The following is a 57,040-nucleotide window of genomic DNA, read 5'->3' on the forward strand; positions in this document are numbered from 1 at the left end:
TCGTCGAGCCCGCTCGCCTGCTCGCCGACGCTGATGGTCCCCGAAGTCCACAAGTCGCGCGCGTTGCCGGTCAGGTTGCCGCGCGCCTGCCTGAGCAGCGGCGCGATGCCGTGCAGTTCGCCCGCCAGCTTCGCCTGCGCCGCCGCGTCGAGCGGGAAACTGTACTGCCACAGCTCGATCGGCGCATGGTGGACGGGGCCTTCATGGGCGGGCGTGTCGCTCTGCGAGGTCCACAGCGAGATGTAGAACGCCGGGTCGCGCTGCCATGGCTTGAGGACGTGGAGGTCGAAGTCGAGCCCGTTCATCTCGGCGCGGACGAGGTTCCAGTCGACCTGGTCCGCGACCGGCCAGCCGCTGCGATCAAACTTCGCCAGCCGCGCCTGCCAGGTCTTCAGCGCCGCCGCCTTCGCGGTCATCGCCGCCGGGGTGTAGTCGGGCGCGCCGTCGCGGGTCCCCGACGCCTCGAATACTCGCCACTCGGCGAACAGTCTGTCCAGCTCGGGTGGTCCCGCCAATACCGGGGAAGCCGCCAACATTGCCGCTGCCGCTAGTGTCCAGCCCCACGCCATTTGCCGCTCCCCCAGTGCTTTCATTGCTGTGCTATAGTCGACAATCGTACGCTGGCGCGCGTCAGGCAACTCCGCCTCACGCCCGCCCCATTCACCGTGTAGGCGACCTTATGCCCTTCAGTACCACACACCCCGCGCTTGCGAGCGCGTTGGTGGAGCGCGGCTATGCCGAGCCCACCCCCGTCCAGGCTGCCGTCCTCGCTGCCGACGCCACCCGCGACCTCATCGTCTCGGCTCAGACCGGCAGCGGCAAGACCGTTGCCTATGGCCTTGCGATGGCCGGCCCCCTGCTCGGCGAGGCCGAGCGCTTCGCCCGCGCCGGTGCGCCGCTCGCGCTGATCATAGCCCCGACCCGCGAACTTGCCCTGCAGGTCGCGCGCGAGCTCGAGTGGCTGTTCGCCGGAGCGGGCGGCGTCGTCGCCACCTGCGTCGGCGGTATGAACGTCCGCGACGAGGCCCGCACGCTCAGCCGCGGCAGCCACATCGTCGTCGGCACACCGGGCCGCCTGCGCGATCACCTCGAGCGCGGCAACCTCGCGACGACGGACCTCCGCACCGTCGTTCTCGACGAGGCCGACGAGATGCTCGACCTCGGTTTCCGCGACGACCTCGAGGAGATTCTCGACCAGGTCCCGACCGAGCGCCGCACGCTCCTCTTCTCCGCGACCCTGCCCAAGCCGATCCAGGCACTGGCAAAGCGCTATCAGCGCAACGCCGAGCGCCTCCAGGTCGGCAGCGCCGCCGAGGCGCACGGCGACATCGACTACCGCGCGGTCCGCGTCGCCCCGAACGACCTCGAGGCCGCGGTCGTCAACGTCCTGCGCTACTTCGACTCCGGTGCCGCGATGGTCTTCGCCGCGACCCGCGAAGGCGTCCGCCGCCTGCATGCCAACCTCGTCGAGCGCGGTTTCTCCGCCGTCGCCCTATCGGGTGAGCTGAGCCAGTCCGAGCGCACCCACGCCTTGCAGGCGCTCCGTGACCGCCGTGCCCGCGTCTGCGTCGCTACCGACGTCGCGGCGCGCGGCCTCGACCTGCCCGACCTCGGCCTCGTTATCCACGCCGAGCTGCCGCACGATGCCGAGGTGCTCCAGCACCGCTCGGGCCGTACCGGGCGCGCCGGCAAGAAGGGCGTCTGCGTCGTCCTCGTGCCCTACCCCAAGCGTCGCCGCGCCGAGGGCATGCTCCGCGAAGCCAACATCCGCGCCACATGGGAGGACGTGCCGACCGCCGCCGCGATCGCCGAGAAGGACGATGCCCGCCTGATCGACGAGATCGGCGAGGCCGGCGACGACACCGCCGCCGCCGAGGCGCTGCTGGCGCAGAAGGACGCGGTGGCGATCACCGCCGCATTGCTCCGCCGCTACCGCGCCTCGCTGCCTACCCCTGAGGAATTGACCGACACCGGCCCACCCCAGCGGGGCGAGCCCGAGGCGGCACGCGCGGGCTTCGAGGATGTCGTCTGGTTCCGGGTCAACACCGGCCGGGTCAACAACGCCGACCCGCGCTGGCTGCTGCCCTATCTGTGCCGCCGCGGCCACCTGACCCGCCGCGACATCGGCGCGATCCGCATTTTCGACCGCGAGACGCGGTTCGAGATCCCGACGCCCTTGGCCCAGCGCTTCGTGCAGGCGCTGAAGCGCACCGACGACGGCGACCCAAGTGTGATCATCGAGGCTGCCGGTGCTGCGCCAGAGCCGGCACGGCGTCCGCCGAGCCCGCGACGCGGACCGCCACCGCGCCGCTGAGGCGCGGCCGGCTTCAACGCATCGTCATCCCGGGCTCGACCCGGGACCCAGCTAACCCCGCACAGCGCCCTCGGGGTTAGCTGGGTCCCGGGTCGAGCCCGGGATGACGATAGCGCCCGGATGACAATGCAGTTCGATCCCCTACACTGGCCCACATGATCCTCCTCAGCCTTGCGCTCGCCGCCGCCGCACCGACCACCGCCGAAATCCTGAAGGACGCGCCCGCCGCCGCCTGGCTCGCAGTGCCGCCCGAGGACCTGCTCGTGGTCGACAGTGCCAAGGGGCGCGTCGTCATCCAGCTCGCGCCTTGGTTCGCGCCGGTGCATGTCGCGGCGATCCGCGCCCTCGCCCGCGCCGGCAGCTTCGAGGGTGGTGGCGTCGTCCGGGTCCAGGACAATTACGTCGTGCAGTTCGCCGCGAAGGAATCGCGCGACACGACACCGGGCGCCACCCCCGGCCCGACCGACTCCGCGCCCGGACCCAAGCTCGCCGCCGAATACGACTGGCCGGCTGGCAAGACCTTCACGGCTCTGCCCTACCGCGATGCCTATGCCGCGCAGGCCGGCTTCGACCGCGGCTGGCCGGTGGCACGGGCGGGTGGGCGCGAATGGCTGGTTCACTGCTATGCGATGGTCGGCGCGGGGCGGAACCTGGCCCCCGACACCGGCGACGGCTCCGAGTTGTACGCGGTGATCGGCCACGCGCCGCGCCATCTCGATCGCAACATGGCGGTCGTCGGGCGGGTCGTGCAGGGCATGGCGAACTGGAGCGCCCTGCCGCGCGGCACCGAGGAAATGGGCTTCTACAAGACCGAGGCCGAGCGCACGGTCGTCACCCGCGTCCGTGTCGCCAGCGATCTTCCGGTGGCCGAGCGCCCCCGCTTCGAGGTCATGGATACCGCCTCGCCGAGCTTCAAGTCGCTGATCGAGGCGCGCGCCAACCGCAGCGAGCCGTTTTTTGGCAAGCCCGCGGGCGGTGTCGACGTGTGCAACGTGGCGGTGCCGGTGCGATCCGTCCCCTAGCTGTCGGCCCCCGGCTGCCGCTCCGGCCGCGCCGCCTGGAACGCCGGCAGGGCGTTCAGCCGCTTGTCGATCTCGCCCAGCGCCGGGAAGCGCGCGACATCGGCCTGCGCACGCCGGGCGTTGTACAGCTGCGGCACCAGGCAGACGTCGGCGAGCGTCGGCGTATCGCCGAACAGGTAAAGCCCGGTCGCGCGTTCGGCCTGCTCCTCCAGCGGGGCAAGCCCGGTCTCCATCCAGTGCCGGCCCCAGTCGTCGATCCTCGCCTCGTCGTGGCCCATCTCGGCAGCGAGGTACTTCCGCACCCGGAGGTTGTTGAGCGGATGGAGGTCGGCGATGATGCCGAGCGCGGCACCGCGGATGCGCGCGCGCATGGCCGCGTCGCCAGGCAGCAGCTGCGGCTCCGGATAAGTCTCCTCGAGCCACTCGATGATCGCCAGGCTCTGCGCGATACCGGTCTCGCCGTCGATCAGGAAGGGGATCAGCCCCTGTGGATTGAGCATCGTGTAGCCGACCCCGGACTGCGCGCCGGTGCGGAGGTCGACCGGCTTCGAGGTATAAGCGAGGCCCTTCACGTTCAGCGCGATCCGCACCCGGTAGGCGGCGGACGAGCGCCAATAGTCGTAGAGGATGCGGTCGCTGGCTTCGGTACCGTCGTTGGCGATAGAATTCATGACGTTACGACTTCCTGTTCGATCGCCCCGAAGATGCTGTGGCCGCCGTCGCCCGGCATCTCGATTCGGATGGTGTCGCCGTACTTCATGAACGGCGTCGTTGGCGCGCCGCTGGCGATGGTCTCGATCATGCGCAACTCGGCGAGGCACGAATAGCCGACGCCGCCGTCGGCCACCGGCCGTCCGGGCTGGTCGCCGTCCTTGTTGGAGACCGTGCCCGACCCGATGATCGCGCCCGCGCCGAGGCGGCGGGTCCGCGTCACGTGGGCGATCAGCCGGGCGAAGGAGAAAGTCATGTCGACCCCGGCGTCCGGATGCCCGAACGCCTGGCCGTTGAGCGTCGAGGCCAATGGGCGGTGGAGCTTGCTGCCGCTCCACGCCGCGCCGAGCTCGTCGGGGGTGACTGCCACCGGCGAGAACGCCGTCGACGGCTTCGACTGGTAGAAGCCGAAGCCCTTCCCCAGCTCGCCCGGGATCAGGTTGCGGAGGGACACATCGTTGACCAGCATCACGAGCTTGATGTGGGCCCCCGCCTCGGCTTCGGTGCAGCCCATCGGGACGTCGTCGACGATCACCGCGACCTCGGCCTCGAAGTCGATCCCGTACGCTTCGTCGGGGACGACGATGTCACCGCGTGGCGGGGTGAAGTCGTCGCTGCCGCCCTGGTAGACCAAGGGATCGGTCCAGAAGCTGGCGGGCATCTCGGCCCCGCGGGCCTTGCGGACCAGCTCGACGTGGTTGACGTAGGCCGAGCCGTCGACCCAGTGGTGGGCGCGCGGCAGCGGGCTCAGCGCCTCGCGCTCGTGGAAGCGGTCGAGCGGGATCGCGGCGTGCTCGAGGTCCTCGGCCAGCAGCCGTAGCCGGGGTTCGACATGGTGCCAGTCGTCGAGCGCCGCCTGCAGCGTCGGCGCGATGTGCTGCGCGTCGGCACACCACGCGAGGTCGTGCGAGACCACCACCAGCCGCCCGTCGCGGCTACCCTTCAGCGATGCGAGCTTCATGGCGCGACGTCTCCCCAGCGGTTTCCGCCGGGTTAAACCGCGTGATCGGCGGCGGCAACAGGCGGTCCGGATGCCTTGGCTGGCAAGGCCGCCGTTCTGGCGTTGCGTCGCCCCGACTTTGCTGTGAAACACGCGGTAATCAAGGGGTCGAACCGATGCGCAGCCTGATTTTCACGAGCCTTGCCAGTGCGCTGGCGCTCGCCACAGCCGCCCATGCGGCCGCACCGGTCGGCCAGGCCGCGATCGAGGCCGCCTTCGATGCCAGCATCAGCGCCGCCGACCAGACCGCGTGGCTGAAGCGCATGTCGTCGGCCCCGAACCACGTCTCCAGCCCGCACGACAAGGTCAACGCCGAGTTCATCCTGTCGCAGTTCAAGGCGTTCGGCTGGGACGCGCACATCGAGGAGTTCAGCGTCCTTTATCCGCTGCCGATCTCGACCACCGTCGAGATGATCGCGCCTGAGCGGATCGTGCTGGGCGGGCAGGAGCCGCCGATTCCGGGCGACGCGACCTCGCAGGATCTGTCGGGCGCGCTGCCGCCGTACGTGGCGTTCCAGGGCGACGGCGATGTCACCGCGCCCCTGGTCTACGTCAACTACGGCATGCCTGACGATTATGCGGCGCTGGCCCGGCGCGGCATCGACGTGCGCGGCAAGATCGTGCTGGCGCGCTACGGTGCCGGCTGGCGCGGTCTCAAGCCTAAGCTCGCGCAGGAGCACGGCGCGATCGGCTGCATCATCTATTCCGACCCCGCCGACGACGGTTACAAGCAGGGCGACACCTATCCCAGGGGCGGTTCGCGCCCGGCCAGCGCAGTGCAGCGCGGCTCGGTCGCCGACATGACGACCTATCCCGGCGACCCGCTGACGCCCGGCATCGGCGCGGTTCCCGGTGCGAAGCGCCTGACCCGCGCCGCCACGACGACGATCCTGAAGATCCCCGTGCTGCCGATGTCCTACGCGGACGCCACGAAGCTGTTGTCTGCGATGGGCGGCGTCCGCGCGCCCGACAATTGGCAGGGCGCGCTGCCGCTGTCGTATCATGTTGGCGGCGAGGGCAGCGTGAAGGTCCACCTCGCGGTCAAGTCCGACTGGCAGCAGCGCACGCTGTACGACGTCATCGCGACGCTGAAGGGCGCGACGCTGCCCGACGAGTGGGTGGTGCGCGGTAACCACCACGACGGCTGGGTGTTCGGCGCGGGCGACCCGCTGTCGGGCAACGTCGCAATGATGTCGGAGGCGAAGGCGCTCGGCGGCCTGTGGGCGAGCGGGTGGCGGCCGGCGCGCACCATCGTCTACGCCAGCTGGGACGGCGAGGAGCCGATGCTGCTCGGCTCGACCGAATACGCCGAGACCCACGCCAAGGAACTCCGCGCCAAGGCGGTGATCTACATCAACACCGACGGCAACGGCCGCGGCTTCCTCTCGGCCGAGGGCAGCCACGCGTGGCAGCACCTGGTCAACGGCGTCGCCGCCGACGTCACCGACCCGCAGACCGGGGTCAGCGTTGCCCAGCGCCGCAACGCGGCGATCCTGAGCGGTGCGTACGACAAGCAGAGGGTGTCCGAGGATGATCTTGCCGCTGCCGAGAAGGGCGGCGACTTTCCGCTCGGCGCGCTCGGCTCGGGGTCGGATTTCTCGTCGTTCCTGCAGCACCTCGGCGTGCCGGCGCTCAACATCGGCTACGACGGCGAGGACCAGTCGGGCGGCGTCTATCACTCGGTCTACGACAGCTTCGACCATTTCACGAGATTCGACGACCCCGGCCTCGCTTATGGCGCCGTGCTGTCGAAGACCGTCGGACGGCTGGTCCTGCGGATCGCCGATGCGGACACGCCGCCGACGCGCTACGCCGACTTCGCCGACACCGTGGCGCGCTACCTGACCGAAGTGAAGAAGCTCGCCGACGACCGCCGGACCCAAGATGGCAAGCGGGCGAAGCTGCTTGCCGACAAGGCCTTCGCGCTCGCCAGCGACCCGCTTGACCCGGTCGCGGCACCCGCTGCGGAGTCGATGACCCCGGCAATCGAATTCGCGGGGCTCGAGAACGCGGTCACCCATTTGTCCGCCGCCGCCAAGGCCTATGACGCAGCCTACACGGCGCGCGGGGCCAGCCTGACACCGGCGGCGCGCACCCGGCTCAACGCCAGCCTGCGCGACATCGACCAGCTGCTGCTCGACGATCGCGGCCTGCCCGGCCGCCCGTGGTACCGCAACATGATCTACGCCCCGGGCCGCTTCACCGGTTACGGCGCCAAGACCCTGCCGGGCGTGCGCGAGGCGATCGAGGAACGCCGGTTCGCCGATGCCGATGCCTATGCGAAGATCACCGCCGCCGCCGTCGACCGCTATGCCACGCGGCTCGAGTCAGCGACGGCGATCCTCGCCAGCCGCTAGTCCTTCTCCCCATCCTTTTCGCGCAACGCCTTGATAATCGCCGCAACCGCCGTCAGCACCGCAGCGACGCCGACCAGCATCGAGCCATCCAACACCATCGGAATCACTCCTCCAACGCGGCTCATGTTCGGCTTTTGTTCTCCTGTAGGACAGTGGAATCTTCGTTCCGGTAGCGTGGTGCGTCACTCAGGACAAGTCACTCCAGGCGGCGGCGGTTAATCCCGGTCGAAAGGGTTCTTGCCGCCCCGGAAATTCAGCCGGATCGGCACGCCCTGAAACCCCAACTCGTCGCGGAGCCCGTTGACCAGGTAGCGGCGATAGCTTTCGGGCAACTCGTCGGTGCGGTTGCCGAAGACCACGAAGGTCGGCGGGCGGCTCGCGACCTGGGTGGCGTAGCGCAGCTTGATGCGGCGGCCGTGCGGTGCGGGCGGCGGGTTGCGGTCGAGCGCCGCTTCGAACCAGCGGTTGAGGGCGCTCGTCGAGACGCGGCGGCTCCACGCGTCGCGCGCCTCGAACGCGACCTTCATCAGCACATCGAGGCCCTTGCCGGTCTGGCCGCTGGTGGTCAGCAGCGGTACGCCCTTGATCTGCGCCAGGCCCTCGTCGAGCGCCTTGCGGACGCCCTGGAACAGGCTGCTCTGGTCGTGCGCCGCGTCCCACTTGTTGAGCACCACGATGAGGCCCCGCCCCTCCGTGAGCACCAGGTCGGCGATGCGCAGGTCCTGCGCCTCCAGCCCCAGCGTCGCATCGAGCAGCAGCACGACGACCTCGGCGAAGTCGACCGCGTGCTTGGTGTCGGCTGCGGACATGCGCTCGAGCTTCTCGACGACCTTGGCGCGCTTGCGCAGGCCTGCGGTGTCGATCAGCCGGACTTCGCGCATGTCGCCGGTAACAGAATCGGCCCATTCCCACGGAATCGCGATCGAATCGCGGGTGATGCCAGCCTCCGGGCCGACGACCAGCCGCGCCTCGCCGATCAGCTTGTTGATCAGCGTCGACTTGCCGGCGTTCGGGCGACCGACGATCGCGAGCTTGAGCGGCTCGGCGTAGCGGCGCGCGGCGGCGGCCTCGTCGCTGTCGTCGGGCTCGGTCTCGGGCTCGACGTTCGCTGCGATGATCGGGTCGAGCAGCGGCATCAGCGCCTCGTACAGGTCGGCGAGCCCCTCGCCGTGCTCGGCGGAAATCTGGATCGGCTCGCCGAAGCCGAGCGCATAACTTTCCGCAACCCCGCCCTCGCCGGCGCGGCCCTCGGCCTTGTTGGCGACGAGCAAGGTCGGGCGATCACGCTGACGCAGCCACTGCGCGAAGTGCCGGTCGAGCGGCGTCACGCCGGCGCGGGCATCGAAGACCAGCAGCGCCACGTCCGCTCCCGCCAGCGCCGCGTCGGTCTGGACGCGCATCCGGCCCGCCAAGGTCGCTGCGTCGGCATCCTCGAAGCCGGCCGTGTCGACGATGGTGAAGTCGAGGTCGAACAGCGTCGCGGCGCCCTCGCGGCGGTCGCGGGTGACGCCGGGCGTGTCGTCGACGAGCGCCAGCTTGCGCCCGACGAGGCGGTTGAACAGCGTCGACTTGCCGACATTGGGGCGGCCGACGATGACGACGGAAGGTTTAACGGGGGAGGACATGCGCCGCCTGTTAGCGGATTATGCCGATGCGGTCGAACCGGGCGCGCGGCCTACCGGTAGGCGGTCAACTTGCCGTCGTCGGTGAGCAGGTACACCGTGCCCGCCGCGACGATCGGCGGCAGATAGGCGGCGGCCTTCAGCTTGACCGACGAGATCAGCTTGCCGGTGTACGGCGACAGCGTCAGCAGCTCGCGGTTCGAGGCTGAAACCAGCAGGCGATCGGAGGCCAGCACCGGACCGGCATACTCGATCGGGCCGGTCTTCTTTTTCGCCTTCTGGAAGCGCGGCAGGCGGGTCACCCACTTGATCTTGCCATCGGCGCGGGCAGCGCACACGACTTCGCCGTCGAGCGTCACCGCATAGACGTAGTCGCCCGCAATCCAGGGCGTCGAGACACCCGCAAAGTTGCGCTCCCAGACCCGCTGCCCGGTCGAGAGGTCGATCGCCGCCATGCGACCGCCGTGACCAATCGCGAACACCCGGCCACGGTCGATGACCGGCGAGGCGTCGATGTCGGTCAATGCGTTGAGCGCCGTCGTCCGCCCGGTGCGGGCGAGTGCGTCGGTCCACACGGTGCGGCCATTCTCGGAGCGCAGCGCGTTCAATTCGCCGCTCGAATAGCCGACAACGATGGTGTCCTGCGCAAACGCCGGAGCGCCGCCGCCGAGCAGGCCCGCGACTTCGACGGTCCCGGCGACGTTCCAGACGGTCTCGCCCTTGTCGCCGCTGAGCGCGTACAACTGGTTATCCTGGGTCAGCGCATAGACCCGGCCGCCCGCGACCGTCGGCGCACCGCGGAACGGCACGCCAAGCGCGACCTTCCAGACCTGTGCGCCGGTCTTCGCGTCGAACGCCGCGACGACGCCGTAGCCGGTCGTCGCATACACCCGCCCGTCGCCGGCACTGACGCCGCCGCCGAAGGCTGCGTGGTCGTCCTTTTTCTTGATGGTGATCGGGGCCGCCCACTCCTCGCGCCCGGTGCCGGCATCGAACGCCCGCACAGTCGCCTGGGTATCCATCGTGAAGACGCGGCCGTCGGCCATCACCGGGGCAGCGTTCAGGCGGCGCGTGCTGTTGCTGCCGCGACCAATCGAGGCCGTCCACGCGACGCCGAGCGTATCGGCGACCTTGAGATGCCCCATCGCCTTCGACGGCGAGCCACCGGGCTGCGGCCAGTCGGCGTTGAGCTCGGGTGGCGGCAGGCGGACCGGAATGTCGGCGAGTTCGCTCTCGGCGTCGATGCGGGTCTCGAAGTCGAGCACCGGCACGCGCTCGCCGACCGTCGTCACCTTGGGCTTGCCACCCTTGAAAATCTTGCACGAGCTCAGCGTCATGGCGAGCGCCAGCGATAGCCCGATCGGTGCCAGGGCCCGGCCGAAAGTCTGGATGGCGCGCATCAGCGGGCTCCCTGCTGTGTCGCTGCGGTCGCGGGCGTTACCGTCCCGACGGGCGGCTTGATGTCGGCGCCGAGCGACCCCGCAAGCTGCTGGGCACGGCCGCGCAGCGTCGGCGGCAGCTTGGCGTCGTTGGCGATGTTGGCGAGCAGCGTGCCCGCCAGCGCCGGTTGCCCGGCCTTGAGGTGCGCGATCGCGGTCATTTCCCCGGCGACGCCGAACCACGGATTGCCGGGCACGCTCAGGTCCTTCAGGCGCGCGATCACGGTCGCGGGCGGCAGGGCGTCGAAGTTGAGCCGGGTCGAGCGGACCAGCGCCAGCTCGCGGAATGGCGGTGGCTGCTTGGTGTCCGCGGCGATGGCGTCATAGAGTACGGTCGCCTTCGCGGTATCGCCGGCCTGGATGGCGTTCGAGGCTTGGGCCAGCTTGGCGAGGACCGCGTAGCCGCCGGACGTGGCCGCCAGCCGGTCGAGGATCGGCGCGGCCTCGGGGGTGTTGCCGGTCTCCAGCTTGGCCTGCGCGCGCGAGAAATCCTCGCCGTCGACGCCGGCCGAGCGGACCTGCTCGGCCCGCCACCACAGGAAGCCGCCAAGCGCTGCGAGCAGCACCAGGACGCCGATCACGAGCCAGCGGCCCCAGCGCGACCACAGGGTGGTCAGCTGGGCGCGGCGGTATTCCTCGTCGACCTCGCGAATGAAGCTGTCGTCGGTCTCACCGGGCAGGGCCAAGGGGGTTCTTTCGGATGCGTAAGGGAGGCGGGCGCGGCGGACCTTAGCGATGCGCTGCGTTTCGCGCAAAACATAAGGTCAGGGGCATAACGGCGGGGCGATTAACCGGCGGCAACAGGGGGGGAGACCGCGTCGCCGGTTGCAGGCTTGGCAGCGTACAGCTCGGCCTCGCCCGGGAAGCTGCGGTCGCGCACGGCAGCCGCGTAGGTGGCGGCGGCGCTGTCGATGCGCACCGCGAAGTCATCGAAGCGGCGAACGAAGCGCGCCGTTCGCTCGAACATGCCGAGCATGTCGTCGATGACCAGCACCTGGCCGTCGCACGCCGCCGATGCGCCGATGCCGATCGTCGGGCAGGCCACCGCCTCGGTAATCGCCAGCCCGAGCGGCTCGACAACGCCCTCGACGACGAGCGCGAAACACCCCGCCTCCGCCACCGCGCGCGCATCGCCGAGGATCTTGGCGACGTCGGCATCGGAGCGCCCGCGCGCGCCGTAACCGCCGAGCACGTTGATTGCCTGCGGGGTCAGCCCGACGTGGCCGATCACCGGAATGCCGCGCTCGACGAGGAAGCGGATCGTCGGCGCCATCGCCGCGCCGCCCTCCAGCTTGACCCCGGCCGCGCCGGTTTCCTTCATGACTCGCGCGGCACTCTCGAAGGCTTGCTCCGGGCTGGACTCATAGCTGCCGAACGGCATGTCGACGACGACGACGCTGTGATAGCTGCCGCGCACCACGGCGGCGCCGTGCGCGCACATCATCTCGAGCGTCACGCGGACGGTGGTGTCGAGGCCGTAGATCACCTGCCCCAGCGAATCGCCGACCAGGAGCAGGTCGCAGTGCGCGTCGAGCAACTGCGCCATCCGCGCCGTGTACGCGGTCAGCATGACCAGCGGCGTACCGCCCTTCGACGCCGCGATGCGGGGCACCGTCAGCCGCTTCATCGGGGCTGGCGTCGGCGTCGCCCGGCTGGTCGCGGTGTCGAGGGTGAAGGTCGTGGACATCGTGGCGGTTTGCCCGAATTCGGAGGGCGGCGCTACGCCAGGGTCGGCCCGTGATGCTATGGCGGGTTCAGCCCGTGATGATCGCGCGCACCCGGTGCACCAGATCGTCGACGGTGAACGGCTTGGTCAGGACGTGCGTGCCGGGCAGGACGATGCCGCCGGCGATCACCGCGTTCTCCGCATAGCCGGTGATGAACAGGACTTTGAGGTCGGGGCGCGTGACGCGCGCGGCCTCGGCCATCTGGCGGCCGTTCATGCCCCCGGGCAGCCCGATGTCGGTGACCAGCAGGTCGATGCGCGCGTCCGACTGGAGCAGCTTGAGGCCCTCGGCCCCGGTCTCGGCCTCGATCGAGGCATAGCCGCACTCCTCGAGGATATCGGCGACGAGCATGCGGATCGTCGCCTCGTCGTCGACGATGAGCACGGTCTCGCCGGCCTCGGCGCGGGGCGCGTCGCTTTGCGCCGGCGCATCCGCCTCATCCGCCTCGCCGTAGTGCCGCGGCAGGTAGAGGCAGACCATCGTCCCTTGGCCGACTTCCGAGTAGATCCGCGCCTGGCCGTTCGACTGCCGCACGAAACCGTAGATCATCGACAGGCCGAGCCCGGTCCCGGAGCCGAGCGGCTTGGTCGTGAAGAATGGATCGAAGGCGCGCTTGACGACATCGGGGGCCATGCCGCTGCCAGCGTCGCTGACGCACAGCGAGACGTACTGGCCCGGCGTCAGGTCGCGCTCGGCGGCACCGCGCTCGTCGAGCCACTTGTTCGCGGTCTCGATCGTCAGCCGGCCGCCGCGGGGCATTGCGTCGCGGGCGTTGAGGCACAGGTTGAGCAGTGCGTTCTCGAGCTGGTTCGGATCGATGTTCGTCGTCCACAGCCCGCCCGCCCCGACCGACTCGACCATGATCGCCGGCCCCATCGTCCGGCGGATCAGCTCTTCCATCCCGGTCACCAGCCGCGACACGTCGGTCGGCCTGGGGGCTAGCGTCTGCTGTCGGGAAAAGGCCAGCAGGCGGTGCGTCAGCGCCGCGGCGCGCCGGGCGGCACCCTGGGCGGCGACGATGTAGCGGTCCAGATCCTGGATGCGGCCCTGCTCGACCCGCTTCTGCATCAATTCCAGGCTGCCGGTGATGCCGGTCAGCATGTTGTTGAAATCATGGGCGATACCGCCCGTAAGCTGACCGACGGCCTCCATCTTCTGCGACTGGAGCAGCTTCTCGTTGGCCTGTTCGAGCGCCAGCGCCGCCTCGCGCTTCTCGGTGATGTCGCGGGTGATCTTGGCAAAGCCGATGACCGCGCCGTCGTCGTCGAGGATACGGTCGACCACCGCATGCGCCCAGAACCGCGTGCCGTCCTTGCGGACCCGCCAGCCCTCGACCTCGGAGCGCCCGGTCGCGGTCGCGAGCGCCAGCGCCGACTGAGGCTTGCCGCCGGCGCGGTCTTCCTCGGTGAAGAAGCAGGCATAGCTCTGGCCGATGATTTCCGCCGCGCGATAACCCTTGAAGCGTTCGGCCCCGCGATTCCAGCTGGTGATGACGCCGTCCGGGTCCAGCATGTAGATCCCGTAGTCGGTGATGGCGTTGACCAGGCGGCGATACTGGCCCTCGTCGCCCGCATCAGCATCGAAGGGCTTGTTGGCGGTCATCGGCCCCTGCTTATGTCGGGAACGCCCAAGCGGCTAGTGTTAAGCTAGCGACCGTTACCGGACATTTGCCGCCGAGCGTGCGTCCGACAAGGGTGCCATGGCGAGTAGGTCAGTCGAAGCGCCCTGTTCCAGCAAGCAGGCGCTGGCAGATCATGTCGAGCTGGTCGAGCGCCGAATAATGGACGACGACGGTGCCGCTCCATTTGTCGACGTCGCCGGGGACGACCTCGACTGCGGTACCGAGCGCGTCGGCCATCGACTGCTCGAGCGCAACGAGATTGGGGTCGCGACCGCCGGTCCCGACGCGCCCGTTGTCGGGTTTGATCTCGACGTTCGAGCCCTTCTTCGTCGCGGCCTCGATCTGCCGGACCGACCAGCCCTGCTCAGCCGCCTTGTGCGCGATCGCGGCGGCGTCGATGTGTCCGATGACGGCGCGGGCGTGGCTCGAACTCAGCCTGCCGTCGACCACCATCTGCCGGATATTGTCCGGAAGTTCGAGCAATCGCAATAGGTTAGCGACATAGCTACGCGATTTGCCAATCGCCGCACCGATCTGCTCGGGCGTGTGGTCATAGTCGCTCACCAGCCGGGAAAAGCCCTCCGCCTCCTCGATCGCGTTCAGGTCGGCGCGCTGGATGTTCTCGATCAGCGCAATCTCGAAAGCCGAGCGGTCGTCGAGGTCGCGGACGACGACGGGAATCTCGTGCAGTCCGGCCTGTTGCGCCGCCCGCCAGCGTCGTTCGCCCGCGACGATCTCGTAGCGATCGTTCGCGGCGGGGCGGACGAGGATCGGCTGGAGCACGCCGCGGTCGCGGATCGACGCTACGAGATCGGCGAGCGCCTGTGGCTCGAAGAAGCGGCGCGGCTGGCCCGGATTGGCGACGATGCGCGCAATCGCGACGCTGACCGGCGCCGGCCCGGCGTCGGTCGGGGCGTGCGAGGCCGCGACCTCGTCCATCAACGCGCTGAGCCCCCGCCCGAGTCCGCTCTTCCGCATCAAGCCACTGCTTTCATTGGTGTACCGCGCCCGATCACTTCACGTGCCAGCGCCAGATAGGCCTGGCTGCCCGAGCAACGGAGGTCGTAGACCAGCGCTGGCAAGCCGTGGCTCGGCGCTTCGGAGAGCCTGACATTGCGCGGTACGACGGTCTGGAAGACCTGCGCGCCCATCACCGCGCGAACATCGGCAGTGACGGCTTCGGACAGCCGGTTGCGACGGTCGGCCATGGTCAGCACGACGCCGAGGATCGACAGTCGGGGGTTGGGGCCCGTACGGACCCGCTCGACCGTCGACAACAATTCGCTCAGCCCTTCGAGCGCGAAGAACTCGGCCTGTAGCGGGATCAACAGACGGTCGGCCGCGACCAGCGCATTGAGCGTCAGCAACCCGAGCGACGGCGGGCAGTCGATCAGCACCCAGTCGTAAGGCTCGGCCGCATCGAGTGCCGACGCCAGCCTGTGCAGCCGGCGCTCGAGCCCAACGAGCTCGACCTCCGCTCCCGATAATGCCGAATTTGCCGGCACCAGGAACAGGTTCGGGATCGCCGTCGGGACGGTCGCTTCGGCTATCGTCGCCGCCCCACCGAGCACGTCGTAGCTCGTTCGTACCCGCAGCGCCCGCCCGATGCCGAGGCCCGTCGAGGCATTACCCTGCGGATCGGCGTCGATCAGCAGCACCCGCGCGCCGCTCGCCGCCAGCGCCGTCGCCAGGTTGATTGCCGTCGTCGTCTTGCCGACGCCGCCCTTCTGGTTGGCAATTGCGATCCGCATCAGCGGCGGCGTCGAACGTCAGTGGCGACGACGATGCGCCCGCGCGGGTCGCTGACACTCGCGACCTGTTTCACGTGAAACGCGAAGCTGCGGCGCGCGTCGGCAAGCTCGTCGTCGACGCTCGAGCCCTTGAGCAGCAGCCAGACTGTGTCGGTCTGAGCAAAGCGCGAACCCCATTCGAACAGGCGAGTCAGCGGCGCACACGCCCGCGCCGTGATCGTCGCAACCGGAAAGGCGGGCATCGCTTCCACCCGCGCACTGTGCACGGACACCTGGGTAAGCGCCAGTTCCTCCGCCACAGTTTCGAGGAACCGAGCCTTCTTCGCGGTCGATTCGACGAGATGGACGGGTCCAGCACCGAACAGCGCCGCGACCAACCCCGGAAAACCCGCGCCGGCCCCGATGTCAAGCCACGCTCCGGGTCCCGCAAGGCTGACCAGCTGTGCCGAGTCGGCGAAATGTCGTGTCCAGATTTCCGGCAGAGTTGCCGCTCCGACCAAGTTCATGCGTGTCTGCCAGTCGTCGAGTAACGCTGCGTAGCGGTCGAATTGCGCCAGTGTCTCGCTCGAAACGTCGAACTGCGCCGCGAAAGCTGCTCGGCCAGTTTCACGTGAAACAGCGATTGAGGAGCCTGCGCTGCTCACGCGGCGCGACGACAGTGAGCGAAGAGAGCCGTCAAGGCACCCGGTGTCACTCCGGGCAGACGGCTCGCCGCACCGATCGTCGCCGGCCGCGCGGCCGCAAGCCGCTCTCTCATCTCGATCGAAAGGCCGCCAACGCAGGCGAAATCGAGGTTGGTATCGAGGATCAGTGCCTCGTCGCGCCGGAATCTCTCAAGGTCACGGTCCTGCCTGACCAGATACGAGGCATAGCGAGCGTCGATCGCCAGGCTTGCTGCGACCGACCGGTCGACGCTCTCAAGTTCAGGCCAGACCCGCTGCGCTGCTGACCAGTCGAACTCGGCAAAGCGCAGCCAATCGAACGCATTGCGAGTCACACCGTCCTGCCTGACCGCAACACCTGCGGATGCTATGCGTGATGGCGTCGCTTCAAGTCGATCGAGTGTTTCACGTGAAACGGCGAGCTGGCGCGCGCGCATGTGGTAGGCCGTTGCTCGCTCACGACCTATGAGTCCCAAGTTTTCACCAACGCCAGTGAGGCGCTGGTCGGCGTTGTCGGCGCGAAGACGGAGTCGATACTCGGCCCGTGAGGTGAACATCCGATAGGGCTCGCTAACACCCTGCGTGACAAGGTCGTCGATCATCACGCCAAGGTAGGCTGTCGAGCGGTCGAACACCGCTTCTGATAACCCGCCTGCTGCGCGCGCCGCATTCAGCCCGGCAACGAGGCCCTGCGCTGCCGCTTCCTCGTAGCCGGTCGTGCCGTTGATCTGTCCGGCGAGATACAGGCCGGGATACCCGATAGCGCGAAGCCCCGGCGTTAGGGATCGCGGATCGACGTAATCATACTCGATCGCGTAGCCCGGCCTAACGATCCGCGCCCGTTTAAGTCCCGGCAGCGTCTCGATCATGGCCTCCTGAACATCGAGCGGCAGTGACGTCGACAGGCCGTTTGGATAGACCATCGCGTCGTCGAGACCTTCGGGCTCGAGGAACACCTGGTGACCGTCGCGGTCGCCGAAGCGCATGACCTTGTCCTCGAGCGAGGGGCAATAGCGCGGCCCCTGCCCCTCGATCCGACCCGCGTACATCGGCGCGCGGTGGATGTTCTCACGAACAACATCGTGCGTAGCGGCGGTAGTTCGCGTCACCGCACACGGCAATTGCGGCAGCGTTGTTTCACGTGAAACGGAGGACATGAAGCTCGGCTCGTCGTCGCCGTCCTGCCATTCAAGGTTCGCCCAGTCGATGGTACGCCCGTCGAGCCGCGCTGGGGTCCCCGTCTTCAGGCGGCCCATCGGGAGCCCGAGCTTGCGCAGCGCGGTGGCGAGTCCGGTGGCCGCGGGCGCGGCATGGCGGCCACCCTGCACCATCGCGTCACCGATGTGCATGACGCCCGCGAGGAACGTGCCAGTGGTAATAACCACGGCGGCAGCGCGAAGCTCACCGACGCTCGTTCCGACGCCGACGACCCGCTCGCCGTCAAGAAGCAGGCCTTCAACCGCGGCCTCTACGACGGACAGGCCGGATTGGGCTTCGAGCAGCCCCGCCATCGCGGCACGATACCGGCGTCGATCGCACTGGACTCGCGGACCTTGGACTGCCGGGCCCTTGCGGCGGTTGAGGAGACGGTACTGGATCGCGGCGGCGTCGGCGGCGCGACCCATCAGTCCATCGAGCGCATCGATCTCCCGGACAAGGTGACCCTTGCCGAGGCCACCGATGGCGGGGTTGCACGACATTTGGCCGATGTCGGTGCGCGAAAATGTGACGAGGGCGACAAGCGCGCCGACACGCGCGGCGGCTGCTGCGGCTTCGCACCCGGCATGACCGGCCCCGATAACGATGACGTCGTAGTTCTCCACGCCTCGCAGATACGGTGTCCCCGGTGTGTGGTCAAAGCCGTTTCACGTGAAACGCCGCCCGTGCGTTTCACGTGAAACGATGCGATCATTTGCCGATACAAAATTGGGAGAAGATCCGATCGAAGACCTCTTCGACGCCCACCGCTCCGGTAATCGTGCCAAGAGCCGAAGCTGCGGAGCGAAGCGACTCCGCTTCGAGCACGTCGTCCTGAGTGGCCGCGGCTTCCCACAGCGCCTCGAGCGCGGCACTGCACGCTGTGTAATGGCGCTCATGGGCGAGCAGTGGTGGCTCTTCGGGGCGAACGGTCGCGCGGGCCCAGCTCGCGAGGTGGTCGGTTAGTGTAGCGATGCCAGTGCCGGTGAGGCTCGATACCGCAAGCCCGTCGCATGGAGCACCGCCGAGGTCGATCTTCGTTCGGACCGCCAGTCCGCCGGCTGGCGGTGCGCCGTCAGTCCAAAGGTTGAGGACGAGGTCGGCGTCGGCGGCGCGGGCGCGCGCACGGGCGACCCCCTCGGCCTCGATCGGGTCGTCCGTGTCGCGCAATCCTGCCGTGTCTACCAACGTGACGAGGACACCGCCCAGGTCGAGCCGGGCCTCCAAGGCGTCCCGGGTTGTGCCGGGCCACGGCGATACGATCGCGACCTCGCGCCTCGACAACGCATTGACGAGGCTCGACTTTCCGACATTAGGTGGACCGCTGACGACGATGGTGAGGCCTTCCCTGAGGGCTCGCGCGCGCGCGCTGTCGCGAAGGCTTGCCTCCAGATCGGCGATCAGGTCGGCGAGCGTGCTCATGTTCCGACGGTGGAGGCCTGTTTCGACGTCTTCCTCACCCTCGGCGAAGTCGAGTCCGGCCTCTGCCTCGGCAAGAAGACCGATGATCGTGGCGCGCCAGCCCTCGACGCGCCGGCGGAGGGCGCCGTCCGACTGGGTCAAAGCGGCGCGGCGTTGCGCCTCTGTTTCGGCGGTCACGAGGTCGGCGAGACCTTCGGCCTGGGTCAAGTCAAGGCGGCCGTTGTCGAAGGCGCGACGGGTGTATTCTCCGGCCGTCGCGGGGCGCAGTCCGGGCTGGCGCGCCATACAGCTTAGCAGGGCCGCGACGACTGCCTGCCCCCCGTGTACGTGAAACTCCGCCACATCCTCGCCCGTCGCGCTCGCGGGACCGGGGAAGGCCAATACCAGCGCGCGGTCGATGATATCGGCACCGTCACGGAGGGTCCGAAGCGTCGCGACCCGGGGCTCAGGCACCATACCGGCGACTGCGACGAGCGCCGCGAAGGCGTCGGGTCCGGACACCCGTACCACCGCAATTCCCGAAGGCAGCGCGCCCGACGACAGCGCGAAAATCGTCCTCGCGTCGCTCATCAGAGATTCACCGGCGGGCTCAGCTGCCAGGCTTGATCGCCGCCGACCAGAACGCGCTGCGCCATTGCTCGAGGCTGTCGGTTATGCCCGGCATCCAGGTTCGAGCGACCTTTTCGAAGTCGGCGGGCGTCAGGCCCTCGGTGATCGTCGACTTCATGCGGTCAAGGTAGAGGTCGTGGAGTGGCGTCAGGTCCGGCAGGCCGAGGAAGGCGCGCGCCTCCATCGGGGTGCAGTCGATATCGAAGGTGATTTTCATCGTTCGCTCCCCAGCCGTATTTGCGTCAGTCTAACGCCAGCATGGCTGGAACGCCAACCGCGGAGTGAATGCGTCGGAAGCGCTGGCGTTCCCGACCTGTTCTCGGCTAGGTTGGGGCATGGCGAGTATCGCGCCCCTCCCCCTGACCGCGCTCGATGTGGCGCGCGGCGTGTCGCGGCTGCTGTTCCGAAGCGGCGTGACGGCGATTGCCGAGGTTCCGCTCGGTAATGGGCGACGCGCCGACCTGCTCGGCCTCGATCCGCAGGGCCGGATCACGCTGATTGAAATCAAGGTCTCGATGGCGGACCTGCGCGGTGATGCGAAGTGGCCGGATTACCTCGACTATTGCGACCGTTTTGCTTGGGCGGTGCCGGCGGGTTTTCCGCTGTGGCCGTTCGAGGAGGCGTGGTTTCGGCCCGAGCGTTGCGGGCTGCTCGTTGCCGACCGGTGGGATGCAGCGGAGCTTCGCCCGGCGCCTTGGGTGCCGCTCGCTCCGGCCCGGCGCAAGGCTGAAACGCTGCGCTTTGCCCGACGGGCAGCTCAGCGGCTGCTGTTAATGGGCGATCCAGGGGTGGGCGAGATGGGCGACGCCTAGATCGTGTTTCACGTGAAACGGCAAGGGTTGCCTTGGACCCATTCGTTGTGTTTCACGTGAAACATGGCCAGCTGATGCAGAGTGCCCGGGGTGTTTCACGTGAAACAAGCAGGGCCGTTTGAGTCGGTGGCAAAGCCGAGTGGACTGCAGCGGCGTGAGTCATGGCGAGAGCACTTTTGTCGAGTGTAGATTCGGCCTTGGTCAGTCGCGATCTGGGGTGAAGATGGCCTCGATCGGGCGCTCGAACAGCGCGGCGATGCGGAACGCGAGTGGCAGGGATGGATCGTATTTCCCCGTTTCGATGGCGTTGACGCTCTGGCGCGAGACGTCGAGGCGCTCCGCAAGGTCGGCTTGGCTCCAGCCCCGCTTGGCTCGGAGCAGCCTGAGATTGTTGTTCACGACACACGGATCCGCAGGGCTGCGCCGGCAACGCCGAGGCAGAAAAACCACAGGATCGCAACGACATAGAGGGGCATGGTCGGTGCGACGTCGAACACCTCGTGGAAGCCGTAGGTGGTTGCCAGGCTAAGCATTGCACCGATCGCCCAAGGAATCTGGCGGATGAATCCGGCGGGGAGATATTCGTCGCTCTCCTCGACGAGGAAGCGACCAACGGCAATGAGGATGGCGACGATTGCCAGCGCCGGCAGCAGCGCCAGAATGAAGCGCACCGCCGCCCTCGGTGCCAGCGATTTCACCGCATACTCGGCGCCGGTCAGCAGTGCCGCATAGGCGACCGAGGCCGCCAGGACAGGATCATTGTTACGGCGTTCGGCGGGCCGCGTGGGTGATCTGTCCATGACAGGCATCCTTTCCATTTAGACATGGGCGCTTTACTCAAGGCCCAATCTTAGTGTCAAGTACGCCATACATTATCCATCGTCCGGGTTGAAAATCCGTCATTCACGGTGCAAGACTGGTTCATGCTCACGCAGCGTTCGCGCTATGCCCTTCGCGCCCTGATCTTCCTTGCTCGCGCTCCCGGGATCGCGCCCGTGCCGATGAGTGCGATCGCGGCCGATCAAAAGCTGCCGCGCAAGTTTCTCGAGATCATCCTGCTCGAACTGAAGAACGGCGGGCTGGTGACGTCATCACGCGGCAAGCTTGGTGGCTATCGGCTGGCGCGGCCGGCCTCGACGATCAGTTTTGGCGAGATCATCCGGCTCATCGAGGGCCCCCTGGCGCTGGTGCCGTGCGTCAGCCAGACCGCCTACCAGCGCTGCCCAGACTGCTTCGAGGAGTCGGTATGCGCGATCCGTAAGCTGATGCTGTTGGTCCGCGACAAGACCGCGGCGATTCTCGACGGCACGAGCCTGGCGGATATCGATCCGATCGCCGTCGCGGCATGAGAGGTTCGCCCAGCCGCCGGGTGTGACGGCTGGCGTTGCTGGCGTTGGCTAATTCGAGTGGGTCGTTGGCGGCTCTCGCCGCTACCTCGCGGCGTTCTACAAGGCACCCCGCGACCGCGATACCGTCGCCCAGCGCGACGCGATCCGGCACGCCATGGAACAGGACGAGCGCACTACCGAAAAGAGCGCGAACCCGCTGTCTAAGTGAGGGCGCGGGCCCTCACATTTCGCTGGAGACCCTGCCTGCAGCAAAGCCGGGCTTTTTGTCACCGTAGTATTACTGACATAGCCCACCGTTACGGTAGGGGTTAGCTTCGGGTGTCCGGAGTCCGGGCTACGGGAGACTTGCCATGCGCCTAGTCGTTGCTGCCGCCGCCGCGATCCTCGCCGCGACCGTGCCGTTCGTCGCCAGCGCCGCGAACGCGGCCGAGGTCAAGCTGCTCAACGTCAGTTACGATCCGACCCGCGAGCTGTACCGCGCCGTCAACACCGCGTTCGCCGCCGACTGGAAGACCAGGACGGGCGACACGCTGACGATCAACCAGTCGCACGGCGGCTCCGGCAAGCAGGCGCGCTCGGTTATCGACGGGCTCGAGGCCGATGTCGTGACACTGGCGCTGGCTTACGACATCGACGAGATCGCCGCGAGGGCGCAACTGCTGCCGGCGAACTGGCAGACCCGGTTGCCGTCGCGCTCGACGCCTTATTATTCGACGATCGTGTTCCTCGTCCGCAAGGGCAACCCGAAGCACATCCGCGACTGGGACGACCTGGTGAAGCCAGGCGTCGCGGTGATCACGCCGAGCCCCAAGACCAGTGGCGGCGCGCGCTGGAACTACCTCGCGGCGTGGGGCTATGGTCAGAAGAAATACGGTAGCGCGGCGGCGGCGAAAGACTTCGTCACCAAGCTGTACAAGAACGTGACGGTGCTCGATTCGGGTGCGCGCGGGTCGACGACGACCTTCGTCCAGCGTGGCCAGGGCGACGTGCTCGTGGCGTGGGAGAACGAGGCGTACCTCAGCAAGCAGGACGCGCCCGGCGACTACGAAATCATCTCGCCGTCGGTCAGCATCCGCGCCGAGCCGCCGGTCGCGGTCGTCGACAAGAACGTCGACAAGCACGGCACCCGCAAGGTCGCCGAGGCCTATCTCAAGTACCTCTACACTCCGGCGGCGCAGGAGCTGATCGCGCAGAACTTCTACCGTCCGGTCAACAGCGCGGTTGCTGCAAAGTACGACAGCAAGTTCGCCAAGCTGTCGCTGTTCACCATCGACAAGAACTTCGGCGGCTGGAGCAAGGCGCAGGCGGTGCACTTCGCCGACGGCGGCATCTTCGACCAGATCTTCGACGCGGTGAAGCGCTAGGCGTCCGGGCTGGAAGCGGAGATTTACTGACGACAGGACAGTCCGGGAGCAATTCGCGCCAGCGGCTCGCGCCGCCGGATTGCCGACTCCCGTCCGAACCGCCAGACAGCAAGCTTGACCACGCTCACCGCCTTCCGCGTTCGTCGCTCCGTCATGCCGGGCTTCGGCCTGAGCTTCGGCATCACTGTGCTGGCGCTCAGCCTGATCGTGCTGCTGCCGCTGTCGGCGCTGTTCATCAAGGCCGCGGGGCTGGGCTGGGACGCCTTCGTCGCGGTCGCCTTCTCAAGGCGCGCGCTCTACGCTTATCAGCTGAGTTTCGGCGCGGCGGCGATTGCGGCGCTGATCAACGCGGTGTTCGGGCTGCTGGTGGCCTGGGTCCTGGTCCGCACCGATTTCCCGGGCAAGCGCATCATCGGTGCGCTCGTCGACCTGCCGTTCGCGCTGCCGACGTCCGTGGCCGGCATCGCGCTGACCACGGTGTATGCCTCGAACGGCTATATCGGGAAGTGGCTGGCCGAGATCGGCATCAAGGTCGCCTTCACGCCGCTCGGGGTCGTTGTCGCGCTGACCTTTATCGGGCTGCCGTTCGTGGTGCGGACGGTGGAGCCGGTGCTCGCCGACCTTGGCCGCGACGTCGAGGAAGCGGCGGCCTCGCTCGGCGCGTCGCGCTGGCAGGCCTTCTACCGGGTGGTGCTGCCCGCGGTTCTGCCGGCCCTGTCGACCGGAGCGGCGCTGGCGTTCGCGCGTGGCGTCGGCGAGTACGGCTCGGTGATCTTCATCGCCGGCAACCTGCCCTACAAGTCGGAGATCGCACCGCTGCTGATCGTCGCCCAGCTCGAGCAATACAACTATGCCGGCGCGACCGCGATCGCCGCCACGATGTTGACCGCGTCGTTCGGCGTGTTGCTGATCATCAACATGCTCCAGGCGTGGGACCGCGGGCGTCGCGCCGCATGATGCGTCCCTCTCCGAAAGTGGCCGCATGAAGAGGCGGAGTCCGACCGAGCCCTCACCGGTGGTGAAGTGGCTGCTCATCGCGGTGGCGCTGGTTTTCCTGCTGCTCAACCTCGCGTTGCCGCTGATCACTGTGTTCGTGGAGGCGTTCGCCAAGGGCTGGGACGCCTATCGGATCGCCATCACCGACCCCGACGCGCTCGCCGCCGTGCGCCTGACCCTGGTGGTCGCGGTCATCGCGGTGCCGCTCAACATCGTCGTCGGGCTGGCCGCGTCGTGGGCCGTGGCGAAGTTCGATTTCCCCGGCAAGTCGATCCTGATCACCCTCATCGACTTGCCGTTCTCGGTGTCGCCGGTGGTCGCCGGCCTGATCTACGTCTTGCTGTTCGGGCTGCAGGGCTGGCTCGGGCCGTGGCTGCGCGAGCATGACGTCCAGATCATCTTCGCGGTACCCGGCATCGTGCTGGCAACCGTGTTCATCACCTTCCCCTTCGTGGCGCGCGAGCTGATCCCGCTGATGCAGGAGCAGGGTCGCGACGACGAGGAGGCCGCGCTGTCGCTCGGGGCCAGCGGCTGGCAGGCATTCGCGCGCGTGACCTTGCCCAATATCCGCTGGGGCCTGCTGTACGGCGTGCTGCTGTGCAATGCGCGGGCAATGGGCGAGTTCGGCGCGGTGTCGGTGGTCTCGGGCCACATCCGCGGTCTGACCAACACCATGCCGCTGCATGTCGAGATCCTGTACAACGAGTATAATTTCGTCGCCGCGTTCGCCGTCGCGTCGCTGCTGGCGGGCCTCGCGCTGGTGACGCTGGTGGTCAAATCGCTGCTCGAGTGGCGCTACGCCGACCAGCTGACGGGAGCGGGGCATTGACGGTTACGGTCGACGGACTGGTACGGCGCTACGGCGGCTTTGCGGCGCTGGAGGGAGTCGACCTCAAGGCCGAGCCGGGCGAGTTCCTGGCGCTGCTCGGGCCCTCGGGCTCAGGCAAGACGACGCTGCTGCGGATCATCGCGGGGCTCGATTTTCCGGACGCCGGCACGGTCCGCTTCGACGGCGTCGACATGAGCGACAAGCCCGCGCGCGACCGCGGCATCGGCTTCGTCTTCCAGCATTACGCGCTGTTCCGCCACATGACGGTCGCCGACAACATCGCCTTCGGGCTGACGGTGAAGCGTCGCCGCGACCGGCCGTCCAAGGCCAAGATCGACGCGCGGGTCGCCGAACTGCTGTCGCTGGTCCAGCTGCCGGAGCTCGGCAAGCGCTACCCGGCGCAGCTGTCGGGTGGCCAGCGCCAGCGCATCGCCCTCGCCCGTGCGCTGGCCGTCGACCCGCGCGTGCTACTGCTCGATGAGCCGTTCGGCGCGCTTGATGCCAAGGTCCGTCAGGACCTCCGCCGCTGGCTGCGCAGCGTCCACGAATCGAGCCACGTCACCTCGATCTTCGTCACCCACGACCAGGAGGAGGCGCTCGACCTCGCCGACCGCGTCGTCGTCATGAATGCCGGCCGCATCGAGCAGATCGACACCCCCGACGCGGTCTACAACCGGCCCGCCACCGCCTTCGTCTGCAGCTTCATCGGCAACGCCAACCGCTTCGACTGCGGTCTGGCCGGCGGCGCGGTCGAGCTCGCCGGGCTGCGCCTGCCCAACGCTGCGCCCCCTGCCCCCGACGGCGCGGGGGTGGCGTTCGTGCGGCCCCACGAGTTCGCGCTCGGCAAGGCGGGCGCGGCCGGGCTGGCGGTAACGCTGCGGCGGCTGTCGCATACCGGAGCACGAGCGGCGCTCGAGTGCGTCGGCGCGGACGGCCAGCTGATCGAGGCGACGCTGGCGAACCCGCCGGAGAGCTTGGCGCCGGGCGCTGCGGTGGTGCTGGTGCCGACGACCGTGCGGGCATATCCGCGCTAAGGCTGGTGGACGCTTAAGGCCAGCTCCGCTCTAACCCCGTCATCCCCGCACAGGCGGGGACCCATCACCACTGGATATTGGGCTGATGGGTCCCCGCCTGCGCGGGGATGACGGAGGGAAAGGTGGCCTCTCAGATCGTCAGGATCGTCGACCCCGTCGTCTTGCGCCCCTCGAGATCCGCGTGCGCCTGCGCCACGTCCTCGAGCTTGTAGCGCTGTCCGATCGTCACCTTGACCTTGCCGCTCCGCAGCATCGACCACAGCCGCTCCGCCCCTGCGACGCGCTCGGCCGGGTCGACATAATAGTCGAACAGCGTCGGCCGCGTCACGAACAGCGAGCCCTTCGCCGCGAGCACGCCGAGCCCGACCCCGGTCACCGGCGCATCGGAATTGCCATAGCTGACGATCAGGCCGCGCCGCGCCGTGCTGGCCAGCGAGGCCTCCCACATTGCCATGCCGACGCCGTCGAAGACCACCGGCACGCCCTTACCCCCGGTGATCTCGCGGACGCGCGCGGCAACGTCTTCGTGGCGGTATTCGATGATGTGCTGTGCGCCCGCGGCGCTCGCGAGCTTCGCCTTCTCCGCGTCACCGACGGTGCCGATGACGTGGACGCCCATCGCCGTCAGCCACTGGGTCAGCAACAGCCCGACGCCACCCGCGGCCGCATGGACCAGCACCATCCAGCCCGCCTCGACGCGGCCGCAGCGCTCGGCCAGATACTCGGTCGTGCAGCCCTTCAGCATGGTCGCGGCGGCAGTCTCGTCGTCGATGTCGTCGGGCAGCTTGAACAGGCTGTTCGCGGCGACGTTGCGGGCGGTCGAATAGGCGCCGCGCGCCAGCCCGAAGGTCGCAACGCGGTCGCCGGTCGCAAGCCCCTCGACCCCGGGCCCGACCGCCTCGACGACGCCCGCCGCCTCGGTACCGAGGCCGGTCGGCAGCGTGATCGGATAGATGCCGCGGCGGTAGTAGGTGTCGATATAATTGAGCCCGACCGCGGTGTTGCGCATCCGCACTTCGCCGACGCCGGGCGGCGCGAGCTCGACGCTGTCCCACTCGATGACCTCGGGACCGCCATGGGTCCGGACGACTGCAGCACGTTCCATCACGAGGGTCCCTTCGCAGCGAAGATGGCGTCGAGGCGGGCCGGGGTGCCCGGAATCCGCTCGAGCCGCGGATAGCGCAGGCCGCCGTGCCAGTCGACGGCGACGGTGCCGAGGTGGCCGCCCGACTTGACGATCAGCGCGACCGGCGGCCCACGGCCCGCGCTCGCGCGAATCGCCGCAACCAGCAGCTCGGCGGTGTAGGGCTGGCCGTCCACGGCGATCAGTTGGGTGCCGACGGTGAGCCCGGACTTGAACGCCGGGCCGTCCCACTGCACCGCACTCAAGGTCGCGTCCTTGGTGTCGACGACGAAACCGAGCGACCAGGTCAGGTCGGTGCGCTTGGCGACGGCGTCCGCGCCCTTGGCGTAGTCGCTCTGGGTCGAACTCCACGCCAGCCGGTAGCCACCACGCGCCAAGCCGTCGAGCGGGGCTGCGTCATGCGTTTCGAGCCGCGTCTTCAGGAACGTCGCCCAGTCGTAGGGCAGCACCGCATTGAGTCCGGCGACGACATCCTCGAAGCGGTAGGTCTTCGTCAGCCAGACGCCGTCATCACCGCCGAAGAACGCCTTCGCGAAGTCGTCGAGCGACTTCGCGCCGCCGCTGCGCTCGCGGATCAGGGTGTCGGCGTCGAGCCAGACCAGCGAGCCCTCGCCATAATAATCTTCGCTGCGCTGGTAGCTCGCCCAGGGCTGCGGGCGGCGCAACGCGACCTGCGGATCGTTGGTGGTGTCGGCCAGTGTCTTCCAGCTGCGGCCCGGCGGGTCGGCATAGGCTGCGGCGGTCATCGCCAGCACGTCGCGCGCCTCCGCCGCGGTCGTCAGTCCCGATCGCGCCGCCAGGACGTTGCCCCAATAGGTCGTCTGGCCCTCGTAGACCCAGAGCAGGCTGTTGCGGATCGGGGTATTGAAGTCGGCGGTCCAGCTGTCGGCACCGCGCCGGAACTTGCCGTTCCAGCTGTGGACGTATTCGTGGGCGATGGTCGAGCGGCCCGCGGCGGTGCGGTCCCAGCCGGTGAAGTAATCGGGGCGCAGGACGATCTCGGTCGAGCGGTGGTGCTCGCGTCCGATCCGGCCGAGCGTGTCGCTCAGCCCGACCAGGATGTCGTAGTGGTCGAAATGCCGCGCGCCGCCGAACAGCCGGTCGGCCTGCACGACCAGTGCGGCGTGGGGTGCGAGTTGCGCCTCGGTGGCGGCCAATTGCTCCGGGCTCTCGGCGAGCAGGTCGAGGCGGACCGGGCGGGGGCCGGTGTCGAGCACGATGCGGCGGACGTAGCGCCCGGCCATCACCGGCGAGTCGCCGAGTGTCTCGAGGTCGGTGCGCTTGAACTCGGTCGTCGCCGCGGCAGCCCTTGCGACATCGAGGGCGGTCGCGGCCTGCCAGCCAGCGGGCAGCGTCAGCGTTGCGCCGACCTCGATGTCCCTAGCGAAATAGCCGGCAGGATAGAGGACGAGGCTCTGCCACTGCAGATGGGCGATGTCGTCGACGATGGTGATGCGGCCCTGTTTCGCATCGGTCGGGGTGAGCAAGTCGAAGCGGATGTCGAGGCTGGCAACGCCGGCGGGCACGTCGACGTGGAAGGCGTGGGTCTCGACCGCGTCGCGCCGCCACTCGAGGCGCTTGCCCCCGACGCTGATCACCAGGCCCGCAAGGTGGTCGACGGTGTTGATCGGGCTGTGCGCGCCCGCCACCCACTCGGGATAGAGCAGCACCAGCGGCCCGGCGGCGACGGGGAGTGTCTCGCGGACATGGACGATGCGGCGCGTGGTGTCGCGGGCGTCGACGTCGAGGCGGATGACGCCGGGGTACGGCGTGTCGGCAGCGACCGGAATCGGCGGCGGCATCGGTGCTGGCTGTGGGCCGGGGCTGGCGAGGACGGGGGCCGCGATGAGCGCGGCGAGCAGGAAAAAGCGCATTGCAGCCACTCTCGGCCAGTCGGCGGGCGCGGTCACCCCCCGAAAAGCGTCTTCTCCGTATCGAGCAGCTTCGCCAGCCAGTCGACGAACGCCGCGACCCGCGCGAGCTTGCGGACGTCGCGGTGGACGACCAGCCAGAAGCTGCGGACCAGCGCGATCTCGCCCGGCAGCACCGCGACCAGCCGCGACTCCTGCGCGCCGATGAAGCGCGGCAGCACGCACAGGCCGGCCCCGGACACCGCCAGCGCCGCCTGCGCATTGATGCTCGAGCTGCGGATGTCGGGGGCGGTGCCGGGGCGAACCTCGGCGATATAGTCGAGCGCGGGCGAGTAGAGCGTGTCGGGAACGTAGCCGATCAGGACGTGGTCGCGAAGGTCGGCGAGGGTCGCGATCGGCGCGGCTCCGGCGAGGTAGCGCGGGCTCGCGTACAGCCCGAGCGCGTAGTCGGTCAGGCGGCGCGCGACCAGCGGCCCGGAGGTCGGGCGCGCCAGCATGACCGCGACATCGGCTTCGCGCTTCGACGGGTTGAGGAAGCCGGTGGAGGCGATCAGCTCGACGACGATGCCGGGGTTGGCGCGGTGGAAATCGACCAGATGCCGGGCCACCACCCAGGTTCCGAACCCCTCCGCAACGCTGACCCGGACGGTGCCCGACAGGAGCCCGCGCTCCCCCGCGACCTCGCTGCGCGCTTCGAACGCGGCATGTTCGACGGCTTCGGCGTGGACCAGCAGTTGCGCGCCACGTTCGGTCAGGACGCGCCCGGTCGGTCCGGCCTCGAACAAGGTGGTGCCGAGGTCCTGCGCGAGCCGGTCCATCCGCCGCCCGACGGTGGTCGCGTCGAGGCCGAGCGCCTGCGCCGCCGTCGACAGCCGCGACGTCCTTGCGACCGCAAGGAACAGCCTGAGGTCATCCCAATTCATCCGACAGCTGCGAAAATGCAGGCCAAGGCTGCGAAACTCCACTCTTGCCTGCAAGTCTCTAGCATGGGACCGGAGCCGCGTCGCCGGCGCAGACCGGCCCGGGAGATCATCATGCGCAACATCGACCACATTATCGGCGGCTCCAGCGTGTCCGAAGGCGACCGCAGCGCCGACGTCTTCGATCCCAACACCGGCCAGGTCCAGGCCCGTGTCCGCCTCGCCGACGAAGCGCTGGTCAACCGCGCCGTCGCCGATGCCGTTGCCGCCCAGCCGGCCTGGGGCGCGACCAACCCGCAGCGCCGGGCCCGGGTCATGTTCGAGTTCAAGCGCCTCGTGGAGGCCGAGATGGACAGCCTCGCGCACATGCTGTCGAGCGAGCACGGCAAGGTCATCGCCGACAGCCGCGGCGACATCCAGCGCGGCCTCGAGGTCATCGAATTCTCGTGCGGCATCCCGCACCTGCTCAAGGGCGAGTACACGCAGGGCGCGGGCCCCGGCATCGACGTCTACTCGATGCGCCAGCCGCTCGGCGTCGTCGCCGGCATCACCCCGTTCAACTTCCCGGGCATGATCCCGATGTGGATGTTCGGCGTCGGCATCGCCTGCGGCAACGCCTTCATCCTCAAGCCGAGCGAGCGCGATCCGTCGCTGCCGGTGCGGCTCGGCGAGCTGATGCTGGAGGCCGGGCTGCCGGCGGGCATCCTCAACGTCATCCACGGCGACAAGGTCGCGGTCGACGCGATCCTCGACCACCCCGACATCAAGGCGGTCAGTTTCGTCGGCTCGAGCGACATCGCGCACTACGTCTACCGGCGCGGCGTCGCGGCGGGCAAGCGCGTGCAGGCGATGGGCGGCGCCAAGAATCACGGCGTCGTCATGCCCGATGCCGACATGGACCAGACGGTGGCCGACCTCGTCGGGGCCGCCTTCGGCTCGGCGGGCGAGCGCTGCATGGCGTTGCCGGTGGTCGTGCCGGTCGGTCGCAACACCGCGGAAACCCTGCGCGAGGCGCTGCTGCCGGAGATCGCCAAGCTCCGCCTCGGCGTCTCCACCGACAAGGACGCGCACTACGGTCCGGTGGTCTCGGCGGCGCACCGCGAGCGCATCGAGAGCTACATCGGCATGGGCGTCGAGGAGGGCGCGGAACTCGTCGTCGACGGTCGTGGCTTCTCGCTGCAGGGCCATGAGGGCGGCTTCTTCGTCGGTCCGACGTTGTTCGACCACGTCAAGCCGACCATGCAGAGCTACCAGGACGAGATCTTCGGGCCGGTGCTGCAGATGGTTCGTGCGGAGAACCTCGGCGAAGCGGTCGATCTCGCTTCGAAGCACCAGTACGGCAACGGCGTCGCGATCTTCACGCGCAACGGTGCCGCGGCACGCGAGTTCGCGGCCAACGTCGAGGTCGGCATGATCGGCATCAACGTGCCGATCCCGGTTCCGGTCGCCTACCACAGCTTCGGCGGCTGGAAGCGCTCGGCGTTCGGCGACACCGGCATCCACGGCATCGAGGGCGTCAAGTTCTACACCCGCCTGAAGACCGTGACCCAGCGCTGGCCGAGCCTCGACGTCGGTGCCGCGGTCACCGATTCGAGCTTCGTCATCCCGACGATGAAGTGAGCGGCACCATGAAGATCGGCTTCATCGGGCTCGGCAACATGGGCGGCGGCATGGCCGCGAACCTCGTCAAGGCGGGCCACGCGGTCGCGGCGTTCGACCTTTCGGAGGCGGCCCTCGGGCGCGCCGTCGAGGCAGGCTGCACCGCGGCGCCCTCGGCCAATGCAGCGGCGAGCGGCGTCGACGCGGTGGTCACCATGCTGCCGGCGGGCAAGCACGTCCGCGCGGTCTATGAGAACGACGTGTTCGCGGCTGCCGGGCCGGGCACCTTGCTGCTCGACTGCTCGACGATCGACGTCGCGACGGCGAAGACTGTCGCCGCGGCAGCGCTGGCGGCGGGCCACGCCATGGTCGACGCTCCCGTCTCGGGCGGCATCGCGGCGGCCAACGGCGGCACGCTGACCTTCATGGTCGGGGGCAGCGCGGCGGACTTCGCGCGGGCCGAGGCCATCCTCGCGGGGATGGGCAAGACCATCATCCACGCCGGCGAAGCCGGGTCCGGACAGGCCGCCAAGATCTGCAACAACATGCTGCTCGGGGCGTCGATGGTGGCGACCGCGGAGGCGTTCGTGCTGGCGCAGAAGCTCGGGCTGGATGCACAGACCTTCTTCGACATCAGCTCCAAGGCGAGCGGCCAGTGCTGGTCGATGACGAGCTATTGCCCGGTCCCCGGACCGGTCCCGGCCGCGCCGTCGAACCGCGACTATCAGGGCGGATTCGCTGCCGCGCTGATGCTCAAGGACCTGAAGCTTGCGGTCGAGGCGGCGCAGGGGGTCGGCGCGTCGGTGCCGATGGGTGCGCAGGCGGAGGCGCTGTACCAGATGTTCGCCGGGCTCGGCGGCGAGGGCCGCGACTTCTCGGGCATCATCAAGATGCTCGACGGCAGCTGGCAGGGGTAAGCGGGCGCTCTGAACCGGGGGGCGCGCACTTCGTCGTGCGTAATCACGGTCGAGGAGCACACATGCGCATCATCATTCTTGCCGTGGCGCTGGCCGGCACCGCAGCGGCGGCGCAGGGCGTCGACGACCTGCCCGACCGCCCGATCCAGCGGTCGGAGGTCATCGCGGTGGTCAAGCGCCAGTTCGCCGCGATGGACACCAACCACGACGGCGTCGTCACCCGGCCCGAGTACGAAGCCTACCGCGCCCGCCAGGCCCGCGCGCCCGACCGCCCGGGCGAGCTGGCGGCCTTCGACCACATCGGCGGCCACTGGTTCGAACATGCCGACCCCGACGACACCGGCCGCGTCACGCTGCAGCAGGCCGAGGAACGCCCGATGCACCTGTTCGACCTGGCCGACACCAACGGCGACGGCGTCGTCAGCGTCGACGAGAAGCAGGTCGCGGCGATGTTGATGTCGCTCGGCGGGCGGTAGCGGACAGGGCCGATACGTGCCGCCGCTTCTGCCGTCATCCCCGCCTTCGCGGGGATGACGAGCACCTATCGAAGCCTCCTCACGCGAACGCGTATGGCCCGCCCGCCGCCAGCGCCTTCACATACCCCGGCCGCGCGTGAACCGTCGCCAGCCACGCCATCAGCTTGGGTCGCGATCCGTCGAGCCCGCCACGCTGGCGCGAGGCCTCGAGCGGAAAGCTCATCATCACGTCGGCAGCGGTGAAGTCGTCGCCCGCAAACCACGGTCGCGTCGCCAGCTCGCCCTCGAGCCAGTCGAGATGGACGCCGAGCATTTTCTGCAGCGGCTTGCGGGCCGGCCAGCCAAGCACTCCCATCCGGCCGATCACCAGGATCGCCAGCAGCGGCGGCATCATCGACCCTTCCGCATAGTGGAGGAAGTGCGTGAAGCGCAGCGCCGCGTCGGGATCGGCCGGCGCACCCAGTCGGCCGCCCGCCAGCGCGACAAGATACGCGACGATCGCCCCGGTCTCGGCGATGACGCGGCCGTCGTGCTCGATCACCGGCGACTTGCCGAGCGGGTGGACGCGCTTCAACTCCGGCGGGGCCAGCATCGTCGTCTTCTCGCGCTCGTAGCGCTTGACCTCGTAGGGCAGGCCAAGCTCCTCGAGCAGCCACAGGATGCGCTGCGAACGCGAATTCTCAAGATGGTGGACGACGATCATCGCGCGCTCCTCGCAGTGGCTATCGGGTAGGCATCAGCTCGAACTTCATCAGCAGCGTACGCTGGAAGCCGTTAAAATTATCGTCCGAAACCAGATAGATGAAGGTCCGCCCGGCGACCCGGACGAGTGCCATGCCCTCCATGTTGTCGATGTTCAGCGGCGGCTTGATGCGGGCGATCTCGGTGCCCTGCATCGCCGCTCCCACCGGGACCAGCGTCAGGGCCGCCGCAACGCCGTCACTCGGCGCGAAATGGCGGTTGAGGACGAGCATGACGCCGGGCTCGATCTCGACCGCGTCGGTCGGGCGGTAGCCGGTGGGGGGCGTGTAGTGCAGCACCTGCGTGCCGCCCCCGCCGATGCGCAGCACGTCGAGGGTCGGTTGGGCGTCGCCCTCCTCGAAGATCAGCCGGTCGCCGCCGGCCAGTGTCGCGATCGCCTCGCCGCCGCTGTTCGACGACCAGCGCGCGGTGGCGGGGTTGCGGATCGTCGCCACGGCATTGGTGTCGAGGCTGGCAGGGCGTGCCGGGTCGATGCCGCGATAGACCATGACCCGGTGATCGCCCTCGAGGCTGACCAGCGCGTCGCCGGTCGCCGGGTCCCATTCGAGGCCCTCGGCGTCGACGTCACTCTTGGCGTGCGCGACCGCGCCGGTGTCGCTGCGCAGCGGCGCGATGGTCCCGCCGACGGCCCCGACCAGTCGGCCGCCACGCTCGACGGTGCGCAGGCTGACCCAGGTGCCGGTGTCGGTGATGCCGAGCAGCCAGCCGTCCCTGCCCGCCCGCAGGGCCGACACCCCGCCGAAGTTCGCGTTGGTCGACCGCAGCGCCAGTCCCCCCATGTAGCGCAGCCGGCCGACGTCCCGGTGCGCGGCATCCTGCGGGTCGAGCGGGATCGACGTCGCGGTCAGGGGCAGCCGCTCCGCGCGCTCGAACACAGCGGGTTCGGCCGCCATCACCATGCCTGCGGCGACCGCCAACAGGACGCCCCGGATCGTCGCCCGGGTGATGAATGCGCGGCTCAACATCGTCGCGGCCATAGCATCGCGCCCCCCGTGCCGCTATCCAGCGTCCAGCATGCCATCCCCCGAACAAATTCTGCACCAGGTCTTCGGCTTTCCCAGCTTTCGCGGCGAGCAGGAGCGGATCGTCCACGACGTCTGCAACGGCCTCGACGCGCTGGCGATCATGCCGACCGGCGCAGGCAAGTCGCTGTGCTACCAGGTCCCGGCGCTGGTCCGCCCCGGCTGCGCGATCGTCGTGTCGCCGCTGATCGCGTTGATGGAGGACCAGGTCCGCGCACTCCGGGCCTACGGGGTGCGGGCCGCCGCCCTCAACAGCCAGTCTCAGGACTCCGGCGCGACCATCGACGCGATGAACAACGCCGAGCTCGACCTGCTCTACGTCGCCCCCGAGCGCGCCGCGCTGCCGAGCTTCCGCCAGATGGTCTCGCGCGCCGAGATCGCCTTGGTCGCCATCGACGAGGCGCACTGCGTCAGTCAGTGGGGCCACGACTTCCGCCCCGAGTACCGCCAGTTGCGGGCGCTCTGCGACCTGCTGCCGGGCGTGCCCCGCGTCGCGCTGACCGCCACCGCCGACGTCCAGACCCGCGCCGATATCCTCGACCAGCTCGGCATCGCCGAGGACCGCATGGTCGTCGCGGGCTTCGACCGGCCCAACATCCGCTACGAGGTCCGCGCGAAGAGCCAGCCGATGCAGCAGTTGCGCAGCTTTCTGGACACGCAGGCGGGCAAGTCGGGCATCATCTACGCCTCGACGCGGTCGGCCACCGACAAGACCGCGGCGGCGCTGGCGGCGCAGGGCTTCAACACCCGCGCCTACCATGCCGGGCTCGACCCGCAGGAGCGCCGCCGCAACCAGGCCGCGTTCGTCGACGCCGACGACATGGTGATGGTCGCGACGATCGCCTTCGGCATGGGCATCGACAAGCCCGACGTGCGCTTCGTCGCCCACCTCGGCCTGCCCAAGTCGATCGAGGCCTATTACCAGGAGACCGGGCGCGCCGGCCGCGACGGCGACCCCGCGGTCGCGCACCTGCTGTACGGCGCCGACGACATCGCCCGCGCCCGCGGCTGGATCGGCGAGGGCGCGCCGGAGAAGGTCGCCGCCGACACCGCCCGCCTCAACTCGCTGATCGCGTTCTGCGAGACCACCCAGTGCCGCCGCATCCCGCTGCTGACCTATTTCGGCGAGCCCGCGCCGCTGCCGTGCGGAAACTGCGACACCTGCCTGTCGCCGCCGGCGCTCAAGGACGCGACCGAGGCGGCGCGCAAATTGCTGTCGGCGGTGGTCCGCACCGGTCAGCGGTTCGGCGTTGCGCACCTCGTCGACGTCCTCCACGGCTCGACCGGCGAGCGCGTCCGCAAGTTCGGCCACGAGGCGCTGTCGGTGTTCGGCATCGGCAAGGACCTCCCCGCCGACGACTGGAAGGCCCTCGCCCGCCAGCTCGAGGCCACCGACGCGCTGTCCCGCGACCCCGAGCACGGCGGCCTGCGCCTCGGCCCCGGCGCGAAGTCGATCCTCAAGGGCGAGCGCCCGGTCGAGCTCCGCGTCGAGGCCACCCCCGCGCGAGGCTCACGTACCCGCCGCGCGCCCGGCGTTGCGCCCGCCGACCTCAGCGACCGCGACGCGGTCCTGTTCGACGAACTCCGCCGCGTCCGCCGCGAGCTCGCCGCCGCCTCGGGCATGCCGCCCTACGTGATCTTCCACGACGCCACCCTGAAGGCGATGGCGTCCGCGAGGCCCCGCGACGCGGAAGCACTCGGTCAGATCAGCGGCGTCGGCGCGCGCAAGCTCGAGGCCTATGGCGACGCGTTCCTCGAGGTGCTGCGCGCGGCGTGACGGGTGCCGGTCTCATGCCGGACGGGACGTAGTACGGTCGTCGCCGATTGCGGACACCGCAGCAATCGCCTGCTTTCACGATCGGGACCGACTTTCGGAAGGATTGCCCGGCTGCCAGATCATGGCAGTATGCCCTCGGGGAGCGGTGTTCATGTCTCGCGCACAACGCCTGCTCGACCTGATCCAGGCACTGCGGCGGCACCGGCGACCGGTTGCGGGTGCCATTCTAGCGGAAGAACTCGGCGTTTCGTTGCGGACCGTTTATCGCGACATCGAGACTTTGAAGGCCCAGGGCGCGCATATCGAGGGTGAAGCAGGCTTGGGCTATGTGCTCCGACCCGGCTTCATGCTGCCGCCGCTGATGTTCTCCGAAGAGGAAATCGAGGCGCTGGTGCTCGGCTCACGATGGGTTTCCGAGCGGGCGGACGGCCCGCTCGGCAAAGCCGCGCGCAACGTGCTCGCCAAGATCGGCGCCGTGCTACCCGACGATCTCAAGGCGGGGATCGACGCCTCGGGCTTGTTGATCGGTCCTGGTGAGCCGATCCCGGTGAGAGACGGCGAGCTTGCTGCGATCCGCCAAGCGATCCGGTCCGAGCGCAAGATGCGGGTCGCCTACGCCGATGAGCAGGTCAACGCCACCGAGCGGACCATCTGGCCGATCGCGCTGGCTTTCTACGACCGGGTGCGTGTCCTCGTCGCGTGGTGCGAGTTGCGGGCCGGCTACCGCCATTTCAGGATCGACCGCATTGCCACGCTCGAGTGCACGGCCGAGCGGTATCCCCGCCGCCGCGCCAGGCTGCTCAAGGAGTGGCACGCGGTCCAGGGCGTCCCCGAGCAATGACTGCTGACAGAAACTGACAGGATGGTGTCGTATTTCCCTGTCGTCGGCACCGATCCTGCGTGCCGCCGATCCAGAAGGGTTTTTTATGCCGGCCTTCAACTTCCTGCTGCTGCACGTCCGAGACCATGCCACCAGCGCTGCCCTCTACCACGAACTGCTCGGCATCCCGATCGTCGCGCAGAAACCGGATATCGCGATCCTGCCTTTGCGCGATGGCGTCATGCTGGGCCTGTGGTCTCGGGCGACGGTGGAGCCGGAGAGCACGGGCCAGACCGGTGCCAGCGAGATTGCGTTTGCCGTGGCCGATGCCGCCGCAGTGGAGGCGACGCATGCCGACTGGAGCCGGCGCGGCCTGCCCATCATCCAGACCCCGACCCTCATGAGCTTCGGCACCACTTTCGTCGCACTCGATCCCGATGGTCACCGCCTGCGCGTATTCGCACCCCCGGCTGCCTGAACGGTACCGGGTGGCCACCGCATGGGCTGGCCGACGGTCGATTCTGGATGCACGCCGACCGTGCCGCCCCCTACTCCACCGTCCGCCCCAGCAGCCGCCGGGCCAGTCGGCGGAATCCGTTCAGCGCCCGCGCTGGTGGCTGACGGAAGGCGGCGATGATCGCCTTGAGTTCGGGCTCCTCGACCGCGGCGGCGGCGTCGCGGAGGCTGAACCACCGGGAATCGCGCTCGTGCTGCTCGGGCCAGTCGTCGGCGCGGCCGTGGACGGCGAGGGGAAAGACCTCCACCCGTGCGGCGCGCGTCGTGCCGTTTCGGCGGACCTTGTCATAGCCGTAGCTGCCAAGCGGCTCGGCCCCCGCGATACCGGAGATGCCAGCCTCCTCGAACGCCTCGTGCGCGGCGGCGAGGTGCGCCGACAGGCCGCGGATCGGATTGCCCTTGGGGAGGACCCAGCGCCGCGTGCCGCGTGACGTTATGAGCAGCACTTCGGGCGAACCGCCCGGACCGTCTCGATAAGGCAACGCGGCGACTTGCTTGATGGCACTGTTCCCGGGCGAGGCCGTGGCCACGACATATAGCCCCTATCCGCGCCACTGTGAATCCTCGGGGGTTGGCAAAGTTCCTGCGGACGGCCATCCCGGCGACGATGACCGAGCCGATCATGACCCAACCGATCGTGACTGCACCGGCGGGGACCCAACCGGCGTCGACCGGGCCGGCGTCGACCGGGCCGGCGTTGCCCCGTCGCCACTTCGCCCTGCTGTTCACGGCGCTGCTGACCGTCGCTGCCGGCAACACCGCGCTGCAGTCGGTGCTGCCCGCGATCGCGCGCGTCATCCACCTGCCCGACATGCTGGTCGCGGTGATCTTCTCGTTCTCGGCGCTGCTGTGGACGTTCAGCGCACCGTACTGGGCGCGCCAGTCCGACATCCGCGGGCGCAAACTGCTGACCATCGTCGGCGTCGTCGGCTTTGGCGTGTCGATGCTCGGCTGCGGCTTCGCCATCCTCGCGGGCCTGCACGGCTGGCTCGCACCGGTCGCGACCTTCGCGGTGTTCGCCGTGCTGCGCAGTCTGTTCGGCATCTTCGGGTCGGCCACCAACCCCGCGACCCAGGCCTATGTCGCAGCGCGGACTACCGAGGGCGAGCGCACCAACGCGCTGTCGAGCCTGAGTTCCGCCTTCGGCCTCGGCACCATCATCGGCCCGGCGCTGGCGCCGCTGTTCATCCTCGGCACGCTCGGGCTGGCGGGGCCGCTGTTCGCCTTTGCGGCGATTGCAGTCGTGGTCATCGTCGCGGTCGCCAGGGGCCTGCCCAACGACGACCCGACGCGGTTCAGCCGCGCCGACCTCCGCCACCACGGCGCGCCGTCGTCGGAGCCCAGTGTCGGCGGCGTCTCGACCGGGGCCAGCACGATCGCCGCCGATGCCGGCCGCCGCACGCGGCTCGAGCTCAGCGACCCCCGCATCGCGCCGCTGATGATCTTCGGCTTCGCCAGCGGCAGCATCCAGGCCGCGACCGGCCAGACGCTCGGCTTCCTGGTCATCGACCGCATGGGCGGCAGCGCGCTCGCGGCGCAGGCCTCGATCAGCATCGTCTTCATGGCGGGCGCGGGTGCGACCCTGCTGGCGCAATGGGGCTTGATCCCAAAACTCCGCCTGATGCCGCCGCAACTGCTGCGCTGGGGGACCTTGTTCGCCGGCCTCGGCACGCTCGGCATCGCGCTCGGGCACAGCTTCCACACGCTGGTGCTGTCGTACGCGCTGACCAGCCTCGGCTACGGCTTCGCGCGGCCGGGCTTTACCGCCGGCGCGAGCCTCGCGGTCGCCGACAGCGAGCAGGGCGCGGTCGCGGGCGCAGTCACCCAGGTCAACGGTGCCTGCTTCGTGCTGGCCCCCGCGGTCGGCATCGGGCTGTACCAGTTCGACCATGCGCTGCCGTACTGGCTGGCGGCGGCCGCGCTGGTAGGACTGTTCGCCTACACCTGCCTCAACCGGACGCTGCGGCGCGAGCGGGTCCACTAGGCAAGACCGCTGCGCTCCTCCTATTATCGAAAGAAAACATCAGCCTTGGGAGATGCGAACGATGGCCACCGCCCTGAAGCCTGCCGCCGCCTGGCCCGCCGTGTCGATCGCCGACGCGCACGCGCTGCTGACCGCGCCGGGCCAGCCGTTCGAGATGGTCACGCTCGACATCCGCGGCATCCCGACCCGGACGTGGAAGAACGCCCCGCCGACGCTGCGTGACGTCTTCCTCGGCGGGCGGCTGCATGGCGACCGGATCTTTCTGGTCCACGAGGACGAGCGCGTCAGTTTCGAGACCTTTGCCCGTGCCGCGCTGGCCCTTGCCGCGCGGTTCCAGGCGGACGGGCTGGTCAAGGGCGACCGCGTCGCGGTGGTGATGCGCAACATCCCAGAATGGCCGGTGGCGTTCTTCGCGGCGCAGGTGTGCGGGGCGATCGTCACGCCGCTCAACGCCTGGTGGACCGGTGCCGAGCTCGAATACGGGCTGGCGGACTCGGGCGCCAAGCTGCTCGTCGTCGACGGCGAGCGCCTCGCCCGCCTGACCGAGCATTTGCCCAACTGCCCCGCGCTGGAGCGCATCTACGTCACCCGTGACGCCGACGAATACAGCGAGACCAGCGCCAACCCGCTGATCTCACGCCTCGAAGCCGTCATCGGCACCCCGGAAACCTGGGCCGCGCTGCCGCCCGGCGACCTCCCGGCAGTCGAAATTTTGCCTGAGGACGACGCGACGATCTTCTATACCAGCGGCACCACCGGCAAGCCCAAGGGTGCGCTCGGCACCCACCGCAACATCGTCTCGAACATCATGGCAAGCGCCTTCAGCCAGGCCCGGACCTACGTCCGCCGCGGCGAAACCCCGCCCGCGCCCGACCCGGCCGCGCCGCAGAAGTCGACCCTCCTCAGCGTGCCGTTCTTCCACGCCACCGGCTGCCACGCCGTCCTGTCGCCGGCCCTGTTCGCTGGGGTCAAGCTGGTGATGATGCGCAAGTGGGACCCGGAGCGCGCCATGCAGCTGATCGAGCGCGAGCGCATCAGCAGCTGCGGCGGCGTCCCGACCATCGCCTGGCAGATCATCGAGCACCCGGCCCGCGCCAACTATGACCTGTCGAGCCTGGAGAGCGTCGCTTACGGTGGTGCACCGTCGGCCCCCGAACTCGTCCGCCAGATCAAGGCGAGCTTCCCGAAGTCGCAGCCCGGCAACGGCTGGGGCATGACCGAGACCTCCGCCACCTTCACCCACCACATGGGCGAGGATTACGAGCACCGCCCCGACAGTTGCGGGCCGCCGGTCGCGGTGTGCGACCTGAAGGTCGTCGATCCGCAGGGGAAACCACTGCCGACCGGCGTGATCGGCGAGTTGTGGGGACGCGGGCCCAACGTCGTGAAGGGCTATTGGAACAAGCCCGAGGCAACCGCGGAGACCTTCACCGACGGCTGGGTCCACACCGGCGATCTGGCGCGCCTCGACGACGAGGGTTTCTGCTTCATCATCGACCGCGCCAAGGACATGCTGATCCGCGGCGGCGAGAACATCTACTGCGTCGAGGTCGAGAACGCCCTCTACGAGCACCCCGCCGTGATGGACGCGGCGATCGTCGCCCGCCCCCACCACAGCCTCGGCGAGGAGCCCGCCGCGATTGTCACCCTGAAGCCCGGCGCCCACGTCGACGCCGACGAGCTTCGCGCCTTCGTGGCGGCCCGGCTGGCGGCGTTCAAGGTGCCCGTCGAGGTGCGCTTCTGGGACGGCCCGCTGCCCCGCAACGCCAACGGCAAGATCGTCAAGACCGACCTGCGGAGGCTGTTCCTGCCCTAGTATCGCGTCCGGCCGCGGAACACTCTCATTGCGGTTACGTTACAGGCCCCTCTAACTTTGGAAGGGTGACGAATGGGCAAGGGTTGCGTGTTGTGGGCGGTCGGCGTGCCGTTGCCGATCATCATTCTGCTGGCGGTCTTCCATATCTGGCCGTTCGGCTAAGGCGCGCCGGGTTCGGCGGGGCGGCTCAGGCCGCCTCGCTGAACGGGCAGCCACTCCGGGTCGAACGCTCGGTCTGCAGCGCGCCGTAAACCGACCGGCGGGCACGCATGACGCCGCCGAGCGGCTGATGGGCGACCAGGCCGTGCCACGGCGCAAACGCTACCCCGTCGTCTTCACCGGCTTTTTCAGCGTCCCAGGATGATTGCGGCGGCAAGGTGAGGCGGGCGACGGCGACATACGGGGCCTCGTCCTCGGGCCAGACCTTCGAGGCGTCCTCGATCGGCATCGTCTCGAGGTCGGTGCACAGCTGGACCCGGATCTCCCATTCACCGCCGTCATGGGCGAAATGGCCGGTCAGGGCCTCGCGGAGACCGTCCGGCTTGCCCGACAGGTCGACCCGGGCATCGGTCAGCGCGGTGATGTCCGCCGACACCGGCACCGCCGAGACCTTGGCAATATAGTCGCCGTAGCGGATCGGCACCTGCGAGTAATAGGTCTCCCCAAGCGGGTTGGTCAGCTTGTGCCCGCCGAGCCCGGTCAGCGTTGAACTCTTCTGCCCGATCGCCTCGAGCACCGTCTCGATGCCCCGCGCCGTCGCCGAGAAGGCGCGCTTCAAGCCCTCCGCCCGGTCCGTTGTCGCCGCCAGCAACTTCAGACTGCCGAGGAAGGCCTTGGGCGTCGGCGCGAGAAACGCCGGCCCGTCGACGAGCAGGAAGTCTTGTGTCGCGTCACCGGCATTGCCCGACAGCTGCTCGCCGGTGACGCCCAGAACCTTGATCGCAAGACCGCGCGGCGTCGAGATGTGGTCGTCGAGCAGGTCGCCGGGCGACGTCGAGACGCGGACCTTGGCGGCATAAGTGGCGGGCGTCGCGAACAGCCCCTGCGCAAGTTCGGGCGGCAGGCCGAGCACGGTCAGCGTACCGTCGAGCAGGGCGTGAGCCTTGGCATGGACGGCGCGGATGGCGCGGCCCTCGTCCTTGAAGGTCGTCGCGCTGATCGTCTTCATCGTGTCGATGATCGCGGCGAAGGTCTCGGCCTCGTCCGGTTCGGGCTGCTCGACGGAGGGCGTGTAGCGGACGGGAACGGGCATCAAGATCTCCGGTGCGGCTCTGGTCAACCGAAGCCCCGGACAAGGGTTCCGCGTGTCGCGCCGGTGACGCCTTCCACCCGGACGCCTCCGACTGTATGGCGCGGGATATGGCCGACATCCCCGAGACTCCCGCCGCCAAGCGCCGCCGCCTGCGCTGGATCAGCTTTGCCGAGCTGATCGGCGTGCTCGCCCTGGTGATCTCCGCCGCCGGCTATTGGGATTCGCACCGCGAGCGCGAGCGCAGCGAGTCCGCCAAGCCGGTTCCCGCGGCACCGCTGCTGCTGACCGGCAGCGCCGACGCTGCCCGCACGACGCTGAGCCTCAAGCCCGCGCACGGCGATGCCGTCGTCCAGACCCAGACCCTGTTCTTCCCCACGACTGTTCGCGCCGACACCGTCGACACCACCGGCAACGCCCGGATCGAGGCGGGCTGGATCGAGGACGGCGTCCGCAAAGCCGTGCCGAGTGCGCGTGACGCCCATCCGCCGCGCCTGCCGGTCGGTATCGTCACCGAGTTCGTCGATGGCGGCACGACCCGCCGCGACGCCGCGATCTACGATGTCGGCTATGCGCTCCGGGAACGCCTGCTGCGCGGCCGCGCCGTCGAGCTCGAGGGCATCACGCTGGTCCGCCGCCTACCCGCAGCCGGGCTCAAGGCGGCGGTCGATGCGCGCTGGTCGGCAGCGACGGCCACGAAATCCGGCTAGATTGCGTTGCTGATGGGCCCAGGTGATCGATGTCATCCCGGGCTTGACCCGGGACCCAGCTAACCACGGATAGGCTGGATATTTTCATCCACTGGCACCTCGGCGTTTACATGGCCGGATTGACGGTGATCTGCCTCTGCGTTTCGAGAGCTATGAGGTGAGCATCGCCCTGGCTACCGAGAATCATTCCGCTCTGGCGTGCGTCCCGACGTGGATCGCGGGATCGGCCGCTCTCGCGCTGGCTATTCTGACCCTGATCTGGCGAAGTCGCCGTGAGTACGGCCGACCGGCATCCGCTGAAATGATCGCCGCCCTACGCCGGCGGATTCCAGCTGAGCGCTGGGAGCCCGTCGCCGAGCAAGCTGCCGAACGTCGGCGGTACTCTCCACGTGACCCGGCAACGAATAGTGAGATCCTAGGGTGGCTCGACCTGGCCATAATCACCGAGACGCGGGTGCTGTCGCTGACCCCGGAGGAGGTGCGGTGATCGCCGCCTAAGCGCGCAGTACCAGACTTGGCAATCCGCGCCCCCACGCCGCTGCCAAGTTCGGTGCGGCTGCCAATTCCACTAACGCAGATCAGTTTGCTCCCGCCGTCCGGGATACCGCCGCCCGAGGTACGGCATCGCTCACATCGTCGCCCAGCGCTGCCGCCGCATGTTCAAACAGCCCAAGCCCCCTAAGAAAGGGCCGCCTCCGAAGAAGCGGCCCCAATCCGGTTTTGTAGGAGAGACTTACTGCGGTGTGCAGGGGCTGTTTGCGGGTGCCGACGCCCCCCCGAAGGTGATTTGCACACGGCGGTTCTGTGGCTCGCGAACACCATCGGCGGTATCGACGAGCGGACGGCTCTCGCCAAAGGCTTCGGTCGTCATCGAACCGTCGGGCACGCCCTTGGTCGCCATATAGGTCTTCACCGCGTCGGCACGACGCTGCGAGAGACCGACATTGTAATCTGGCGAACCCGACTTGTCGGCGTGGCCCGCAAGCTGGACGGTGGTCTGGCCGGTCGCGGTATATTGCTCCGCGGCACGATCGAGGACTGCAGCTGCTTCAGGCGTGATCACCGACTTGTCCCAATCGAAGAAGACCAGAAACGGTCCAGGGGTCACCGCGGCAGGCGGGCAGGGCGGCAACGGTGCCGGCGCCACGGGCGCAGGCGGCGGCGGTGGCGCCGCCATCGGAGCCGCCGCGGCGGCATGGCCGCCGAGCGCGAGCCGGAACCCGGCCGAGACGCCGCTGCTGCGGGTATCCTTGCGGAACGTGCCCTCGTAACCGACGAACACCGACGAACCCGGACTGATCCCATAACTCACCCCGGCATCGACATCGCCTTCCGACCGGCCGGGACGCACACCGGCGACGGTGAACTCCGTTGTCGGATCGCCGTTGAAGTAGGCCGAGACGTTGCGGTAGTGGTTCTTCACGTCATAGCGGTAAGCGAGGCGTGCGTAAGGCGAGAAACCAAGGCTGGTCTTCGAGCCAAGGTCCACGCCAGCCATCGCGTCGCTTCGTCTCGCGTTGATCGATGCGACGGTCAGATTGAGCGCACCGGCCCCGGTCTCGGTGAAGCTGTTCACCCTGCCACGGCTGAAGTCGAACCCGACGAACGGCCGCAACGTGATGCTGCCCATATCGGCGTTGTAACCGACGGTTCCCATCACCTTCCACAGATGCCCGTTGAAGCGAGCGTCGGTGTCACTCGCGATAGTCGCGACGTTGATAGACTTCGACGCGTTGAACTTGCCGTGCGAATACATGCCCTGCAGGTCGAAATCGATCGAGCCCATCGCATAGTCGAGATAGGCACCGGCCTGCCAGCTGTTCGCCTTGCCGCGGCTGTTGCCGAGAGCATAGTCGAGCTTGTCGTGCGACCAGCCGCCAGCAACCCCGAACACTGCCGGACCAGTCCGGTAATCTATGCCGAGCGCGCCGCCATAGGTGTCCTGGTCGGTGCCGTATTCGAAGTTACGGTCGCGGCCTTTGCCCCACTGGCCGTAGCCACGGCCCCAGACACTGGCGCCGTCCCCGGTGTTCGGCGTGGCATGCATCTGCAGTGCAACCTGGCGGGTGAACAGCTCGCTCTGGTTGAGCAATGCGGTGGCATAAGCGCCGTACGGCTCAGGGCTGACCTGGTCGAAGAACGACTGGGCCTGCGAGCCGGTCATGTTGTCGACGGCGATGACCGCGGTCGCCGCACCACCGGTCGCGCCGGCGACGAGACCCTGGAAGCCGTTCGCGACCGCGATCTGGTTAGGCGTCGCCGAGGCACCTATGCCGACCGCATAGTTGGTCCGCGATACCTGTAGCCGGTAGACCTGGTCAGTACCGGCCAGCGTCACAATCCCCACCGGCGTCAGTGTGATGAACGGCGACACGACATTGCCGGTGACCGACGCGAATCCCCCGGTGATACCGCCCGAGGCATTGATGATATCGTAGGTGCTGCCTGCGACGTAGAGGCCGCCCGAGCGATTCACCGACAAGATGCCGTCGAGGGTCGCCGTGCCGGGTCCTCCGGTCACCAAGATCTGCGAATAGCCGGTGCCCGACGTCGCGGTCGGGCTGAGGCTGATCGCCAGCGTCCCGGCCGCCGTCTGGGCGAATGCGCCATTGATATTGAGGATGCCCGCGGCGCCATTGCCCGGAGCGACCGTGCCGCTGTTGGTCAAGGTGCCGACGACCGTACCGGTGCCCGACAGCGTGCCAGCGTTGGCAATGTTGCCGGTTATCGTGCCATTCACCTGGGTGATCGATCCGCTGGCGCCGACGACGTCGCTGGTCAGGCTGCCCGCCGTGCCGACACTCAGCGTCGCGCCACTCGCGACCGACGTGCCGGTCGTCGCGGCAAGAATGCCGTCGAGCTCGAGCATACCGCCATTGACACCGAGCGCACCGACGGTGCTGAGACCACTTGTGCTGGTCAGCGTCAGCGTTCCGGTACCGATCTTGTTGACGTCGATCGGATCGAAATCACCGGCGAACGTCGTCGACGTGTTGTCCGCACCGATATTCAGGACCGAGCCGGTATTTCCGCTCACTTCACCGGTGCCGCTGAGGCTGCCGATAGTGTTGGTGGCGGTCTGGATATTGAGGACACCGTCGACCGTGAACGCCGAGGCCCCGCTGAGCGCGGTATCGGAGAAGCTGAAGAGTGAGCTGCCAACATCGATCGTGGTCGGTCCGGCGTAGGTGTTCGCTCCACTGAAGCCAACCACCGCGTTGTCGACGACTTTTACACCGCCAGTGCCGGACATGTTGCCCGCGTAGGTGGCGAAAGCACCGGTAAAGTCGACTTCGGCATTGTTGACGATATCGCCTTGCAGTCCGACGCCGGCGTCGCCCTTGAGAATGCCCGCCGAAACGGTCGTACCGCCGGTGTAATCGTTCAAGCCGGTCAAGGTGAGCATCGACGCGCCGGTCTTGGTCAGCGCGCCCGCGCCAGTGATGATACCGCTCGCTGTCGTGTCGGCGTCGGTCTGGAAGGTGCCTCCGCCGGCGTTGAGGGTGACCGCGTTGGCCAGCGTCGTCGCACCCGTGGTCTGCAGCGTGCCGCCATCGAAGGCGATCGGACCGGTGCCGATGTTGGCCTCGGAGGCGATTGCAACAGCGCCGCCGTTCAGGTTTGTCGTGCCGGTAAAGCCGGTGTTGGTGCCGGTCAGCGTCAGGATGCCGACGTCTGCCTTGGTCACCGCTCCGGTTCCCGTGAGCATGCCGGCATAGGTGCCGTCGACGGGCTGCGTGAACAGCAGCGTCCCTGCCGCGTTGACCAGCACATCGCCCTGGATCGAGGTCGTGTTGCCCTCGAGCGTGCCCGCGTCGACCGTCGTGCCACCGCTGTAGCTGTTCGCGCCGGTGAGGGTGAAAATGCCGGTACCTGCCTTGGTCAGGCCTCCGACACCGGAAATCACGCCGGCATATGCGGTGTCGGTCGCATCACCGGTGGTGAGGCCGGCATTGAGCACGACCGTGCCGCCGTTGCCTGATAGGCTCCCGATCGTCTCGGCATCGTCGACCTGAAGCGTGCCCGCCGTCGTGTCAGTCGCGTTGACGATCACCGCCGCCGTGTCGTCGATCGCCGCGCCACCCGCCAGCACGAGCGTGCCGTCGGTCACGGTCGCGGACCCGGTGAAGGTGTTCGCACCGGAGAGGGTCAGGATGTCCGTGCCGATCTTTTCGATGCCGTTTGCGCCCGAGATGACGCCGCCAAAAGCACCGCTGTTAATGACGAGATTGCCACCCGACAGCGTGACATTTCCCTTGCCGCCGTAGAACACGCCGTCATTGAGCGCGCCGATCGTCTCGGTGGTCGCGACGTCGAGCGTGCCGCCATTCGAAAGCTGGACCTCGCCGGTGTCCGACAGAGCCGACCCACCGGTCACGATAAGGGTGCCGCCGTCGATATAAGTGCCACCCGTCGTCGTATTAACGCCTGAAAAGGTTGTCGTGCCCGCTCCGCCGAAACCCACATAGGTCACGCCAGTGCCCGACATGTTGCCGGCGTAGGTACCGGTCGTGGTGTTGTCGAAATAAAGACCGCCGTCTCCAACAGGTCCGGCGTTGTTGACGATGGTGTTCGTCCCGAGGTTCGAAGCGTCCGTCGTCTGGAAGAAGCCGCTATTAAGGTTGATGCCATTGGCGAACACGATCGGTGCATTGACCAACCACGTGTTGCCGACCGCTGCATTGACGTTGAGTACGCTGAAGTTGGTAACCGCACCGAGGGTACCGCCAGCAGCACCCAAGTTGAGCGTGTTGAGGCTGCCTGCGTCCGCAGTCAGCGTGCCCGTGGGAAATTGCGCACTGCCGTCCGCATTGAAAACATTGGTCGCGCCGCCGCCGAGGTCGACATTGCCGGTCAACGTGCCGGTGTTGGTGACAACGTCGTTACCTGCACCGAGCACGATGTCGCCGGTGAAATCGCCGCTGTTCGTAATCGTCGTGTTACCCGTCGAGGACAGGTTGCCGACGATACTGCCGGTGTTGGTGACGTTGAGCGCCCCGCCCGACGTGATGTTGCCGGTGATGCCCCCTGGTGTGGCGTTATAGTTATTCAGCGTGTTGACCTGCGTATCCGTCGCCGGGCCGAAGACGATGTCGCCGGTGATGATCCCCGTCGCGGTCGTGGCGTTCGTAATGGTACTACCACCGCCGGTCGAAACAGCGACCCCAGCAACAGTAATCGTGCCCTCGTTATTGATCGCACTCCCGGTGCCGGCAGACAACGTACCGCCAACGATCGTGTTGGGAATGATGCTGACCGTCAGGCCATTGACCGCCGATCCATTGTAACCGTCGGGGTCAGCTGTTGAACATGTAACGGTTGTTCCGGATGCATCAGGGAGGCAATCCGCGAGCGCCGCGTTAGGAGAGGCGAATGCACCGATTCCCGCAAAGGTCGCGCCAAGCAACAACCGTTGCCGCGTCGAAAGCTGCTTAACCATTTGATCCGCTCCCCTTTTTAGTAAGTTATAAGTTCACTCAGTATTTACAACAAATTTACACATTCCGGTCGCTTTTGTTCGGTAAGGCCTGTGCTAGCCGATCCCGCTGACCGAATTTCGACTCTTTGGTCGATGCGACTCAGATCGTCTTGCCTCGTCAACGACATATTATTCCCAAACAGCCCACAATCAACACGAGAAATGTGGCGTGCCTCGATATCCATAACAAGGGTATTTTGTGACGGAACGATCCAAAGCTGGCGCTATAACGACCGCCGCAGTCAAGCGCCTAAGTGATTCCACGAGAAGAAATTTTAAATTCTTTCCAAATGATGAAAGCATATACACGATTGAACTACAAATAGGATTTTATGTAAAGGGCGCTCTGCGTTATTGTAACAGTTGCATGACACGAGCGATGTCCGCGTATAGCGCGGTGGCATCGCAAGTTTGCATCAACTTTTAGGTGGTGGCGCGCGGCTTGCGAGGAGTCGGTGCAGGTGCGGCTTCCTCGACGGGAGCGGCGCGCGGCTTGCGGCCGAGGCCGAGGCGCTTGGCGACCTCACGACGCGCGTCCGAATAGCCCGGCGCAACCATCGGATAGGTAGCGGCGAGGCCGTAGCGGGCGCGATACTCTTCCGGGGTCAGGCCGTGACCGGTCAGGTGACGCTTCAAGCTCTTGTAGGGCTTGCCGTCGATCAGCGAGATGATGAAGTCGCGATTGGCGAGCGACTTGCGCGCCGTCACCGCGGGCTGATGCTGGTCCGGGCTGGCGGCCGGCTCGGCAGTCGTTGCCGTCAGTCCCGACAGCGCGGCGTGGGTCGAGGCGATCAATGCGGGCAGGTCATCGCTGCGGACAGCATTGTTCGCGACAAAAGCCGACAGTAGCTCGACGGTCAGCTCGGTAAGATTCTGCTGTGGTATATTTTTATCCATAGAAAAGGTCTCTTCAGTCATTTTTCTAAGGGGAAGTTAGAGACGCTACTGTTGATTCGCAAGCACTGGGACGTGGGTTACCTCTTCTGCAAAACGTTACGTCACCCATTACTTCCACACGCAACCCTAACAGAACGCGATCAAAAGGAACACAGCCTGCGGGTTGGACCTGTCACATTGCTAATCATGCAGACACGTTATGAGGTAAGATGACGATGTTTGAGGATAGAGATCCTGATGACCACTGATCAAGAGCGCGGTCAAAGCGTACGTGGATGCGGTGAAGGCAGGTGGTTGGCAGCTGAACACTGTCAAACCCGGCTTGGCCTTTGTGCCTCGGAAAACACCGGTGCCGTCAGAATCGTTCGGATTCCCCGGGTTTATGGTCGACGCGCTCTAGATTGCGGCGGCGGCCAAGGATTGCCTGCCGGTATTGGCGGCCCTGCTCGGCGCCCGGCTGCAAGCTCGCTACGGCTGCAAGGCGCGTTTGCGCGTCGGCGACGTTTAAGCCGAGGCTGGGAGTATCAGGCAGCACGAGCGGCTGCTGGATCGGGCCAAGGCGCTGCGCGCGGACCCCGGCAACCATGAAACCGCTCCATGTTCCGCCTTGCTCCCGCAGGCGCGGGGCCAGCGCGCACATGACGACCGACGACGTCGCCAACTTCGCAAGCTCCAGCGTCAGGCAAACGCCATCCTGAACGCCATCGCATGGCGGATCAGTGACATTAGCGAAATTCGGCCGAGCTCTGAGCAATGGGCGGTTTTGTGGCCGACGCTCGAAGCCGCGATCGTGACCTTGCAAGACGTCGCCGCTCTGCTGGCGGCGGCCCAGATTAGCGCCAAGACGCACCGGCGTCGGCTGCGCGACTGCGAGATACGGGCAAGCTGCCAGGCGAAATGTTCCGCCAGGCTTCTGGCATCGGCCGCGCATGAGGCAGAGACCCGAGCAGCGTCTCGTTGCGCGGTTCGTCGCGCAAGGGCACTGAGGCTCTCGATGAAGCCATTCTGCTACGACCTACCACGTGTAGCGGACCTCCAACGGTCTCAAAGTCCGTGACAAGTGCCCGGCTGGTAGCTAGGCCGCGCGCTACCTTACAGGCCAATCTCTGGCTTGCGTGCATCGTTTTGCTTCCTCTGCGAACCCATTTGGAGTTATCTTGGTAAATGCGTACCGCAATCATTACCGGTATTACGGGTCAGGACGGCGCGTATTTGGCTCGACAGCTACTTGCTGAAGGCACCAAGGTGGTCGGCACCTTTCGCCGGACCAGTTCGGCAAATTTTTGGCGTATCACCGAGCTTGGAATCCGCGATCATTGCAATCTGCGCCTGGTCGAGCATGACCTCGTCGATCCAGGTGCCACCATGTCACTGGTATCCGCCATTGAGCCGGACGAGATCTATAATCTGGCAGCGCAGAGCTTCGTCGGAGTGTCGTTTCAGCAACCAACTGCAACCGCGATGATCACCGGGCTGGGCGCTTTAAACCTTCTCGAAGCGATCCGCCTGATCAATTCCAAGGTCCGGTTTTACCAAGCGTCGACGTCGGAGATGTTCGGCAAGGTACAGGCAATTCCACAGGACGAAACCACGCCCTTCTACCCGCGCAGTCCCTATGGCGTTGCCAAGTTATATGCTCATTGGATGACCATCAACTACCGGGAGTCTTATGGCATCCACGGTTCGTGCGGCATCCTTTTCAATCATGAATCACCGCTGCGCGGACTGGAATTCGTAACCCGAAAGATCACAGATGCGGTGGCACGGATCAAGCTCGGCAAGCTCGATACGCTGGCCCTCGGTAATATGGATGCCAAGCGCGACTGGGGCTTCGCTGAGGATTATGTCGACGGCATGATACGAATTTTGCGCGCCAACACGGCGGACGCCTATGTCCTGGCTACCAATCGCACCGAAACCGTCCGCGACTTTGTCCGCCTGGCGTTCCGCGCCGTTGGCGTGGATCTCGAATTTCGGGGCAGCGGGGACACGGAAATAGCCGTAGATAAGGCAACCGGCCGGACTGTGGTGTGCGTCGATCCGGCGTTCTACCGCCCGGCCGAGGTCGAGTTGCTGATCGGCAACCCGGCGCGGGCGAAGGCCGAACTTGGCTGGGAGGCGACGACCAGCCTGGAGACATTGTGCCAGCTGATGGTTGATGCTGACCTGCGCCGCGTGACTGCCGGGGTCTCATTCTGACGTGGCGTCGCGGGTGCTCATCACCGGCCTGTCGGGATTTACCGGACGGTATGTGGCGGATGCGTTGCGTGCCGGCGGCCATGAGATCATCGATCCCGAAGTCGCCAGTCCGGGTTTCGATTTGAAGGAGCCGGAATCGCTCGCCAAAGCTCTCGCAGCTTCCAAACCGGACGCTGTGATCCACTTGGCGGCAATTAGCTTTGTCGGGCACAGCGACCCGGCTGACTTTTACCGCGTCAACACTATCGGCACGGTCAATCTGCTCGAAGCTCTAGTGCGCGCGCCGATCCCGGTCCGCAAGGTCGTCATCGCCAGCAGCGCCAACATCTATGGAAATGCACTCGTCTCGCCGATCGACGAGACGAGTACGCCGGCTCCTGTCAATCATTATGCCTGCAGCAAGTTGGCAATGGAGCATTTGGTACGTCAATGGTTTGACCGGCTGCCAATTATCGTAACGCGTCCATTCAACTATACCGGCCGCGGTCAGGGTGCGCAGTTCCTCGTCCCAAAGATCGTCGGTCATTTCGCCCGCCGTGAGCCGGTCCTTGAGCTCGGCAATCTCGACGTCGCCCGCGATTTCAGCGACGTCCGCGACGTCGCCGGCCTTTACGCCGAGTTGCTGTTGTCCGCAGCCGAGGGCGAGATCGTTAACGTCTGCTCCGGCCGTGCCTATTCCCTCCAATGGATCGTCGACACCTGTTCAGCGATCACCGGCCACGAGCTTGAGGTCCGCGTCAATCCGGCCTTTGTCCGCGCCGATGAGATCAAATCGCTCGTTGGGAGCACCGCCAAATTGGACGCACAGGTCTCGGTCTTGAGGCGGGAGTTAGACCTCACTTTGGCGTGGATGTTGAGTCCCGGAGACTACGGCGCATGATCGTACAGTACGCGAGGCGTATTCTCGCCGCTTACCGAGCTCTTTCTGGCCTCAACCTGAGAATCGATGATTTGAAGATCGGCCAGGGCCGCCTTCAAAGCTCAATAAACCGATCGGTCAGTTCGCGAAATCTGCAGGACTACGAATTCAAGGTTTTTTCCCAGTGGGGCGAGGACGGGATCATTCAAAAACTCGTTTCGGACGTGTGCATCGAGAACCGAACTTTTATCGAATTTGGAGTAGAAGACTTTTCCGAGTCTAACTGCCGCTTCTTGATGATGCACAATAACTGGAGCGGATTTGTCATCGATGGATCACCGGCTAATTTGAAGCGCTTAAGAGAGTCCTACTATTTTCCTAGATACGATATTCGTTATCAGGCCAGCTTTATCACAGCGGAAAACATTAACGAACTGTTGGACCTCTCGGGCTTCGACGCCGACATTGGCTTGATGTCAATCGATATCGACGGGGTCGACTATTTTGTTCTAGAAACTATCTCGAGATACCGGCCGAGAATACTGGTGACTGAGTATAACTCCGTATTTGGGAGGGATAGGAAGATCACCGTTCCTTATGAGGCTGATTTCAAGAGAACCCAAAAGCATCATTCGAACTTGTATTTTGGCTCCTCATTGGAAGCAGTTACGTTTCTGGCCAACAGAAAGGGCTATGTTTTGGTTGGCGTTTCGAGCGAGGGGCTCAACGCGTTCTTTGTGCGCAGCGATCTTATGAACGACAAGTTCGACGCCTTGACTGCGGAACAAGCATATGTCGAATCGCGGTTCAGAGAAGCACGCGATGGCGGCGGAAAAATGACCTACTTGCGCAGTTCCGATCGCATTGAAGAAATTCGGGGGTTACCGGTCTTGAATGTGGAAACAGGGCAGATTGAGCCACTTTGATGAGTCATTCTATTTATGTCTAGCACTGCTCTTGGTGATATCTGCGTTGCAAGAATACTTGTTGGCGGATCATTAATTTCAGATCGAAACTGTTCTGGATAAAGAGCGCCAATTAGACAACCCCAGCGAGAGCTGGGCACGGAAAGCCCGATAATTCCATCGTAGCAATAAGTAAGCGATCGTGAGGCGATCACGCCAAGAAGTCCTCCGCGCGCAGCGCAACGCCGCCAGGCTAAAGTCAAAGAAGGGGAATATCCAGTTGATCTTGCGGACCCGAGATGAGGTCATAATGTAGCTCGGATTGGAGCTCATCCCTCGACTGCCTCGGACAACTGAGCCCTGATCTAGCAGCGCGATTGGCCCGGCGGAGACAACCCGAAGGATTATCGTCCAATCGAAGCCCAAATACCATGCAATCGGCGACATTGCTGCTTTTAGCAACTCACGGCGGATGAGCGCATAAAAACAGCTGTTGTCATGGACGATCGCGAGAAACGATATTATTCGCGCACCTAGGTCAGCGGCACCGAGTATACCGCCCCCGTCGACAAGTGGTGCGAGCAGTTGCTCATCGAACACGGTCGGGGACGTCGATGCGACATATTCGGGGTGAGAAACCAGAAAATCATAATTGACACGAAGATAGTCGCTCGACCTAATATCGTCTGATGCTGCCCAGACAAAATATTCTCCGACCGCCGCATTAAGGACGAATGCAAAATTCGCCAAGGCACCCCGATTGACCGGCTGTTCGATCAGACGAATACGCTGGTCCGTCGCTGAATAAGCGCGCACTATTTCTAAGGTTCCGTCGGTCGATGCGTTATCCGAGATGATCAATTCAAAGTCGGTGAATTCTTGAGCCAGAAGCGAGTCAAGTGCCCGAGCGATCGTGTCTGCCCCGTTATAGACCGGTACACCAATGCTGATCTTTGGAACGGGGCCGAGGTCCGAGGCTGGCGACAATCCGGAAATCCTTTCTTCTTGAATCAGCAAGTGATTGGACCTTATCTAGCTAATCCGGATTCATCACGAGAGCCGTCGAGTTGCGCGGCAATCAGTCGAACCATTCAAGCGACCAGATTGCAACGCGGCTGCCGGCCGTGAAGCGACCCTGTCTTGATGGATTCATTTCGACGCCGCCCATGATCAGACTGCAGTCGATCAGCGTCGACAGCAGCACGCCCTTCGTCGCCATGCTCCATAACGCAAAGCCCCGCGCGGTCCCAACGTCACGCCCGCATCATCCAGCCTTTCGGCGCAACCAGCCGACCGGGTGATGCGAACATTCGGGCGTGCTTTCGGTCTCGTCGAACCGGCGCGGCGGATTGGCCAGTTCGAAGTCGGCGCGGCGCGCAAGGAATGCCTTGACCGCGGTGATGGGATTGTTCGTCGCCCAGTCGCTGCCGGTACGCGGCATTCCGGCAACGAGCTGCATCACGCCGTCCTGGGACAGAATGTACGACCCAGGCGTGACGAAGTCGGCATAGGCGGCCAGTTCGGCGGCAACATGATCGCGCGAGTGATCGGAATCGAGGATCAGCATAACCTTGTCGTCCGGACCGACCAACCGGCGAACCTGCTCAACGACGTCGGGCGCCGTCGAACTGCCCTCGATCATAGTGATGCGCTTTGCCATTGTGTGCGCCTCGATCGCCTCGCGGTTATGCTGGCGGATGTCAATGTCGAGGCCGACTACCTTGCCGTGCCCGATCATCTCCATGATGCTGGCATAAAAAATCAGCGACCCTCCATGCGCGATGCCGGTTTCGATGATGACGTCGGGCTTTACTTCGTAAATTGCCTCCTGGATGCGGATCATGTCATCTGGAAGCTGGATGATCGGGCGGCCCAGCCACGAGAAGCCATAGGAGTATTTCCGGACCCAGCCCAGCCGGACCCACTGGTCGGCGACTATGTCGAAGGCTTCCTTGGAAAACAGGTCGTGACTGATCGTAGCGCCATCGGCTTCGACGACGCAAGTCTGGGCGTCAGAATCAAGAGTAATACGCATTGAATTTGGCCCTTTATCGCTGACTACAAGCCGCGATGATGCAGCGGCTCTTTAGCGACCGGCATCGTCGACCGCAACCGGTCGCCCGGCGGACTGAAGCCGCCGGGCGACTGCATCGGCGATGCCGGCGGCAAGATCATAAACCGGAACAAAGCCGACCTCGTCGCGCAGCCTCGCCACGCTTGCGCCCATGTAGATCGGCTCTCCGGCTTGGGTCGCGCGCGCGCCCAGGCGAACGAGTTCGCTGCCGCCAGCGAGGGCCGACGCCGTCTCGATAAAGTCACGGACCCGGACCACCCGGCCTTGTGCAATATTGACGGCTCCAGTGACATCGCCCGACAAGAAAGCCACCAGCGCCCTGGCAACATCGTCGACGTGCATGAAATCGCGCGATTGCCACCCGGACGTGCAGGCGATGGCCGAACCGGCACGGGCACCATCTACGAGACTGCTGAGCAGGCGGCCGGCCTGCTCGTGCGGACCATAGGGATAAAAGATCCTGGCCCAGCCAAACGACAGATCGAGCGGCGTCGCTGCGGTTGCCAGCAGCTGGTAAAGTGACGCCTTGGCGGTTCCATAAAGCGTGTGCGGACGCAACGGCGTGCGGACTTCGTCAAGCTCAAGAAAGCCCCAGTCATATTCCGCGCACGTGCCGACGCCGACCAGCCGCTTGCCGCCGCCCGCCGCAAAAGCACGCACCAGTCGCAACGATGCAGCGACCCAGTCAAGATTTTCAGGCGCGTGCCAGAACGCCCCTGGCTTGGCGTACCAGGCGAGGTGAAGCATGGTGTCGGCGGCGATGTCCTTGATAATGTCGGGCACTGCGCCGAGCAGGTCGGCACGGTGCACGTTGCACCCTGCAACGGGCGCGCCCTCACGCGTAAGCAGATGAACGTCATGGCCTGCGGCAATGAGCAGCGGCACTACGGCGCGACCGACGAAGCCGCTGCCACCGGTTACCAGGACACACGTCATGTCGCACCCGAATTGGCGACGAAGTCGGGATATGTCGCATCGCGCGCGGAGATGACCGCCGGCCTAGCCGGCCAATCGATTGCAAAGGCCGGATCGTCCCAGCGCAAACCGATTCCGACGTCACGCACGAACGGCGTGCCCATGTAGTAGACTAGGTCGCTATCCGCGGTCAGCGTCAGAAATCCGTGCGCGCAGCCCGGGGGAATGAAGAACAGCCGGTTGCCGGTTGCCGCGAGATCGACCGTGACGACGTGACCGTACGTCGGCGAT

General features: G+C 66.8%; 53 protein-coding genes (2 of these 53 only partly in view). 22 read left to right on the plus strand and 31 right to left on the minus strand.

The features are described 5' to 3' along the window. Positions 1-593 carry the start of a DUF885 family protein gene (locus KX816_20080; GenBank protein QXQ06417.1) on the minus strand. 1,129 nt of this gene lie to the left of the window's left edge, so 593 of the gene's 1,722 nt are visible here — the first part of the coding sequence; the start codon lies at positions 591-593; its stop codon lies off the left edge, out of view. 86 nt (positions 594-679) lie between these two features. Here KX816_20080 and KX816_20085 point away from each other — a divergent pair, with 86 nt between their 5' ends. Beyond that, positions 680-2,314: a DEAD/DEAH box helicase gene (locus KX816_20085; GenBank protein QXQ06418.1), complete on the plus strand. Its 1,635-nt coding sequence runs from the start codon at positions 680-682 to the stop codon at positions 2,312-2,314. Between the two features lie 155 nt (positions 2,315-2,469). After that, entirely contained in the window at positions 2,470-3,336 is an 867-nt protein-coding gene (locus KX816_20090; GenBank protein QXQ06419.1) for a peptidylprolyl isomerase, read from the plus strand. On the opposite strand, the gene maiA is transcribed toward KX816_20090, so the two are convergent. Next, a complete protein-coding gene (gene maiA, locus KX816_20095; GenBank protein ID QXQ06420.1) occupies positions 3,333-4,007 on the minus strand; it encodes a maleylacetoacetate isomerase in 675 nt (224 codons plus the stop codon). The genes KX816_20090 and maiA overlap by 4 nt on opposite strands. Next, positions 4,004-5,008: a fumarylacetoacetate hydrolase family protein gene (locus tag KX816_20100; GenBank protein ID QXQ06421.1), complete on the minus strand. Its 1,005-nt coding sequence runs from the start codon at positions 5,006-5,008 to the stop codon at positions 4,004-4,006. The genes maiA and KX816_20100 overlap by 4 nt, the downstream gene beginning before the upstream one ends. Before the next feature lie 155 nt (positions 5,009-5,163). Here KX816_20100 and KX816_20105 point away from each other — a divergent pair, with 155 nt between their 5' ends. Further along, positions 5,164-7,404: a M28 family peptidase gene (locus tag KX816_20105; GenBank protein ID QXQ06422.1), complete on the plus strand. Its 2,241-nt coding sequence runs from the start codon at positions 5,164-5,166 to the stop codon at positions 7,402-7,404. Positions 7,405-7,619: 215 nt separating this feature from the next. Here the strand turns inward: KX816_20105 and der are convergent, their stop codons facing one another. The 11 genes from der to KX816_20160 form a co-directional block, all read right to left on the minus strand. Then, entirely contained in the window at positions 7,620-9,029 is a 1,410-nt protein-coding gene (gene der, locus KX816_20110) for a ribosome biogenesis GTPase Der (GenBank protein ID QXQ06423.1), read from the minus strand. 50 nt (positions 9,030-9,079) lie between these two features. After that, a complete protein-coding gene (locus KX816_20115; GenBank protein ID QXQ06424.1) occupies positions 9,080-10,426 on the minus strand; it encodes a PQQ-like beta-propeller repeat protein in 1,347 nt (448 codons plus the stop codon). Beyond that, positions 10,426-11,151 carry a tetratricopeptide repeat protein gene (locus tag KX816_20120; GenBank protein ID QXQ06425.1) on the minus strand — a complete coding sequence of 242 codons (726 nt, stop codon included), beginning with the start codon at positions 11,149-11,151 and terminating at the stop codon, positions 10,426-10,428. The genes KX816_20115 and KX816_20120 overlap by 1 nt, the downstream gene beginning before the upstream one ends. Positions 11,152-11,252: 101 nt before the next feature. After that, on the minus strand, positions 11,253-12,152 hold the full coding sequence (gene panB / locus KX816_20125; protein QXQ06426.1) for a 3-methyl-2-oxobutanoate hydroxymethyltransferase: 900 nt from the start codon (positions 12,150-12,152) through the stop codon (positions 11,253-11,255). 67 nt (positions 12,153-12,219) lie between these two features. Then, positions 12,220-13,794 carry a PAS domain S-box protein gene (locus KX816_20130; protein QXQ06427.1) on the minus strand — a complete coding sequence of 525 codons (1,575 nt, stop codon included), beginning with the start codon at positions 13,792-13,794 and terminating at the stop codon, positions 12,220-12,222. A 109-nt stretch (positions 13,795-13,903) separates the two neighbouring features. Continuing rightward, complete coding sequence (locus tag KX816_20135; GenBank protein QXQ06428.1) at positions 13,904-14,791, minus strand: ParB/RepB/Spo0J family partition protein; 888 nt, start codon at positions 14,789-14,791, stop codon at positions 13,904-13,906. Beyond that, positions 14,791-15,564, minus strand: a complete 774-nt coding sequence (locus KX816_20140; protein ID QXQ06429.1) for an AAA family ATPase — start codon at positions 15,562-15,564, stop codon at positions 14,791-14,793. Before KX816_20140 ends, KX816_20135 begins: the two co-directional genes overlap by 1 nt. After that, complete coding sequence (gene rsmG, locus KX816_20145) at positions 15,564-16,208, minus strand: 16S rRNA (guanine(527)-N(7))-methyltransferase RsmG (protein ID QXQ06430.1); 645 nt, start codon at positions 16,206-16,208, stop codon at positions 15,564-15,566. The genes KX816_20140 and rsmG overlap by 1 nt, the downstream gene beginning before the upstream one ends. Next, positions 16,205-18,049, minus strand: a complete 1,845-nt coding sequence (mnmG, locus tag KX816_20150; protein ID QXQ06431.1) for a tRNA uridine-5-carboxymethylaminomethyl(34) synthesis enzyme MnmG — start codon at positions 18,047-18,049, stop codon at positions 16,205-16,207. Before mnmG ends, rsmG begins: the two co-directional genes overlap by 4 nt. 85 nt (positions 18,050-18,134) lie before the next feature. Beyond that, positions 18,135-19,415, minus strand: coding sequence for a tRNA uridine-5-carboxymethylaminomethyl(34) synthesis GTPase MnmE (gene mnmE, locus KX816_20155; protein QXQ06432.1), 1,281 nt, complete (start codon positions 19,413-19,415; stop codon positions 18,135-18,137). A 19-nt stretch (positions 19,416-19,434) separates the two neighbouring features. Then, positions 19,435-19,671 (minus strand): hypothetical protein, encoded by a 237-nt coding sequence (locus KX816_20160; GenBank protein ID QXQ06433.1) that lies wholly within the window; start codon positions 19,669-19,671, stop codon positions 19,435-19,437. 118 nt (positions 19,672-19,789) lie between these two features. Here KX816_20160 and KX816_20165 point away from each other — a divergent pair, with 118 nt between their 5' ends. Beyond that, the gene (locus KX816_20165; protein ID QXQ06434.1) at positions 19,790-20,266 is read left to right on the plus strand and encodes an MmcB family DNA repair protein; all 477 of its coding nucleotides are present in this window, start codon (positions 19,790-19,792) and stop codon (positions 20,264-20,266) included. 201 nt (positions 20,267-20,467) lie between these two features. Here KX816_20165 and KX816_20170 read toward each other — a convergent pair whose 3' ends face one another. Both KX816_20170 and KX816_20175 read right to left on the minus strand, forming a co-directional pair. Then, positions 20,468-20,665 (minus strand): helix-turn-helix transcriptional regulator, encoded by a 198-nt coding sequence (locus KX816_20170; protein QXQ06435.1) that lies wholly within the window; start codon positions 20,663-20,665, stop codon positions 20,468-20,470. Then, complete coding sequence (locus KX816_20175) at positions 20,662-21,066, minus strand: hypothetical protein (protein ID QXQ06436.1); 405 nt, start codon at positions 21,064-21,066, stop codon at positions 20,662-20,664. Before KX816_20175 ends, KX816_20170 begins: the two co-directional genes overlap by 4 nt. Before the next feature lie 123 nt (positions 21,067-21,189). Between KX816_20175 and KX816_20180 the strand changes: the two genes are divergently transcribed. The 5 genes from KX816_20180 to KX816_20200 all read left to right on the plus strand — a co-directional run bounded on the left by KX816_20180 (position 21,190) and on the right by KX816_20200 (position 25,838). Beyond that, complete coding sequence (locus KX816_20180; protein ID QXQ06437.1) at positions 21,190-21,615, plus strand: Rrf2 family transcriptional regulator; 426 nt, start codon at positions 21,190-21,192, stop codon at positions 21,613-21,615. A gap of 350 nt (positions 21,616-21,965) precedes the next feature. Further along, entirely contained in the window at positions 21,966-22,979 is a 1,014-nt protein-coding gene (locus KX816_20185) for a sulfate ABC transporter substrate-binding protein (protein QXQ06438.1), read from the plus strand. Positions 22,980-23,132: 153 nt separating this feature from the next. Further along, positions 23,133-23,936 (plus strand): sulfate ABC transporter permease subunit CysT, encoded by an 804-nt coding sequence (gene cysT / locus KX816_20190; protein QXQ08708.1) that lies wholly within the window; start codon positions 23,133-23,135, stop codon positions 23,934-23,936. A gap of 25 nt (positions 23,937-23,961) precedes the next feature. Then, a complete protein-coding gene (gene cysW / locus KX816_20195; GenBank protein QXQ06439.1) occupies positions 23,962-24,804 on the plus strand; it encodes a sulfate ABC transporter permease subunit CysW in 843 nt (280 codons plus the stop codon). After that, the gene (locus tag KX816_20200) at positions 24,801-25,838 is read left to right on the plus strand and encodes a sulfate/molybdate ABC transporter ATP-binding protein (protein QXQ06440.1); all 1,038 of its coding nucleotides are present in this window, start codon (positions 24,801-24,803) and stop codon (positions 25,836-25,838) included. The genes cysW and KX816_20200 overlap by 4 nt, the downstream gene beginning before the upstream one ends. Positions 25,839-25,968: 130 nt before the next feature. Here the strand turns inward: KX816_20200 and KX816_20205 are convergent, their stop codons facing one another. From KX816_20205 to KX816_20215, 3 genes are read right to left on the minus strand one after another with little or no spacing between them, the layout of a single operon-like run. Continuing rightward, the gene (locus KX816_20205; protein ID QXQ06441.1) at positions 25,969-26,943 is read right to left on the minus strand and encodes a quinone oxidoreductase; all 975 of its coding nucleotides are present in this window, start codon (positions 26,941-26,943) and stop codon (positions 25,969-25,971) included. Beyond that, positions 26,943-28,856, minus strand: coding sequence for a peptidase M61 (locus KX816_20210; GenBank protein QXQ06442.1), 1,914 nt, complete (start codon positions 28,854-28,856; stop codon positions 26,943-26,945). The genes KX816_20205 and KX816_20210 overlap by 1 nt, the downstream gene beginning before the upstream one ends. A 32-nt stretch (positions 28,857-28,888) precedes the next feature. Then, on the minus strand, positions 28,889-29,776 hold the full coding sequence (locus KX816_20215) for a LysR family transcriptional regulator (protein QXQ06443.1): 888 nt from the start codon (positions 29,774-29,776) through the stop codon (positions 28,889-28,891). 111 nt (positions 29,777-29,887) lie between these two features. On the opposite strand from KX816_20215, the gene KX816_20220 reads away from it, so the two are divergent. The 3 genes from KX816_20220 to KX816_20230 all read left to right on the plus strand — a co-directional run bounded on the left by KX816_20220 (position 29,888) and on the right by KX816_20230 (position 32,765). Next, the gene (locus KX816_20220) at positions 29,888-31,393 is read left to right on the plus strand and encodes a CoA-acylating methylmalonate-semialdehyde dehydrogenase (protein ID QXQ06444.1); all 1,506 of its coding nucleotides are present in this window, start codon (positions 29,888-29,890) and stop codon (positions 31,391-31,393) included. Further along, a complete protein-coding gene (gene mmsB, locus KX816_20225; GenBank protein ID QXQ08709.1) occupies positions 31,327-32,289 on the plus strand; it encodes a 3-hydroxyisobutyrate dehydrogenase in 963 nt (320 codons plus the stop codon). The genes KX816_20220 and mmsB overlap by 67 nt, the downstream gene beginning before the upstream one ends. A 62-nt stretch (positions 32,290-32,351) precedes the next feature. Further along, a complete protein-coding gene (locus KX816_20230; GenBank protein ID QXQ08710.1) occupies positions 32,352-32,765 on the plus strand; it encodes a hypothetical protein in 414 nt (137 codons plus the stop codon). A gap of 79 nt (positions 32,766-32,844) precedes the next feature. Here the strand turns inward: KX816_20230 and KX816_20235 are convergent, their stop codons facing one another. Together KX816_20235 and KX816_20240 are read right to left on the minus strand one after the other, a co-directional pair. Then, positions 32,845-33,468: a glutathione S-transferase gene (locus KX816_20235; GenBank protein QXQ06445.1), complete on the minus strand. Its 624-nt coding sequence runs from the start codon at positions 33,466-33,468 to the stop codon at positions 32,845-32,847. 19 nt (positions 33,469-33,487) lie between these two features. Next, the gene (locus KX816_20240; protein ID QXQ06446.1) at positions 33,488-34,492 is read right to left on the minus strand and encodes an esterase-like activity of phytase family protein; all 1,005 of its coding nucleotides are present in this window, start codon (positions 34,490-34,492) and stop codon (positions 33,488-33,490) included. A gap of 49 nt (positions 34,493-34,541) precedes the next feature. Here KX816_20240 and recQ point away from each other — a divergent pair, with 49 nt between their 5' ends. The 3 genes from recQ to KX816_20255 all read left to right on the plus strand — a co-directional run bounded on the left by recQ (position 34,542) and on the right by KX816_20255 (position 37,624). Continuing rightward, positions 34,542-36,326 carry a DNA helicase RecQ gene (recQ, locus tag KX816_20245; protein QXQ06447.1) on the plus strand — a complete coding sequence of 595 codons (1,785 nt, stop codon included), beginning with the start codon at positions 34,542-34,544 and terminating at the stop codon, positions 36,324-36,326. A gap of 151 nt (positions 36,327-36,477) precedes the next feature. Then, positions 36,478-37,167 carry a YafY family transcriptional regulator gene (locus tag KX816_20250; protein QXQ06448.1) on the plus strand — a complete coding sequence of 230 codons (690 nt, stop codon included), beginning with the start codon at positions 36,478-36,480 and terminating at the stop codon, positions 37,165-37,167. Between the two features lie 85 nt (positions 37,168-37,252). Then, a complete protein-coding gene (locus tag KX816_20255) occupies positions 37,253-37,624 on the plus strand; it encodes a VOC family protein (GenBank protein ID QXQ06449.1) in 372 nt (123 codons plus the stop codon). A gap of 70 nt (positions 37,625-37,694) precedes the next feature. Here the strand turns inward: KX816_20255 and KX816_20260 are convergent, their stop codons facing one another. Next, positions 37,695-38,162 (minus strand): NUDIX hydrolase, encoded by a 468-nt coding sequence (locus tag KX816_20260; GenBank protein ID QXQ08711.1) that lies wholly within the window; start codon positions 38,160-38,162, stop codon positions 37,695-37,697. A 122-nt stretch (positions 38,163-38,284) separates the two neighbouring features. Between KX816_20260 and KX816_20265 the strand changes: the two genes are divergently transcribed. Then, positions 38,285-39,646, plus strand: coding sequence for an MFS transporter (locus KX816_20265; GenBank protein QXQ08712.1), 1,362 nt, complete (start codon positions 38,285-38,287; stop codon positions 39,644-39,646). A 61-nt stretch (positions 39,647-39,707) separates the two neighbouring features. Next, entirely contained in the window at positions 39,708-41,462 is a 1,755-nt protein-coding gene (locus KX816_20270; protein ID QXQ06450.1) for an acyl--CoA ligase, read from the plus strand. 187 nt (positions 41,463-41,649) lie between these two features. Here KX816_20270 and KX816_20275 read toward each other — a convergent pair whose 3' ends face one another. Further along, positions 41,650-42,714 carry a catalase family protein gene (locus tag KX816_20275; protein ID QXQ06451.1) on the minus strand — a complete coding sequence of 355 codons (1,065 nt, stop codon included), beginning with the start codon at positions 42,712-42,714 and terminating at the stop codon, positions 41,650-41,652. 107 nt (positions 42,715-42,821) lie between these two features. Here KX816_20275 and KX816_20280 point away from each other — a divergent pair, with 107 nt between their 5' ends. Both KX816_20280 and KX816_20285 read left to right on the plus strand, forming a co-directional pair. Then, positions 42,822-43,421, plus strand: coding sequence for a hypothetical protein (locus tag KX816_20280; GenBank protein ID QXQ06452.1), 600 nt, complete (start codon positions 42,822-42,824; stop codon positions 43,419-43,421). Between the two features lie 157 nt (positions 43,422-43,578). Then, positions 43,579-43,908 (plus strand): hypothetical protein, encoded by a 330-nt coding sequence (locus KX816_20285; protein QXQ06453.1) that lies wholly within the window; start codon positions 43,579-43,581, stop codon positions 43,906-43,908. Positions 43,909-44,154: 246 nt separating this feature from the next. Here KX816_20285 and KX816_20290 read toward each other — a convergent pair whose 3' ends face one another. From KX816_20290 to KX816_20300, 3 genes are all read right to left on the minus strand, one after another. After that, on the minus strand, positions 44,155-48,861 hold the full coding sequence (locus tag KX816_20290; GenBank protein QXQ06454.1) for an autotransporter domain-containing protein: 4,707 nt from the start codon (positions 48,859-48,861) through the stop codon (positions 44,155-44,157). Positions 48,862-49,323: 462 nt separating this feature from the next. Then, on the minus strand, positions 49,324-49,797 hold the full coding sequence (locus KX816_20295; protein ID QXQ06455.1) for a MucR family transcriptional regulator: 474 nt from the start codon (positions 49,795-49,797) through the stop codon (positions 49,324-49,326). 355 nt (positions 49,798-50,152) lie between these two features. After that, a complete protein-coding gene (locus KX816_20300; GenBank protein ID QXQ06456.1) occupies positions 50,153-50,647 on the minus strand; it encodes a hypothetical protein in 495 nt (164 codons plus the stop codon). 314 nt (positions 50,648-50,961) lie between these two features. Between KX816_20300 and gmd the strand changes: the two genes are divergently transcribed. Genes gmd through KX816_20315 form a run of 3 tightly spaced genes read left to right on the plus strand, consistent with a single transcriptional unit; the run spans position 50,962 to position 53,781 of the window. Continuing rightward, complete coding sequence (gene gmd / locus KX816_20305) at positions 50,962-51,996, plus strand: GDP-mannose 4,6-dehydratase (GenBank protein QXQ06457.1); 1,035 nt, start codon at positions 50,962-50,964, stop codon at positions 51,994-51,996. Between the two features lies 1 nt (position 51,997). After that, positions 51,998-52,876 (plus strand): GDP-mannose 4,6-dehydratase, encoded by an 879-nt coding sequence (locus KX816_20310; GenBank protein ID QXQ06458.1) that lies wholly within the window; start codon positions 51,998-52,000, stop codon positions 52,874-52,876. Next, positions 52,873-53,781 (plus strand): hypothetical protein, encoded by a 909-nt coding sequence (locus tag KX816_20315; GenBank protein QXQ06459.1) that lies wholly within the window; start codon positions 52,873-52,875, stop codon positions 53,779-53,781. Before KX816_20310 ends, KX816_20315 begins: the two co-directional genes overlap by 4 nt. A gap of 78 nt (positions 53,782-53,859) precedes the next feature. Here KX816_20315 and KX816_20320 read toward each other — a convergent pair whose 3' ends face one another. The 5 genes from KX816_20320 to KX816_20340 form a co-directional block, all read right to left on the minus strand. After that, positions 53,860-54,777, minus strand: coding sequence for a glycosyltransferase (locus tag KX816_20320; protein ID QXQ06460.1), 918 nt, complete (start codon positions 54,775-54,777; stop codon positions 53,860-53,862). Between the two features lie 61 nt (positions 54,778-54,838). Beyond that, positions 54,839-54,979, minus strand: a complete 141-nt coding sequence (locus tag KX816_20325) for a hypothetical protein (GenBank protein ID QXQ06461.1) — start codon at positions 54,977-54,979, stop codon at positions 54,839-54,841. Positions 54,980-55,024: 45 nt separating this feature from the next. Then, positions 55,025-55,795, minus strand: coding sequence for a cephalosporin hydroxylase family protein (locus tag KX816_20330; GenBank protein ID QXQ06462.1), 771 nt, complete (start codon positions 55,793-55,795; stop codon positions 55,025-55,027). 51 nt (positions 55,796-55,846) lie between these two features. Further along, complete coding sequence (locus KX816_20335; protein ID QXQ06463.1) at positions 55,847-56,770, minus strand: NAD(P)-dependent oxidoreductase; 924 nt, start codon at positions 56,768-56,770, stop codon at positions 55,847-55,849. Next, positions 56,767-57,040, minus strand: partial view of a dTDP-4-dehydrorhamnose 3,5-epimerase family protein gene (locus KX816_20340; GenBank protein QXQ06464.1) — the end only. 368 nt of this gene lie beyond the right edge of the window; only the last 274 of its 642 coding nucleotides appear in the window; the start codon falls outside the window, past its right edge; it ends in the stop codon at positions 56,767-56,769. The genes KX816_20335 and KX816_20340 overlap by 4 nt, the downstream gene beginning before the upstream one ends.

It is taken from the genome of Sphingosinicellaceae bacterium (assembly GCA_019285715.1).
In the GTDB taxonomy this organism is placed as follows: domain Bacteria; phylum Pseudomonadota; class Alphaproteobacteria; order Sphingomonadales; family Sphingomonadaceae; genus Glacieibacterium.

Coding starts and splice junctions, on each gene's coding strand:
- KX816_20085 (QXQ06418.1), top strand. CDS start 680: ATGCCCTTCAGTACCACACACCCCGCGCTTGCGAGCGCGTTGGTGGAG.
- KX816_20090 (QXQ06419.1), top strand. CDS start 2,470: ATGATCCTCCTCAGCCTTGCGCTCGCCGCCGCCGCACCGACCACCGCC.
- maiA (QXQ06420.1), bottom strand. CDS start 4,007: ATGAATTCTATCGCCAACGACGGTACCGAAGCCAGCGACCGCATCCTC.
- KX816_20100 (QXQ06421.1), bottom strand. CDS start 5,008: ATGAAGCTCGCATCGCTGAAGGGTAGCCGCGACGGGCGGCTGGTGGTG.
- KX816_20105 (QXQ06422.1), top strand. CDS start 5,164: ATGCGCAGCCTGATTTTCACGAGCCTTGCCAGTGCGCTGGCGCTCGCC.
- der (QXQ06423.1), bottom strand. CDS start 9,029: ATGTCCTCCCCCGTTAAACCTTCCGTCGTCATCGTCGGCCGCCCCAAT.
- KX816_20115 (QXQ06424.1), bottom strand. CDS start 10,426: ATGCGCGCCATCCAGACTTTCGGCCGGGCCCTGGCACCGATCGGGCTA.
- panB (QXQ06426.1), bottom strand. CDS start 12,152: ATGTCCACGACCTTCACCCTCGACACCGCGACCAGCCGGGCGACGCCG.
- KX816_20130 (QXQ06427.1), bottom strand. CDS start 13,794: ATGACCGCCAACAAGCCCTTCGATGCTGATGCGGGCGACGAGGGCCAG.
- KX816_20135 (QXQ06428.1), bottom strand. CDS start 14,791: ATGCGGAAGAGCGGACTCGGGCGGGGGCTCAGCGCGTTGATGGACGAG.
- KX816_20140 (QXQ06429.1), bottom strand. CDS start 15,564: ATGCGGATCGCAATTGCCAACCAGAAGGGCGGCGTCGGCAAGACGACG.
- mnmE (QXQ06432.1), bottom strand. CDS start 19,415: ATGAGCGACGCGAGGACGATTTTCGCGCTGTCGTCGGGCGCGCTGCCT.
- KX816_20160 (QXQ06433.1), bottom strand. CDS start 19,671: ATGAAAATCACCTTCGATATCGACTGCACCCCGATGGAGGCGCGCGCC.
- KX816_20165 (QXQ06434.1), top strand. CDS start 19,790: ATGGCGAGTATCGCGCCCCTCCCCCTGACCGCGCTCGATGTGGCGCGC.
- KX816_20175 (QXQ06436.1), bottom strand. CDS start 21,066: ATGGACAGATCACCCACGCGGCCCGCCGAACGCCGTAACAATGATCCT.
- KX816_20180 (QXQ06437.1), top strand. CDS start 21,190: ATGCTCACGCAGCGTTCGCGCTATGCCCTTCGCGCCCTGATCTTCCTT.
- KX816_20185 (QXQ06438.1), top strand. CDS start 21,966: ATGCGCCTAGTCGTTGCTGCCGCCGCCGCGATCCTCGCCGCGACCGTG.
- cysT (QXQ08708.1), top strand. CDS start 23,133: ATGCCGGGCTTCGGCCTGAGCTTCGGCATCACTGTGCTGGCGCTCAGC.
- cysW (QXQ06439.1), top strand. CDS start 23,962: ATGAAGAGGCGGAGTCCGACCGAGCCCTCACCGGTGGTGAAGTGGCTG.
- KX816_20205 (QXQ06441.1), bottom strand. CDS start 26,943: ATGGAACGTGCTGCAGTCGTCCGGACCCATGGCGGTCCCGAGGTCATC.
- KX816_20210 (QXQ06442.1), bottom strand. CDS start 28,856: ATGCGCTTTTTCCTGCTCGCCGCGCTCATCGCGGCCCCCGTCCTCGCC.
- KX816_20215 (QXQ06443.1), bottom strand. CDS start 29,776: ATGAATTGGGATGACCTCAGGCTGTTCCTTGCGGTCGCAAGGACGTCG.
- KX816_20220 (QXQ06444.1), top strand. CDS start 29,888: ATGCGCAACATCGACCACATTATCGGCGGCTCCAGCGTGTCCGAAGGC.
- KX816_20230 (QXQ08710.1), top strand. CDS start 32,352: ATGCGCATCATCATTCTTGCCGTGGCGCTGGCCGGCACCGCAGCGGCG.
- KX816_20235 (QXQ06445.1), bottom strand. CDS start 33,468: ATGATCGTCGTCCACCATCTTGAGAATTCGCGTTCGCAGCGCATCCTG.
- KX816_20240 (QXQ06446.1), bottom strand. CDS start 34,492: ATGTTGAGCCGCGCATTCATCACCCGGGCGACGATCCGGGGCGTCCTG.
- recQ (QXQ06447.1), top strand. CDS start 34,542: ATGCCATCCCCCGAACAAATTCTGCACCAGGTCTTCGGCTTTCCCAGC.
- KX816_20250 (QXQ06448.1), top strand. CDS start 36,478: ATGTCTCGCGCACAACGCCTGCTCGACCTGATCCAGGCACTGCGGCGG.
- KX816_20255 (QXQ06449.1), top strand. CDS start 37,253: ATGCCGGCCTTCAACTTCCTGCTGCTGCACGTCCGAGACCATGCCACC.
- KX816_20265 (QXQ08712.1), top strand. CDS start 38,285: ATGACCCAACCGATCGTGACTGCACCGGCGGGGACCCAACCGGCGTCG.
- KX816_20270 (QXQ06450.1), top strand. CDS start 39,708: ATGGCCACCGCCCTGAAGCCTGCCGCCGCCTGGCCCGCCGTGTCGATC.
- KX816_20275 (QXQ06451.1), bottom strand. CDS start 42,714: ATGCCCGTTCCCGTCCGCTACACGCCCTCCGTCGAGCAGCCCGAACCG.
- KX816_20280 (QXQ06452.1), top strand. CDS start 42,822: ATGGCCGACATCCCCGAGACTCCCGCCGCCAAGCGCCGCCGCCTGCGC.
- KX816_20290 (QXQ06454.1), bottom strand. CDS start 48,861: ATGGTTAAGCAGCTTTCGACGCGGCAACGGTTGTTGCTTGGCGCGACC.
- KX816_20295 (QXQ06455.1), bottom strand. CDS start 49,797: ATGGATAAAAATATACCACAGCAGAATCTTACCGAGCTGACCGTCGAG.
- gmd (QXQ06457.1), top strand. CDS start 50,962: ATGCGTACCGCAATCATTACCGGTATTACGGGTCAGGACGGCGCGTAT.
- KX816_20315 (QXQ06459.1), top strand. CDS start 52,873: ATGATCGTACAGTACGCGAGGCGTATTCTCGCCGCTTACCGAGCTCTT.
- KX816_20325 (QXQ06461.1), bottom strand. CDS start 54,979: ATGGCGACGAAGGGCGTGCTGCTGTCGACGCTGATCGACTGCAGTCTG.
- KX816_20330 (QXQ06462.1), bottom strand. CDS start 55,795: ATGCGTATTACTCTTGATTCTGACGCCCAGACTTGCGTCGTCGAAGCC.
- KX816_20335 (QXQ06463.1), bottom strand. CDS start 56,770: ATGACGTGTGTCCTGGTAACCGGTGGCAGCGGCTTCGTCGGTCGCGCC.